Origin of the sequence: Wolbachia endosymbiont (group A) of Epagoge grotiana (assembly GCF_947251775.1) — a bacterium.
In the GTDB taxonomy this organism is placed as follows: domain Bacteria; phylum Pseudomonadota; class Alphaproteobacteria; order Rickettsiales; family Anaplasmataceae; genus Wolbachia; species Wolbachia pipientis.
Genome location: NZ_OX366387.1, coordinates 1614798 through 1672468 on the forward strand (window position 1 = coordinate 1614798; position 57671 = coordinate 1672468).

41 protein-coding genes and 10 pseudogenes (2 of these 51 cut by a window edge) are annotated in these 57671 nt (G+C 35.4%); 25 read left to right on the top strand and 26 right to left on the bottom strand.

Translation table 11 applies throughout. From position 1 onward, the window contains the following. Window positions 1-2042: the 3' portion of a hypothetical protein gene (locus OPR50_RS07655; protein ID WP_265024035.1), read on the top strand. It extends 637 nt beyond the left edge of the window; only the last 2042 of its 2679 coding nucleotides appear in the window; the start codon falls outside the window, past its left edge; its stop codon occupies window positions 2040-2042. On the opposite strand, the gene OPR50_RS07660 is transcribed toward OPR50_RS07655, so the two are convergent. The 5 genes and pseudogenes from OPR50_RS07660 to OPR50_RS07680 form a co-directional block, all read right to left on the bottom strand. After that, window positions 2034-2630, bottom strand: coding sequence for a Maf family nucleotide pyrophosphatase (locus tag OPR50_RS07660; RefSeq protein WP_010082554.1), 597 nt, complete (start codon window positions 2628-2630; stop codon window positions 2034-2036). The two genes, OPR50_RS07655 and OPR50_RS07660, sit on opposite strands and share 9 nt — an antisense overlap. After that, window positions 2608-2871 (bottom strand): translation initiation factor IF-1, encoded by a 264-nt coding sequence (gene infA, locus OPR50_RS07665; protein ID WP_007550159.1) that lies wholly within the window; start codon window positions 2869-2871, stop codon window positions 2608-2610. Before infA ends, OPR50_RS07660 begins: the two co-directional genes overlap by 23 nt. A 112-nt stretch (window positions 2872-2983) precedes the next feature. Next, window positions 2984-5461, bottom strand: coding sequence for a coiled-coil domain-containing protein (locus OPR50_RS07670; RefSeq protein WP_265024036.1), 2478 nt, complete (start codon window positions 5459-5461; stop codon window positions 2984-2986). Between the two features lie 251 nt (window positions 5462-5712). Next, window positions 5713-6441: pseudogene (locus OPR50_RS07675) on the bottom strand (IS5 family transposase). A 103-nt stretch (window positions 6442-6544) separates the two neighbouring features. Continuing rightward, on the bottom strand, window positions 6545-7822 hold the full coding sequence (locus OPR50_RS07680; RefSeq protein ID WP_264339160.1) for an adenylosuccinate synthase: 1278 nt from the start codon (window positions 7820-7822) through the stop codon (window positions 6545-6547). A 180-nt stretch (window positions 7823-8002) separates the two neighbouring features. On the opposite strand from OPR50_RS07680, the gene OPR50_RS07685 reads away from it, so the two are divergent. Continuing rightward, the gene (locus OPR50_RS07685) at window positions 8003-9607 is read left to right on the top strand and encodes a hypothetical protein (protein ID WP_174515883.1); all 1605 of its coding nucleotides are present in this window, start codon (window positions 8003-8005) and stop codon (window positions 9605-9607) included. 51 nt (window positions 9608-9658) lie between these two features. Here the strand turns inward: OPR50_RS07685 and OPR50_RS07690 are convergent, their stop codons facing one another. Together OPR50_RS07690 and ccmC are read right to left on the bottom strand one after the other, a co-directional pair. Next, window positions 9659-10075: a GNAT family N-acetyltransferase gene (locus OPR50_RS07690; protein WP_083250453.1), complete on the bottom strand. Its 417-nt coding sequence runs from the start codon at window positions 10073-10075 to the stop codon at window positions 9659-9661. Window positions 10076-10083: 8 nt separating this feature from the next. Continuing rightward, window positions 10084-10794 (bottom strand): heme ABC transporter permease CcmC, encoded by a 711-nt coding sequence (ccmC, locus tag OPR50_RS07695; RefSeq protein WP_264339161.1) that lies wholly within the window; start codon window positions 10792-10794, stop codon window positions 10084-10086. A gap of 135 nt (window positions 10795-10929) precedes the next feature. On the opposite strand from ccmC, the gene OPR50_RS07700 reads away from it, so the two are divergent. The 4 genes and pseudogenes from OPR50_RS07700 to OPR50_RS08985 form a co-directional block, all read left to right on the top strand. Further along, window positions 10930-11760, top strand: coding sequence for a pyruvate, water dikinase regulatory protein (locus OPR50_RS07700; protein WP_264339162.1), 831 nt, complete (start codon window positions 10930-10932; stop codon window positions 11758-11760). A gap of 49 nt (window positions 11761-11809) precedes the next feature. Next, window positions 11810-11938, top strand: coding sequence for a type B 50S ribosomal protein L36 (gene ykgO, locus OPR50_RS07705; protein WP_006279631.1), 129 nt, complete (start codon window positions 11810-11812; stop codon window positions 11936-11938). A 49-nt stretch (window positions 11939-11987) separates the two neighbouring features. Then, window positions 11988-12302 carry an FtsB family cell division protein gene (locus OPR50_RS07710; RefSeq protein WP_010962526.1) on the top strand — a complete coding sequence of 105 codons (315 nt, stop codon included), beginning with the start codon at window positions 11988-11990 and terminating at the stop codon, window positions 12300-12302. Window positions 12303-12381: 79 nt separating this feature from the next. Continuing rightward, window positions 12382-13089, top strand: a pseudogene (locus OPR50_RS08985) (IS3 family transposase); the annotation flags it as partial. A 17-nt stretch (window positions 13090-13106) separates the two neighbouring features. Here the strand turns inward: OPR50_RS08985 and OPR50_RS07725 are convergent. Beyond that, window positions 13107-13514 (bottom strand): annotated as a pseudogene (locus OPR50_RS07725) (IS4 family transposase); the annotation flags it as partial. Between the two features lie 216 nt (window positions 13515-13730). On the opposite strand from OPR50_RS07725, the gene OPR50_RS07730 reads away from it, so the two are divergent. After that, on the top strand, window positions 13731-14678 hold the full coding sequence (locus OPR50_RS07730; protein ID WP_265024037.1) for an IS110 family RNA-guided transposase: 948 nt from the start codon (window positions 13731-13733) through the stop codon (window positions 14676-14678). 193 nt (window positions 14679-14871) lie between these two features. On the opposite strand, the pseudogene OPR50_RS07735 reads toward OPR50_RS07730, so the two are convergent. Further along, window positions 14872-15854 (bottom strand): annotated as a pseudogene (locus OPR50_RS07735) (IS4 family transposase); the annotation flags it as partial. Between the two features lie 244 nt (window positions 15855-16098). Here OPR50_RS07735 and OPR50_RS08990 point away from each other — a divergent pair. Beyond that, window positions 16099-17032 (top strand): annotated as a pseudogene (locus tag OPR50_RS08990) (IS5 family transposase). A gap of 117 nt (window positions 17033-17149) precedes the next feature. Here OPR50_RS08990 and OPR50_RS07750 read toward each other — a convergent pair. Beyond that, entirely contained in the window at window positions 17150-19939 is a 2790-nt protein-coding gene (locus tag OPR50_RS07750) for a WPE palindromic element domain-containing protein (protein ID WP_264339661.1), read from the bottom strand. 100 nt (window positions 19940-20039) lie between these two features. Between OPR50_RS07750 and OPR50_RS07755 the strand changes: the two genes are divergently transcribed. The 4 genes from OPR50_RS07755 (at window position 20040) to OPR50_RS07770 (ending at window position 28507) form a co-directional block, all read left to right on the top strand. Further along, window positions 20040-22934 carry a phosphoribosylformylglycinamidine synthase subunit PurL gene (locus tag OPR50_RS07755; RefSeq protein WP_265024038.1) on the top strand — a complete coding sequence of 965 codons (2895 nt, stop codon included), beginning with the start codon at window positions 20040-20042 and terminating at the stop codon, window positions 22932-22934. Between the two features lie 1231 nt (window positions 22935-24165). Continuing rightward, complete coding sequence (gene uvrA, locus OPR50_RS07760) at window positions 24166-26961, top strand: excinuclease ABC subunit UvrA (RefSeq protein ID WP_265024039.1); 2796 nt, start codon at window positions 24166-24168, stop codon at window positions 26959-26961. 54 nt (window positions 26962-27015) lie between these two features. Continuing rightward, the gene (locus OPR50_RS07765) at window positions 27016-27660 is read left to right on the top strand and encodes a hypothetical protein (RefSeq protein WP_174515954.1); all 645 of its coding nucleotides are present in this window, start codon (window positions 27016-27018) and stop codon (window positions 27658-27660) included. 115 nt (window positions 27661-27775) lie between these two features. Continuing rightward, entirely contained in the window at window positions 27776-28507 is a 732-nt protein-coding gene (locus OPR50_RS07770; RefSeq protein ID WP_265024040.1) for a ComF family protein, read from the top strand. A 178-nt stretch (window positions 28508-28685) separates the two neighbouring features. Here the strand turns inward: OPR50_RS07770 and OPR50_RS08995 are convergent. Next, window positions 28686-29626 (bottom strand): annotated as a pseudogene (locus OPR50_RS08995) (IS5 family transposase). A 307-nt stretch (window positions 29627-29933) separates the two neighbouring features. Between OPR50_RS08995 and OPR50_RS07790 the strand changes: the two are divergent. Then, window positions 29934-30884: a hypothetical protein gene (locus tag OPR50_RS07790; RefSeq protein WP_265024041.1), complete on the top strand. Its 951-nt coding sequence runs from the start codon at window positions 29934-29936 to the stop codon at window positions 30882-30884. Between the two features lie 875 nt (window positions 30885-31759). Here the strand turns inward: OPR50_RS07790 and terL (OPR50_RS07795) are convergent. After that, window positions 31760-32221 (bottom strand): annotated as a pseudogene (gene terL / locus OPR50_RS07795) (phage terminase large subunit); the annotation flags it as partial. 90 nt (window positions 32222-32311) lie between these two features. Here terL (OPR50_RS07795) and OPR50_RS07800 point away from each other — a divergent pair. Beyond that, window positions 32312-33637 carry an IS4 family transposase gene (locus OPR50_RS07800; RefSeq protein WP_265023871.1) on the top strand — a complete coding sequence of 442 codons (1326 nt, stop codon included), beginning with the start codon at window positions 32312-32314 and terminating at the stop codon, window positions 33635-33637. A 95-nt stretch (window positions 33638-33732) separates the two neighbouring features. Here the strand turns inward: OPR50_RS07800 and OPR50_RS07805 are convergent, their stop codons facing one another. Beyond that, window positions 33733-34869, bottom strand: a complete 1137-nt coding sequence (locus OPR50_RS07805) for a cysteine desulfurase family protein (RefSeq protein ID WP_264339472.1) — start codon at window positions 34867-34869, stop codon at window positions 33733-33735. A 155-nt stretch (window positions 34870-35024) separates the two neighbouring features. Between OPR50_RS07805 and OPR50_RS07810 the strand changes: the two genes are divergently transcribed. Then, entirely contained in the window at window positions 35025-35723 is a 699-nt protein-coding gene (locus OPR50_RS07810) for an alpha/beta hydrolase (protein WP_264339473.1), read from the top strand. A 238-nt stretch (window positions 35724-35961) separates the two neighbouring features. Here OPR50_RS07810 and OPR50_RS07820 read toward each other — a convergent pair whose 3' ends face one another. Both OPR50_RS07820 and OPR50_RS07825 read right to left on the bottom strand, forming a co-directional pair. Continuing rightward, entirely contained in the window at window positions 35962-36636 is a 675-nt protein-coding gene (locus OPR50_RS07820) for an ABC transporter ATP-binding protein (protein ID WP_265024042.1), read from the bottom strand. A gap of 39 nt (window positions 36637-36675) precedes the next feature. Further along, complete coding sequence (locus OPR50_RS07825; RefSeq protein WP_164224387.1) at window positions 36676-37137, bottom strand: HesB/IscA family protein; 462 nt, start codon at window positions 37135-37137, stop codon at window positions 36676-36678. Window positions 37138-37184: 47 nt separating this feature from the next. Here OPR50_RS07825 and OPR50_RS07830 point away from each other — a divergent pair, with 47 nt between their 5' ends. From OPR50_RS07830 to tnpC, 3 genes and pseudogenes are all read left to right on the top strand, one after another. Beyond that, window positions 37185-38384 carry a deoxyguanosinetriphosphate triphosphohydrolase gene (locus OPR50_RS07830; RefSeq protein ID WP_174515840.1) on the top strand — a complete coding sequence of 400 codons (1200 nt, stop codon included), beginning with the start codon at window positions 37185-37187 and terminating at the stop codon, window positions 38382-38384. Then, on the top strand, window positions 38384-39466 hold the full coding sequence (ribD, locus tag OPR50_RS07835; RefSeq protein WP_265024043.1) for a bifunctional diaminohydroxyphosphoribosylaminopyrimidine deaminase/5-amino-6-(5-phosphoribosylamino)uracil reductase RibD: 1083 nt from the start codon (window positions 38384-38386) through the stop codon (window positions 39464-39466). Before OPR50_RS07830 ends, ribD begins: the two co-directional genes overlap by 1 nt. A 112-nt stretch (window positions 39467-39578) precedes the next feature. Further along, a pseudogene (tnpC, locus tag OPR50_RS07840) lies at window positions 39579-40917 on the top strand (IS66 family transposase). A 143-nt stretch (window positions 40918-41060) separates the two neighbouring features. Here tnpC and rpe read toward each other — a convergent pair. Both rpe and OPR50_RS07850 read right to left on the bottom strand, forming a co-directional pair. Next, window positions 41061-41741 (bottom strand): ribulose-phosphate 3-epimerase, encoded by a 681-nt coding sequence (gene rpe / locus OPR50_RS07845; protein ID WP_182309494.1) that lies wholly within the window; start codon window positions 41739-41741, stop codon window positions 41061-41063. Window positions 41742-41835: 94 nt separating this feature from the next. Next, entirely contained in the window at window positions 41836-42264 is a 429-nt protein-coding gene (locus tag OPR50_RS07850; protein ID WP_010962781.1) for a zinc-ribbon domain-containing protein, read from the bottom strand. Window positions 42265-42337: 73 nt separating this feature from the next. On the opposite strand from OPR50_RS07850, the gene dapD reads away from it, so the two are divergent. After that, a complete protein-coding gene (gene dapD / locus OPR50_RS07855; protein WP_265024044.1) occupies window positions 42338-43168 on the top strand; it encodes a 2,3,4,5-tetrahydropyridine-2,6-dicarboxylate N-succinyltransferase in 831 nt (276 codons plus the stop codon). A 6-nt stretch (window positions 43169-43174) separates the two neighbouring features. On the opposite strand, the gene OPR50_RS07860 is transcribed toward dapD, so the two are convergent. Both OPR50_RS07860 and OPR50_RS07865 read right to left on the bottom strand, forming a co-directional pair. Continuing rightward, window positions 43175-43459, bottom strand: coding sequence for a DUF2610 domain-containing protein (locus OPR50_RS07860; protein WP_010962783.1), 285 nt, complete (start codon window positions 43457-43459; stop codon window positions 43175-43177). Then, window positions 43460-43831, bottom strand: a complete 372-nt coding sequence (locus tag OPR50_RS07865; protein ID WP_406830276.1) for a hypothetical protein — start codon at window positions 43829-43831, stop codon at window positions 43460-43462. 101 nt (window positions 43832-43932) lie between these two features. Here OPR50_RS07865 and OPR50_RS07870 point away from each other — a divergent pair, with 101 nt between their 5' ends. After that, window positions 43933-44982, top strand: coding sequence for a class I SAM-dependent methyltransferase (locus OPR50_RS07870; protein WP_264339477.1), 1050 nt, complete (start codon window positions 43933-43935; stop codon window positions 44980-44982). A 377-nt stretch (window positions 44983-45359) separates the two neighbouring features. On the opposite strand, the gene terL (OPR50_RS07875) is transcribed toward OPR50_RS07870, so the two are convergent. The 3 genes from terL (OPR50_RS07875) to OPR50_RS07885 form a co-directional block, all read right to left on the bottom strand. Further along, entirely contained in the window at window positions 45360-46811 is a 1452-nt protein-coding gene (gene terL, locus OPR50_RS07875) for a phage terminase large subunit (RefSeq protein ID WP_264339478.1), read from the bottom strand. 1129 nt (window positions 46812-47940) lie between these two features. Next, window positions 47941-49515 carry a penicillin-binding transpeptidase domain-containing protein gene (locus tag OPR50_RS07880; protein ID WP_006280388.1) on the bottom strand — a complete coding sequence of 525 codons (1575 nt, stop codon included), beginning with the start codon at window positions 49513-49515 and terminating at the stop codon, window positions 47941-47943. After that, entirely contained in the window at window positions 49470-50309 is an 840-nt protein-coding gene (locus OPR50_RS07885; RefSeq protein ID WP_264339479.1) for a polysaccharide deacetylase family protein, read from the bottom strand. Before OPR50_RS07885 ends, OPR50_RS07880 begins: the two co-directional genes overlap by 46 nt. 122 nt (window positions 50310-50431) lie before the next feature. On the opposite strand from OPR50_RS07885, the gene OPR50_RS07890 reads away from it, so the two are divergent. Together OPR50_RS07890 and OPR50_RS07895 are read left to right on the top strand one after the other, a co-directional pair. Beyond that, entirely contained in the window at window positions 50432-50554 is a 123-nt protein-coding gene (locus OPR50_RS07890; protein ID WP_255317433.1) for a hypothetical protein, read from the top strand. Window positions 50555-50638: 84 nt separating this feature from the next. Continuing rightward, the gene (locus OPR50_RS07895; protein WP_264339480.1) at window positions 50639-50767 is read left to right on the top strand and encodes a hypothetical protein; all 129 of its coding nucleotides are present in this window, start codon (window positions 50639-50641) and stop codon (window positions 50765-50767) included. Here the strand turns inward: OPR50_RS07895 and OPR50_RS07900 are convergent. From OPR50_RS07900 to OPR50_RS07910, 3 genes are all read right to left on the bottom strand, one after another. After that, complete coding sequence (locus tag OPR50_RS07900; protein WP_265023871.1) at window positions 50744-52069, bottom strand: IS4 family transposase; 1326 nt, start codon at window positions 52067-52069, stop codon at window positions 50744-50746. The two genes, OPR50_RS07895 and OPR50_RS07900, sit on opposite strands and share 24 nt — an antisense overlap. A 65-nt stretch (window positions 52070-52134) precedes the next feature. After that, complete coding sequence (locus OPR50_RS07905) at window positions 52135-52773, bottom strand: hypothetical protein (protein WP_265024046.1); 639 nt, start codon at window positions 52771-52773, stop codon at window positions 52135-52137. Further along, on the bottom strand, window positions 52739-53935 hold the full coding sequence (locus OPR50_RS07910; RefSeq protein ID WP_264339470.1) for a hypothetical protein: 1197 nt from the start codon (window positions 53933-53935) through the stop codon (window positions 52739-52741). Before OPR50_RS07910 ends, OPR50_RS07905 begins: the two co-directional genes overlap by 35 nt. A gap of 313 nt (window positions 53936-54248) precedes the next feature. Between OPR50_RS07910 and OPR50_RS07915 the strand changes: the two genes are divergently transcribed. Continuing rightward, window positions 54249-55880, top strand: a complete 1632-nt coding sequence (locus OPR50_RS07915; RefSeq protein WP_265024047.1) for a recombinase family protein — start codon at window positions 54249-54251, stop codon at window positions 55878-55880. Then, window positions 55849-56007, top strand: a pseudogene (locus OPR50_RS07920) (magnesium chelatase domain-containing protein); the annotation flags it as partial. The gene OPR50_RS07915 and the pseudogene OPR50_RS07920, both read left to right, overlap by 32 nt. A 13-nt stretch (window positions 56008-56020) precedes the next feature. Here the strand turns inward: OPR50_RS07920 and OPR50_RS07925 are convergent. After that, complete coding sequence (locus OPR50_RS07925) at window positions 56021-57346, bottom strand: IS4 family transposase (RefSeq protein WP_265024048.1); 1326 nt, start codon at window positions 57344-57346, stop codon at window positions 56021-56023. A gap of 92 nt (window positions 57347-57438) precedes the next feature. On the opposite strand from OPR50_RS07925, the pseudogene OPR50_RS07930 reads away from it, so the two are divergent. Beyond that, window positions 57439-57671, top strand: a pseudogene (locus OPR50_RS07930) (YifB family Mg chelatase-like AAA ATPase) (its annotated part continues 1042 nt past the right edge of the window); the annotation flags it as partial.

Consider the following 57671-nt stretch of genomic DNA (forward strand, 5'->3'; position numbering starts at 1 on the left):
AAATAGGTGGTTTATTCTTGCATGAAATACAATTCAGGGAGAAAGGACAAGGAAAAGTGAATGAGATGCAACATAGTAAAGACAGTAACGAGCTATCATCTGAAACTACGACAAGAATTGATGTTAATAGAGATGTTAGTGTTCAAGCTACTGATATAACTCGAAAAAAAGAAGATCACCATTCACATTTTGGACCACAATCTAACAGCAGAAGGCACTCTTACGATAGCGGAATTGGAAAAGATTTTGACGATAAAATTAATTCTCAGGAGGCTAAAGAAAAGCGTGAGCTTAGACAAGCAGCACGAGAAGCAAATTCGGGAGGTCAAGTTTATAACCTACAATCGCTTTTTGAGGAGAATCCTCAGAACAAAAAAACTCCTCCGCCACTTCCACCTAGAACTAGTTCACTACCACCTAAAAAAGGTGTTTTCGATGAGCAAGGGGGAGCCAAATCTGGAAGCCAAAAACCAGATGACTTGCGCGAAAATGAGCAAACACCTAATAATCAGCAAAAAGGTGCAACTTCTGATTCTTCAGATAGTTCTACTTTCACCAAGTCTGTAAGCCACAATCAAGATAATAGGCAAGAAGATGAACGGTATGACAATCCTACATTTGGACATGCTCTACCTGGAAGCCAAAAACCAGATAGAAGTGAGCAAACACCTAATGATCAGCAACAACCTAAAACCCAGCAACAAGAAGGAAATAGCAAAGGCGATCTGTTACAAGACATCAGAAATTTCAAGAAAAACAACTTACGGCACATTGATGTTGATGATAGAAAAGCATCAATTGCAGGAAGTAGAAAAAATAACCCATCACCGTTAGAGACATTAAAGGACATAATTCCTTATTCATCTTCTCCAGATAACAGTGATAACCAAGATGCTAGTGATGCTAAGTGGAAAGAAAGTGAACAGCCGCTCTCTGCTACAGCACTCAATAATAAAAGTGACTCGGGCTATTCATCTCCAACTCATGACAATAATGAACAATCTCAAGTAAATCCTGAACAGTTAAAGAAGAGCTTAGAGAACATTGAACAAAGTGATCAAACTCCACCTGAAAATCTTCTTAAAGAAATCAGAGATAGATCACAGCAGGATAATAGAGGATTAAGGCAAGTTGATCCTACTGATAAACTGTCACAAGATAAAGAAGATGGATTGCAAAAAGACGATTTAGCAGATGTAAAAATAGTGGAAGGTCCAACTATTAGTGTCTCTGCTTCAACACCAAATAGTATAAGTGATTCAGGCTATATATCTCCAACTAATAGTGATAGTAAATCTCAAACAGATTTAAAACAGGTAGGAAGGAAATTAGAAGAACATATTAGACAAAGTAATCTAACTCTATTTGAAGAACTTAAAAATACATTAGGTCAAGAAAATCTCGGGTTAAAACCAGCTGATCAGAGTCAGATTAGCGAAGAAACTAAAAAACGCTTGAGAGAAGTTGGGTTGCTAAAAGACAGCTCAACAGACATAAAAGCAAACGATTCGGGCTATTCATCTCCAACTCATGACAATAATGAACAATCTCAAGTAAATCCTGAACAGTTAAAGAAGAGCTTAGAAAACATTGAACCAAAAGAAATCGGAGATACGAGTGAGTTAAAAGGAGCATTGGGAAACCCGGATAAAGGGTTAAGAGAACCGGCACAACAGGCTACTAAAGAAAATATTCCTAAAGATTCATTCTCAGAAAACATTTTAGAAAAGATAGGAGAAGGTAAACAATATGACCCTATACGTAAGTGGTTAGAAAAAACAGTGGCAGAACGAGAAAATAATGACACTAATCCAACTGTAGATAAAAATAGCGAACTATATAAATTACTAGAGAAAGATGAAGCACAACTGAAAGCTGGAGTAATAGAAGAAGAAAGAGGAGATACTTTAACAGAACACACTGATGGTTATGATCGCAATAGAATTGCATTAGCTAACAGAAATAAAAGACCACTAGATTGGGCTAAACAGGTTGCTGAGTCACAACAAAAAAAAGATACTAATAAAGGTATTTCAATATAAATTGAAGTTAAAATAATTGCTTAGCAAACAATAGGTTTCATGTAATGGTAACCCTATAACGGAAGAGTAGGAGCCGCGTAAGAACAATACGAACACTCCAGCTAGGCCTTGTATATTGCATCCCCCCGCCCTATTTTTCCACTCTTCTGATGCTAAATAATACTTAATTTCTTGTTCACTGAGACGTTTAAATTTCACTATTGTAACCACAGTCCTGATATGTTGTTTAGATTGATCGGGAGTTAATAGACATACACTGGTGTATACTCTATGCCTTCTTCCTGATAACAAGCGGATACATTTTTCTGCTTGCTCAACGTTTTCAGCTTTGAGCAATATCCTTCTACCACAAGCAACAACTGTATCAACACCAAGCACAAAATAATTTGGATTTAAACTTTGTATTTTCTCAGCTTTACTTTTTGCCATACGGATTGAGTAATCCTTCGGAAGTTCCTTTTTTAAAGGGGCTTCATCTATATCTGCTGGCAAAATTAAACCTGGCTCAATGTTTATTTGTTTTAGTAAAGCTATACGCCTTTTCGATGATGAAGCAAGAATAAGATTATTTAGAGATCGTTCTGTCACTTGTACCTTTAAGCCTTCTAATGATCCTACCCTTTCTCGCATTCCTATCGTAAATGCTCATCTCAACTAACACCCTATCCCCTATAATGATGCGTATTTTACTTCTTCTCACTTTCCCTGATACATGACAGATAATCTCATGTTCATTGTCCAGTTTCACTCTAAATTCTGCTGCAGGTAGTAAAGCAGTTACTGCCCCTTCCACTTCAAAAATTGTTTTCGATTTCTCGTCTTTTATCATATGTTATATTATAATTTAATAATCTTTTTTAGTCTACTATAGATTTTAAATTATTATCAACACAAAAGACCTTTTGCGCCCCACTTAAGTTGCAACTTAACCCCAACCATCTTCACAATGATACCCTACCTACGTTTCTACTCTCTGCCACCTTCTCAATAGAACTTATAGGACTTATGTTGAAAGATAAATCATTATCACAATTTTCTTCATCGCTATCAAGTCCACTATCAACGCTTAAAGATCTGAGTAATGTTGTCTTCTCTCTCAGTGGAACATAAGACTCATTATCAACGCTTGAAGATTTGGATAACCTTTTCTTCTGTCGTGGAGCATTACCAGACTCATTAGAAATTTCTCCCGTTAATTGATTGTTGAAGCTCCTTTGTTCATCAGCACGAATTTTTTCTTCCAGTCCATCAAGCATTCCTACCAATTCATCACCCCATTCATTTTCTTCTTCTAATAATTGTTTACACTTTTCTTTCTCACGCTCTAGCTCGTTTCTTAACTCTTCGACTTTATCTTCATCTTTAGTGAGTTCAAGTGTAAGCACCTTATCTCCTGGAAATTCCTCGTACTCGTTTTCTAGTTCTTCAATGTTGAGTTTTAGTCTCTCTTCTCCAAGTGTATCTTGTAAATCGCTATCCTGCCTATCTGATTCTTTAATCTTTTGCTCAATTTCTACTTGTACCTTATATTCCTGATCTAATTCTCTTAGCTGATCTTTCAAGCGCTCTTTCTGCTGGCGTCGTTCAACCATTATCTGTTCCGCATCTTCTCGTGCTTGATTTAGCTCTTTTTCCAAATTCTTCTTTCCTGCATTAACAATTTTCAGCTCTTCCTTTAGCTTTCTTTTTTCTTCATATACACCTTTAAGTTCTTGTGCTTTCCCTTGTAGCTCTTTTAACACACCTGCTAATTCTTCATTTTTTTGTGCCAGTTCAGTTTGCAATTCCGTGTTTTTTTGCTCCTCTTTTTCAAACCTGTCTTGTAAATTGCTATTCTGCTTCTCTAACTTTACAATTGTTTGATTAGCTTCTGCTTGGGTTGTTTCTAGTTTCTCCTGTAGTCGCTGATTTTCTTGTATTAATTCATGGTGCTTTTTATTTATCACTTGCAACCCTGCTTCTATTTCTTGCTTCAATTCAACAGCTTCTTTTTTCAAATTTGACATTTCTTGCTTCAATTCAACGTTTTTTTCGGACAGCATCTGATTATTTAAAATCAATTCATCCATTTGTTGTGAAGCAAATTCTGTCTGAGTTCCAGTGTGCTGTAATTTGACTTCCGTTTTAGTTTCGATTTGTTGTGAAGCAACTTCTGTTTGAGTTTCAGTGTGTTGTAAATTGACTTCCGTTTGAGTTGATGCATTGCTATTAATAGAAGGAGGAAGGCTATTGTCAGCATCAACTTTAGGGTCTAATTCTCCCTCTGGTTCCTCGCGATAGGCCGCTATAGACTCATTTTGAAAATTATTATTAGCAGTAGGTACAACATCAGCAGCCTTACCTTTTTCTAGTACAGCATCATATAAGGAGAGACCTTGAATATATAATTCATCGTTTTGCTTTATTAATTCTAAGATCTCATCCGATAGCACAAAATCTTCATCATTAAATTTTAGTACTTCAGTTATGCCATCGCTACTCACATTCATAATCATGGTACACATTTCGGATCCATCCTTTACAGGCCAAGTGCTTTTCATTTCATAATATGCGCCCTCTTTAAATTCATAATATCTTTCCTTACCTTTCCGATGAGCGTGTATTTCATGTTTTTTATTGCAATAGATATTCAGCTCTTTAATATCTTTCTCTTGCTGTAAAATGTCACTAATCCTGGTTTGCTCACTTCTATTGTAATTAATAAGATTGATATTCAAAACTCTATGAGTGTTATCAGTTTCTGTGTAATAAGCTCGAAACTCTACGCCTTTCTCTCCAAGATATTTACTTGCAGCTTCTTTTCCCTGCTCTGCCAACTTTATGCATTTATCTATATCTTCCTTAAAGCTCTTATTAGCAGACTCTGTTACTGCTTTATCTATGTACGTTTTTTTAAAATCTCCATCATTTATTAGGTCATAAAAACTCCACTTATCCCCAAAAGCCCTCTGCACGTAAGTGAAATTCTTTTTTTCCTTTAGTTTTCCTAAGAACCACACCTTTTCTTTCAGATTTTTCAGTTGAAAGCTTACCCTTGCCTTTACACTAGAGTTTTTGGCAGGAATACTAACTTCTTCTAATTCTTTAAGTAATTTGTTATTTTTTATAATTGAGGAGCAAAACTTTACAATAGCAGAATTTGCAAACGAAGGATCTTTTTTTATATCTTCATCAATAATTTCTTTAAAACGTGCAAATTGAGGTAGAACATAAAAATTGATTATTTCTTTTTCTGATCTTGTTTTATTAGCATAAGAGATATCACCTAATTGTGAATATAACTCTTTTAATGTATAGTAGATAAGCGTAGAGTAATAAACCTCCCTATTCAGTGAAGTTGGTCCAATACACTTTTCAAGTTGATCACCTGTTTTTCCTGCCTCTGCTGTTTTTTCTTCTTTAGCCAAACTTCCAATCATAATACACCTCCTTAACTATATTTATATTATACCAATTAACATATATTAAAAGAAATCAAACTGTATAACCTCGCCCTACACTAACTTTTATGATTACTTAATTGTGTGAAAATAACTGCAAGTGTTAAACTTGAGCTTTTATTTTTCATTATACATTTCTTACTACATGTTTATACTGCTGTCTTGCATAATAGACTATTCGAAGTTACACAAGTATTTTTTTTATTAGATAAGAGTTAGTAAGAGCCTGTTCATAATTTTTTCAGAAGTAAGGCAGTGAAAGCCAGAACTACCATTTGTAGGCTAGTATTGAGTTTTCGCTCACAATTTTTCCACAATCTTCTACATTTTTCTAACCAAGCAAAAGATCGCTCCACAACCCATCTTTTGGGCAATACAACAAAGGAACGTAATTCATTTCTTTTGATCACTTCAACGGTTGCACCAATAATTGTTTTTATTTGAGTTACAAAATTCTCTCCAGTATAGCCTGCATCAACCAGTACATTTTTAACTTCCGAGAGGTTTTCTTTTGCATTTTTGACCATTCTCACAGCACTGCTACGGTCAGTTATCTCTGCTGTTGTTGTATAAATTGCATGCTTGCGTATCTACTGCAATACGGCCCTGAAATCTTCTTGCCTGCATCATAGCTTCAGCAGTATCTGGATTTTTTATACTCTGTGCATCAATTATGCAGAAGCTTTTCCGACCATTGTTTTGTCGCAATTATTTTTTTTTAATACCAGCTCCAGAACACTTTCTTTATTTACATCTGGTTTTTCACTCCGCTTCTTAAAATAGTCGTAACAATTGCGCCATTTTGGGAACTCTTTTGATACCATTCTCCACTAGCAACCACTTTTTAACACGTATAACACTCCACAAAATATATCATGTAAATCAAGTGTTCTTGGTTTTGTCTTCTTTCTGCAAGATTCCAGATCTGCTACAATAATCTCAAACTTTTCTCGACTTATGTCACTTGGTTATAAACTTCGCATATCCTACTTTATATACTTTATCCTCTCACTTTATCTCTTTTTTGAGATTACGTACAGGCTCTAAGATACAAAGACGTTTTCAGAAATCTTTAAGCTTAATAACATCCTCTCTCTTTGGACTAGTTGAGATTAGATGAATTGGTACACCTATTAATTTTTCTAACCCTTCTATATATTTTATTAAATTGATAGGCAATGTTTCAATCGACCTTTTACCTTGAGTGTTTTCTTTCCAGCCAGGAAACTCTTCATATATTGGCTCTAATTCCCCTTGTATTGAATGCGATGCGGGTAAATAATCATATATTTTTCCGCTATACTTGTAACCAGTGCATATTTTAATTGTATCAAAAGAATTAAGCACATCTAATTTGGTTAATACAATGCTTGAAACTCCAGAGAGTTGTACGGCCTGGCGCACTAAAACTGCATCGAACCATCCGCAACGCCTTCTTCTATTGCTCACTGTTCCAAGTTCCTTACCTATAGTAAACAAGCTATCTCCTACTTCATTTTTCTGCTCAGTAGGAAATGGGCCATTGCCCACTCTTGTTGTATAAGCTTTTACCACACCAATAATGTAAGCATTGGAGGATAACCCTGAGCCTGTTATTGCTTGCGATGCTACAGTATTACTTGAAGTAACAAAAGGGTAAGTTCCGTGGTCGATATCTAAAAATGCGCCTTGGGCACCTTCAAATATTATTTTCTTACCTTCTTTCATCAAGTCATTTAATATCTTCCACACAGGTTTTTTATATGAAAGAATTTTTTCTGAAATCTCTTGAATTTCCTTTAATATTTCTTCTTTTTTAACCACCTGGTAGTTAAGGCCTTTCCTGATAGCATTGTGGTAATTCAAAAGAGTATCCACTCTTTTATTGAGCTCATCTGCGTTTTCTAAGTCACAAAGGCGTATAGCTCTCCTTCCAACTTTATCTTCATAACATGGCCCTATCCCTTTGTTTGTTGTACCAATTTTGTGATTTCCATTTAAATCTTCAAATAGCTTTTCCTTGTCCTTATGTATGCTAAGTATTAATGGACAGCTCTCGGATACCATCAAGTTGTTATAGTTTACGTCTACTCCTTTAACTTTCAATGACTCTATTTCTGAGATTAGAGCGTGTGGATCAAGAGCAACGCCATTTCCTATGATAGATATTTTGCCTGGCCTCAAAACAGCAGAGGGCAGTAAATTTAATTTATAAACCTCATCATCTACTACTATAGTGTGCCCTGCATTATTTCCTCCCTGAAATCTCACAACTACATCTGCATTCTCAGAAAGATAATCTACTATTTTACCCTTGCCTTCGTCACCCCATTGCAGACCAACAATTACAATGTTATTCATCATTATTTTCTAGATTAATACATAAATATTAATGCAGTACGCTACAAATGGAAAGAGAAATCTACGCCTTTCCTACACCCCTTAAATAAAGAAATATACTGTCGATTTTCTTAATATATTACCAAATTATTCATCATTATATGATATAACTTACAGCATATTTACAGTAAGGTGTTATTTATGAAAGAGACAAAAGGAAAAAATAATAAGAGTCCAGTAGTTAGATTAAAGGCCACAGCTAAAGAGTTCAATTTTAGTAAATTAAGAGCAGATCAAGATAATAAATTAGCGAATTCCGGTGAAACAATGTTCTTAGATTTTCAAAGGATGAATTTTATTATTAACGGAAAAGAAATAGATAAAAATCTTATTATTGCATTTAAGGAAGGAGCTAAGCACCGCAAAAGCGAACTTTTTAATAGTGATGATATATATAATGACGAAATATTTAACAAAAAAGGAACAAGAGAAATAGATACGGATCATGGCAAAGCTTTTGTTGCTTCAGTACTCGAAGATATTGAGAAAGAGCTTGTAAGTAATGCATTGGGTGAGCTATGGAAAAATCACTGTGAAAATTCCAAAACTGCCAATCATCAAAAAACCGATTCATATAAGAAAGAATTTGAAGAATTTTACAATGCTGGCCAAAGGTATATCCATCTATTACCAACAGAGAAAGATGAAAACAAGGATTACCGTTCCTTTGCAAAAGAAGTTTTCAAAAAAATGTTCAGATACGCTGGGGCAGAAGTTCCAAGTGATGCTATTTTAGAAGAGCTAGTTACCAATTGTAATCAAGCAGGGTATGAGGCTGCTCCATTTATACAAACCCAACTTGCACTTGGACAGTCGTTCATAGTAGAAAATCCTAAAAAAGTAATAAACATTGATTGTGCTAACCAAAATAATGTGAGAATTAGATCTGATATGAGGCTACCAATACTCTCTGTTAAAAATCAAGTTATGCATGGCGATAAGATATGTAATCTGTCTAGTTCATTGGAATTTACAATTGAATCTCACAATGGTGAAGACTTTGTAACATACAGAGATGGTAAATTGTCACTTACTATTCCTAAAGAGTTAAAAAATTATAAAGATAATGGCAAGAGCTTGTTTGACATTATTAAAGAATATTTTCAGAAATTCTGTGCAAAATTAGGATTTAAACCTGAGACAAAAATACAAATAGAGCATGGCTTCGGTGCTCAAAGTAACTATTTAGATGGTACAATATCAACCACAGGATCAGATGCAAATGAAGAATTTATCAATCTTTTAAGCGAAAATCTCAGAGAGAGGTTATTGGGGTCAGGAGTTGCTCTAGAAGATGAAGATGTTGATGATGTTGTTGAAGTCAGAGTATCTACCGTTATAGATCTATTGAGTGATTATGCTAAATTGGAAGATAATAAAGAACACAGAGAGTTATTAATAAGTAAAGTAGCAGATAATTTAGGACTTTCCACTCAAGATAAAACAGCACCAGAAGTATTGATGGAATTAGGCTCTTTACCTTCTTTGACAAAAGGTCAGGTTAATCATAATCAAGTGCAGTCTGTTGTAAATACTTTTATTAAGTTAATTATTGAAGGGAAAAGCGAAGTATACAAAAAAGGAGGTGCGATTAATGCAATTGATGCAATTCATAAGGAGATAGATAAGGCAATTGTTGAGCAAGAAAAAAAAGCAACCAACAAACAAGATATAGAAAATGATAAATGGACAGATAGAATCAAAAAACAGAATTATTCTGCGGAATCACATGAACATTTACCTTAAAGATATTAGTAGGCTCTTTAAATATTTTAGAGTTCATGGTTACAACGGTTGCTATTTTACAGTGCATCTCACAACACTTTCTTCAAAAATATACATGTTAACATACCCTGGACGTACAAGATCACACTTATACCCAAGCTTTTCATAAAATACTTTCGCTTTTTGAAAATTCATGGTTGCAACGGTTGCTATTTTACAGTGCATCTCACGACCATAATCATGAACTTCTTCCATTAGCTGCTTTCCCATACCTTTTCTTCTATAATCAGAGTGCACCCAAAGCAAGTCAGTGTAAATTGAACCATAGATAACAAAACCGCTACAACCTACAATAATTTGTTCAGTATCATCGCGAATAAAAAAAGCAAATGGGTTACACGTACCTTTATCAACGGTTTCTTCATTAATCTTTTTGAGTAGGAATTCAATGTCTTTGCTACTTGGTGATGTGGTGTGTTCTATTTTCATCTCTCGGCCTAATACCGCATACTGATTTCTCTCTTTATCTTATATAAATTAATTAAGTAAAGTGAATACAGTATCCACACTACTAAAAAAAATGTGGCACAAAACATAAACATTGCAACCAGTGGCAACAGCAGGGAACTTTCTATTGCTATTCCACCTTTTCTCAAAATGCTTGCTGGCTGATGGAGAGTGGACGATAAATTCACGGAAAATTTTACTATAGGAATATTTATAGCACTAAAGATGGCAAATACTGCTGCTGATTTTTCTGCCCTCGCTTCATTATCAAAAGCGCTCCACAATGAAAGGTAGCCAACATATAGGAAAAATAAAATCAGCATTGAAGTAAGCCTTGCATCCCATACCCACCAAGTGCCCCAGGTTCCTTTTCCCCAGATGCTGCCTGTGATTAAGCATATTGCCGAAAAGACTGTCCCTGCAGGAGCAGCAGCATGTGCCAAGACACTAGCAATGCTATTGTTCCATACCAATGAAATGAAACCAAGTGATGCAATTAATCCATATATTCCAAGAGCAAGCCATGCAGAAGGCACATGAATGTACATGATTCGTACAATTTCTCCTTGTTTATAATCTTCTGGAGAGAAGAATAACGCCAAAGACATTCCAATTAAAAAACATGCGAAACAAATAACCCCAAGCCAAGGTAGAGCTTTCTTAGAAAAATAAGAGAAATTTGTAGGCTTTAATAAAAACATTCGTTTTGAGAATAATTGTGTTAAGAATTTACCAATTAGTTTGAGTTTTATCAACAGGATAGTTTTTCTATATTTACGTAGGTCAACAAATTAGCATAATTTCAGTAGCAGATTGCTAGCTATTATTTTTAGTATATGACCCTTAAAAAGCTTAATCTACACTTAGTATCAGATTCAAGTGGTGAAACTGTTATATCAGTTGCAAAATCAGCTCTGAAACACTTTCGTTCTGTAGAAACGATCGAATATGTTTGGTCTTTTGTAAAAGGAGAAGAGCAGATTGACAAAATTCTGGAGGAAATTAATAGGAAAAGTGATGAGCATAATTTTGTTATATGCACTATTACTGATGATGAGCTAAGAAAATATCTAAAAGATAACTGTATAAAGTTGAAAATTCCCTATAGAGCAATATTATCACATATTATTAGAGAAATTTCGTCTTATCTTGAAATTGAAAAAGACGAAAAGCTTGACTTGCATACTGAGATAAATAACGAATATTTTCATCGCATTGAGGCAATAAACTACACTATTAATCATGATGATGGACAAAATATTCAAGATATTGATAAAGCAGATATAATTTTGGTTGGAGTTTCACGTACATCAAAATCTCCCACCAGTACGTATTTAGCTTACCGAGGCTATAAGGTTGCAAATATTCCTTTTGTTAGTGGGGTACCCTTTTATGTCGACTTGGCAAAATTAAAAAATAAACTAACGATAGGGGTAACAATAGACGTAAGTAGGCTAATAGAAATACGCAAAAATAGACTTACTTCAATTAACAACGAAGATAATAATATATATGCTAACCCTGAGAAAGTAGAAAAGGAAATTAAAGAAGCAGAGGAGCTCTTTAAACAGAATAACTGGCCAATTATCGATGTCACGCAAAAGTCGATCGAAGAAGTATCAGCAACAATTATACAATATTTTAATAAAATGTTATCAATTGACTAACTCTTGATAAGTGATTATAATGTAAAGTAATTTAATTCTTACTATAGATATGAAAGTCAAAGGGTCGCTAAAATCTCATCGTAACAGAGATAAAAATTGTAAAGTTGTGAAAAGGGGTGGTAAGATTTACATTATAAATAAGGTAAAGCCAAGGTGTAAAGCGCGTCAAGGTTCTTAGCTTTTTGTTCACCTTTTCATGTTATATATTTTTTATATGTGAAAGTACGGTGCTTATATCTAAAAAGAAGCAAAAGTTACTGTGTTTAAGCGCAGCCTTACTCATTTCTTCCCTTACATTATATTTCAGCATTAGCACAATTACAGGTAAACGTGGCTTATTGACGTTAATCGATTTAAAAAAAGAAATCGAGTACAATAAACTTTTGCTAAAGGATGTCTCTTCTGAAAAGGAAAAGTTGGACAACAAAGTATTTGGCTTATATGAAAAAAGCTTAGATTTAGATCTGCTTGATGAGCAAGCAAAAAATGCTTTAGGTTATGTGAACCCTAATGAACTTATGGTTGTTCTTGACGTGGAATAGCAGTAGTGACCTTACCCAGAAAAAGTGGAGAGAAAGAAAAGAGTTTTTTTGGGTAAAATAAAATTTTGGAGGATTAGAAATGGTAAGAGAATATACGGCAGAATTCAAATTGGAAGCTGTTAAGCTGGCAAATGAACAAAGAAAGGTAGGTCAACCAGTTGCAAAAGTAGCAAGAGATCTAGGAATAAGGGATAGTGTATTAGGAAAATGGATGAAGAAATATAACGAAAAAAAGTCAGCGGCAAATGCATTTCCAGATGTAGCACCTTATGACAAAGAGAGGTTTGATTTACAAAGCAAGAGTAACAAGGGAAAGAGACATTTAAAAAAAAGCCCTGGCCAGTCAAAAAGAGTAAAATATTTTTTTATATAGTAACTGCTATAAAGTACAGGGATTATGTAGGATTTTCTGCTAGTGGCTACTATAAGTGGACCACAAGAAAAATAAGCAGTAGAGAATCAGCAAATAAAGAGCTACTCGAAGCTATTCAAAAAATATATCAAGTTTCTAAATGTAGATATGGAGCTCCTAAAATTCATGCTGAATTGAAGGCTTTGGGTAAAAGTTGCAATTTGAAAACGGTGCAAAGTATTATGCAGAAAAATGACATCAGGGCTATACTGAGAAGAAAGTTTAAAATTAAAAAACAACAAACAGATAATAGAGCTGTAGCTCCCAATATATTAGATCAAAACTTTATTGTTGATCAACCAAATAAAGTATGGGATTACTTACATCAAAACCAAGGAGGGATGGCTATATTTGGCAGCAATAATTCTCACGTATGGTAGTTAATCTTACTATTACCCACAAATATGAGGTTCGTGAGCAAGTCGCCATCCTTCTGCTAAATCAAAGAGACGTTTATATCCTTTCCAAAGAACATAAGGTCCTGGTTCTGGGTCATTTTTTCTTGCTAAATGGCCTCCAAGTTCATGAAACAGCTTCTTTTATGTTGGGAACTACACTTGGACATGGTTTTCTGTGTATTTTAACGTATAAAACTTTCCATTCCTCTTCAGCTAATAAGGTAGTACATGGTAATGTTGGGTTAGCTCTTGCAATTGATGTAATAAAGAAGATCCTCCAAGCAATAATACTCATAACTGTTAGATATCTCATTAGTCTTTCTGCTATTCCAAGCCTACATTCTTCAACTTTGAGACCGAATTTAAAATTTTATGTAATATCTCTATTTTCCATCTAAGGCAATTGTAAGTTAAAAACGTGATATAAAAGAGATAAGAGAGAAAGATAACCCTGTTCACTAGGAATAGCGGGCGTGCGCGACCGAAAGGAAATTGGTATTACAACCGTTGGTATCAAGGTACGCTAGCCCTATCTCTCGATACGTTTGAATAGTTGCTTGGGACATATATATGCACCCGTTTACAATCTTAAATTAACTAAAACTATCGAGGTTTATTATGGTTACATCTTATCAAAATTTTATTGGCATTGACATCGGAAAATTTAAAAATGTCGTTGCAATTCACAAACAGAAGAATGCTGTCGAATTTGATAATAATGCTTCTGGTTGGCAACAATTATTTCAAGAGTTTTCAGATATTCTACCTAATGCTTTAGTGACTTTAGAAAATACAGGGAAATATGAGCTTGGCTTATCACATTTTCTTACCGACAAAAATATTGCCGTGCATCGAGCTAATACTCGTAAAGTAAAAAGCTTTATTTTATCTCACGGAACTTTAGCAAAGTCTGATAGATCAGATGCAAGAGCTCTTGCTCAATATGGATTTGAACGCCATAGAACTATCTCTCTATTTGTACCTACCTCTACAGAACAATCAACTTTGGCTGCACTTTGTCAACGTCGTGATGATATTACGCAAATGAGAACTCAAGAAAAATGCAGACTTGAAGCACCGGAAAATGATCATATAAAAGAAAGCTGTCAAAAGACCATTGAGTTTTTCGATAGTCAAATAAACGAACTCAATGATACTATACAAAAGATTATTGATGAAAGCCGCGAATTACAACAACGCCAAAAAATTCTTAAAACAGTTCCTGGAATAGGTAAAAAGTTATCACAAGATTTTTTGTGTTTAATGCCAGAGCTTGGTTACTTAAACAGAAAAGAAGTAGCAAGTCTTGCCGGAGTTGCACCGCATCCAAAAGAAAGTGGTAAAGCTGTTGGTTACCGAAGGATTACAGGTGGTAGAAGTAACGTTCGTTCAAAGCTCTTTACAGCCGCTATGGCTGCTACAAGGTCAAAATCTATACTTGGCGCCTTTTATTCTAAGCTTGTTGAAAGTGGTAAGAAGAAGATGGTGGCTATAACAGCCCTAATGCATAAAATTATAGTAATTGCTAATACAAGACTTAAAGAAGCAATTAATTTGCATACTTAAAAATCTTCACAACGGTAACTGAAATTGGCTAATGAATATGTGCGTCCACACAGACTTAAAGCACATATTCATTAGCTTAAGCAGAAATTGCTGTGGTAGCTGTTTGATATAAAATTCTATTTCTATGACAAACGGGTTTTTATTGCCCATATAATTTGCAAAATTACACAAATAAAAAAATTTTTAAAAAACATAGTTGATACCAACTAATTTTTTCAACAGCTTCATCGAAAGTATTAACTGAAAGATTCGTTAATAGCATCCATTCTAGCGGTTTTTTTTTAAGGGAAGGGGAGTTTTCTCAACAACATAAACTGCATAAAGTGGTAATTTAGGTAGTTCTTCCGTCTTATGCCTAATATTATTCTTAGATGGATTCATCATAAACTTTCCAAATCTAACTTCCAAACGTGCTGTTCTTTTTGGCTTATTATCTTTTACAGGAACTTCAACTTCTACCGTACCTGTACAATGAGAGGATTTAATAAATGCCCATAACTTCTGCTCACCTTTTTCAGGATATCGAGATTTTCTATTTACTGCTCTATCTCTGCATGCTCTAACTAGCACTGCCGAATTAAGATTATGTGCAAGCTCAAAAAAGTCATATATATCTGCTTCTCTATCGCATACAGTTATAGTCTCAGTTTGAGTTGGATCAATAATATTATTTGTTTTTCTTAAAGTTTCCAACCACTTTACGCTTTCTTTATCTTCAATGCGATCGCTCTTTTTTTTAAGGTTCTCAGTTTCTTCAGGTCTTGAATAAACTTTTTGATCTAGTATCCCTAGTACCAAACCTTCTATACTAACGGCAAGAGCTGTATGCATTATAATACCTTTTGCAGTATCATAACTGGACAAATTTGCTAATCCGCTTGTTTTTTTATGGTTATTATATACAATGTAACTGGTATCTTGAATGACAAGAACCCTCTTGTGAGCTTTTGTTCTCTCAACCGTCTTATTAATATGTGTAGCTAAAATATCACTTTCTTTTACATTCTCATTTTGAAAAAAACGGTATGCTGCTTTTGCTTCTGACCAACTTCCGCATGCCTCATTAATTGAGCTTTCAGGTAAACTTATCAAACTATCAGCAATCTTTACTAATCGGTCAGTTAATCTTTTATCTCCAAATTCATTTTTAGCCCATTCACTACTTTTACTTGCCATTTTACACCCTCAATATTTGCAAACTTTAATATTGTAATATTTTACTTTTTAGTCCATTTATATTTGTGGGTAATAGTAAGGAATGACACCGTCTTGGATGGAAACCAGTGTCAGCTACTTTCATGATACCATCACAAGGTGAAACTGGATCCCAGTGGGCTTTGTTGCATCGCTCAAGTGAAAAGAACTGGCAGTTACTGACAAAATTCATTATAAATAGCCATTTAACTGTTGAAGAAAAAATATGCCACAAAAAATGAGAGTCAGTAACTGCCATGAATATAACAAATTTCTCCAAGAAAGAGGAAGCATTTTTTGTTATATCAATGACGCCATAGAAAATTGGTACGAGAATTGTCCAAAAATGCAGGGCGGCAACTATATTTATAGTGATAAAGTTGTGATTTTGGTGCATATAATCGTCAGTTTCTTTAGAATTGGTTTAAGACAAACAGTCGGGTTTATAAAAGGGTATTTGTAACAAATAGGAAGAGATTTGGCAGTTATCAGCTATTCACAATCATCAAGAAGGTTTAAGAAACTCAATATTAAGATCAATGATTGCAGAAAATAATATGGAAGATATCGAAATTGCTATAGACAGTACAGGAATTAGTATATACAACAACACACAGCAAGGAAAATAGCACTGACAGAAAATATCGTGGCTATGAGCAAACGAGAAAATTGCACGTAATGTTGAATATAAACAACAAAAAAGCCATAGCTGTAAAATACAGTAACGGTGTCTACTCTGATCACTATGGAGCTTGTGATTTGCTAAAAGAAGTTGATTTTCAGCATGCTATAAAAGCACTATATGCAGATAGAGCGTGTGATAGGCGCAAGTTTTATAAGTTGTGTAACGAATATGATATAAAGACAAAAATTCCACCAATAAACAATGCGGCAGAACATCCAGAAATAGATTATATGTCTAACAGGAATGCTGCTATTAGGTTAATAAAATTATACGGTGAAGATGGCATGAAAGAATGGAAAAAAGAAGTAAATTATGGGAAAAGATCTTATATTGAAGGGTTTTTCTCAAGATTAAAGCAAATATTCGGATTTAGTTTTAGGAATAAATCTGAGATAAATCGAGAAAAAGAACTAAATGCTATTTGCTTAATAAATTCACTGATATTGGTATGGCTAAATTTGAGATAGTTACATGAATTTACCATAAATCACCATCTCATAAAGTGTGATGCAACAAAGCCATCCCAGTGTCTGGGCACTGGGATGACACCCTTTTGGATGGAAACCAGTGTCAGGTACTCGGATGACACCATTTACAACCACTCTCCTACCCTTTCTAGCTGTTTATAGCTGTTAAATCTCAGGAATTTATCAAAATATGGAGAGGCAATAAAGGGTGTGGAATTACTTAAATAGTTAGATAAAAAACCAGGCAGATCATTTTTTAATTCTTGCATTTTGTATCTATAATTTTGTATAGAAATAACTTTTATTTTATCATAATCAAGTTTCCAATAAGCAAGTTCTGAGACTTCTCTTTTTGTTATATGTTCTACCGCTAAGGCTTGTAAAATTAATTGCGGAAAAAATCCCGACATTACTTCTTCATTGGAAGGTGGTGTACCAAGCTTATAGTCTATAATTGCCACTTGCCCACTTGGTAGATACTCAACTCTATCACATCTTGCTATCAGTGAAATTTCTTGTGGCTTATTTGTCATCCAAGCAGTTTCATACTGATCACAAGAACCAGTGTCACGCGCTGGAATATGAAATATCGGACAGGAAAAGTTCTTTTCCAACTCAACATAATTGCTTCGAGTTTCATCAAATTCGACAAAAGATTGAATTATCTTTTGTAGTCTTACCCACCACATATTTGAAAAATTAAACTGACTAGTCGAGAATGCTTCTCGTGCAATGCTCATTGGAGATTTTTTGTTGCGTAAATATCTTGCAAGAATGTTGTGTACCATAGTGCCAAATTCCAATATCGATGGCTTAAAATTCAAGTCTCTTAATTGTTTAAGGCCCAGTATATATTCAACGTAAAATGAATAAGGATTACGAATTAGCTTTTCTATTGCACTGCAAGACATCACCTGCATTTTTTCTTTTCTAACTTCGGTTTGAGGTTTTGGCATAGGCTGAGTACATGGAACAGTACATTCAGGCGTATTTAATATCCTTAGCCAATCACGATACGGCTGCTTCCCCTCCTTGAGTAGAATTTCCAAACGCTGCAATAGAATTGGTTTTCTATGGCTTAGCGATCTTGTAATATAAACCTTACTTGCACAAAACAAATTGTGTAAAGTATAAAAAAAATACCCCTGCTCTTCTTGCACGGAAGGAAGATTAAATTTTTCTCTCGTAAATGCATTCAAAAGCGGATTTTGAAAGCTTGGCGCTTCATTAAATCCAGCAAGTATTACAACTTTGTTGTGATATAAGCTGAATTTATTCAAGTCACTTGCTACAGAGAAAAACTCTTTCTCTAAAAATAAGGTCAGAATTTGGCTATATAACTCTAAGGAGCATTTAATTCCTACACCCTCACATGCATTTGAGAAATTACAGGTAAAATTACCTATTTCACTATTTAGCTCTGAAAAATTTATACCAGATAATATATTAATACACTGCAAATGAGTTGCTACCACATCAAAAATAGAGCAATTTATAGAACGAAGTAAAGGATTAAATATAACCTCTAACTTACTGATAATAAGTAATATATCTTCTTTGTATTTTAGCTTTTTATGGGCATTGATAGCATTTATAATATCGCTCAGGCCATTTGTACTAAAGTTGCGTAATATCTCTATTTCAAATTCAGATAAAATCCGAGTGTACTCTTCTTGAGTGTAACCAAAAGTCACTAGCCTATGTTTAAGGAGCGAAAGTAATGACACACTGCTCCAATTTGAGGTCAAAACTTCGATACTATAAAGCAGAAGCGTTATATAAGGGTAATTTTCCGGTATGGCACTGTGTTGCCTTGATAAACATGCTATACGAGCTGCAAGTAATTTATCAAAGACGACCAAAGAAATGTTTTCATAACCTTCATTTTCTATAATTAATGATGTCACTTGTGCTTCTTCCTCTCTGGAATCACAAGTGATGACTTCAATATTGCCAACATGTCCACTACTAACTTTGCTTAGATCGGCAGTTGTATCAAAGACGTAATCTAGATATTCCTCAGGACTTCCTGTTATCCCAGCCCTTTCTTCTGTCATCCCAGTGCTTGACACTGGGATCCAGTTTTCATTATACAGCCACCTGGTGCGCTCATTTAAAGTTAAGTTTTCTGGATCCCAGTGTCTGGGCACTGGAGAACACGCTTCTGGCAGAAAACTTACATCCTCTCTGCCTATACTTAAATAACCTAGCAGATCTTTCAGACAATATTGATAGTGTTTTTTATCAAGCAATTTCCAGTCTTTCTCTTTAATTTTCAAATTCAGGTTAGGCAAAATTATTTTTCCAAATGGCAGATCATATATAGCCTTAATTAACGACTTATCCTTTCCAATTCCAACAAAGATTATATATTGGTCTTTTTGTAAAGAGGTTATCATACTGTTTATGTAATCACTCTTATGTTCTAATATATCTACTACTCCTAAATCTTTTAAAATTTTATTCCATGTTTCAATAAGTAAATTTATGAAACTTTCTATTTTTTTTGAGTGTTCATCGAACTCTGCCATTTGGGTATACTGAATTTTATCAAGCAATGATGGCAGGCTATAAGCTAAATCAATTGGAAAATTATCATTATTTTTTCTATTCCACTCCAATATGAATTGAATGAGTAGCAGCGTCCTTTTTGTTGGCTTGATAACTTTGACTCTATCAAGATTTAATATTAAATCCTCCTCATCGATGTTCTCTAGCGAAACTATCTCTGGCAAAATTATGCATTTTTTAGCGTTATAATTCTTGAATGCACTCAGCAGCGCTATCACATCCCTCTTGCAAGGAAGTATGATCTTTACTTCAGGGATTTTTTCTCTTTCATATTCAGAAAATATATGCTGAACCAGCACATCAAAAAGAGATTCATCCACATTAACGGTAAAAACTCTTCCCACTAACAGTAACAATTAATACAATACTTTTATTGTATAGAAATTATTCAAAATATAAACGTGCTTGTATGCTATTATATATTAAAATCTTTTATAACATTACATGACAAACATCAGAATAGAAATTTTAAATAAATGTGAGCAAGTTGGCCGCAGATGGTTAGTCAACGTTTACTCGATTTATATACACAAAGAATTACCACCAAAATTATATGAAGAAATTTGTGGGCTATTTTATAATAAAGTCATACAAGACTGCCGTTATTATTCCTACAACGAAAACCTTGAAGAAGTTCAATATGACTTCATAGAACCACAAGCTGAGTGGGGCTTGGAGATAAGCTTCTTACCTGGCATGACCGATAATGTAGGCAACACAGCAAAACAAATTGTTAGAGAGTATTTAATTAGCAAGGGCCACATTGATGAAGGCGTTCATATCAAAGCAAGAAGTTCAAAACTTATTTTGGGTAAAGGAAGCATGCCAACCGAAGATTATATAAAGCAAGAATTCAACCCTATCACTGAGTATTGCACGCTTGTTTATAAAAAAAACGGCAATTGCTATTGGAAGCATTACGGTAAATATAAAAAGTTTACTCAGTATCAGTCCGTGAAAAAGGATGCTAAGCCTGTTAACCTAAATGTAAGTGACCAAGAGCTTGAAAAGATCAGCAGAGATGGAATCAATGGTAACGGCACTTTAGGGCTCTCTCTGGCAGCAATGAAAGCTATAAAGGATTACTTTAAAAAACTTAATAGAAATCCATATGATATTGAACTTGAGTCCCTAGCACAAACTTGGTCTGAACATTGTAAGCACAATATCTTTTGCTCTCCTATTGATGAAATAAAAGATGGCCTATACGCACATTATATTAAGCGTGCAACGCGTGAGATAAATTCTGACATATGTGTGTCAGTTTTCTCCGACAATGCCGGAGGAATAATTTTTAATGACGATTACTTAATCGTAGATAAAGTTGAAACTCACAATAGCCCTTCGGCGCTTGATCCGTTTGGTGGAGCAATGACCGGAGTGCTTGGAGTTAATCGCGATATAGTGGGTTTCGGGAAAGGCGCGGAGCCTATAATGAATACCTATTACTTTTGCTTTGCCAAAGAAGCAAAAGGCAAGTTTTATAGGGACAAAGAGCGCACTGATGAGATCTTACCGCCAAAATATATAATGAAAGAAGTGATCCACGGTGTTAATGTTGCTGGTAATTGCTCTGGTATTCCAACGCAACTTGGATCGGTATATTTTGACGATAGATTTTGTGGCAAGCCGTTAGTTTTTGTTGGCAGTGTCGGAATTATTCCGCGCAACATAAATAACGCACCTTCACACATCAAAGGGCCTAAAAACAGCGATAAAATCGTAATTATTGGCGGAAGAGTTGGAAGAGACGGAATTCATGGTGCAACGTTTTCTTCAGAGGCTTTGTCGGGAAACAGCCCTTCAACGATTGTGCAAATTGGTGACCCTATAACACAAAAAAAACTATCCAATGCCGTCATAAAAGCAAGAGATCTTGGTCTTTATAATGCAATAACGGACAATGGAGCAGGTGGGCTGTCGTCGTCTATTGGTGAAATGGGAAAAGACGGATTTGAAGTTGATTTGAGCAAGGTTCTCCTTAAAAACGATGGTATGGCTCCGTGGGAAATATGGATATCAGAATCACAAGAGAGAATGACCTTAGCAGTGCCAGAAGAAAATCTCCCTATGTTTAAGCAAATCATGAAAAAACATGATGTGGAGGTTTGTGTGATTGGAGAGTTTAATGAGAGTGGTAAAGCCGTTGTTAAATGTCCTAAAGGGACAGTAATAATGGATATCGGAACTGAATTTCTGCATGATGGTAATCCTAAAATGCATTTACAGACAAAGCCGTGGTCTAAGGGGCTTCCAGCGCCACGCGCTGGAATGACAACAAGTTCGCCTTCTTTAGAAATTGAATTAAAAGAAATGTTAAGCAGACCAAACATTTGCAGTAAAGAGTTCATAGTGGTGCAATATGATCATGAGGTTCAAGGGTCGTCAGTGCTGAAACCACTGCAGGGCAAGGGAAGAGTGTGCAGTGAAGCTATTGTTTCAAGACCAATCCTTTCTTCAAATAAAGGTGTTGTAAAATCGCAAGGATTTGGCTCAAGTTATGGAGAAATTGACACCTACCACATGGCAGCATGTGCAATTGACACCGCGATACGCAACTATGTAGCCGCAGGAGGAAATATAAATCATCTAGCGTTGCTCGACAATTTTTGTTGGTGTGATGCTTATAATCCAGAAAGGTTGTGGCAACTAAAGAGAGCTGCAGAGGCTTGTTACGACTTTGCAACTGCATTTAAAACACCATTCATATCCGGAAAAGATAGTATGTTTAACGACTTTAAGGGATATGATGAAAATGGCGAGAAAGTGATGATATCTGCACCACCTTCATTACTCATCTCAGCAATTGGAATTATAGAAGATATTGAAAATGCGGTATCGCTTGATGTAAAAATGCCAGGAGACTTAATATACGTGCTTGGAGAAACACTTGATGAACTTGGTAGATCTGAATATCAGTTATATAGTGGAATAGGTAATAACAACGTACCAAAAGTTGATGCAAAGAGCGCTAGGAAGTTGTATGAGCGTTACAACCAGGCAATAAAAGATGGCATAATTGCCTCTGCAATTGCACCAAACTTAGGCGGATTAGTTATTGCTCTGGCAAAATCGCTAATTGCAGGAGATCTCGGTGCTGAAATCGATCTTTCACTAGTGCCAATAGGAAAAATACAAAATACAGACATAATAAACAAGATAATAATGTTTTCTGAATCGCAAAGTAGAATTTTGGTTACTATTGCACCACACAATCAGAAGAGGTTTGAAGAATTGTTTGAAGGTGCAGTTTATTCATGTATTGGCAAAGTAACAGAGAAAAAGGTGCTAAACATAAAGGATGTTTTAAAAGTAGATCTGAAAGATGTGGCATGCTAATATAAAATATTTTTCTTATTATGCTAAATAACTCTTTTACTATATGTAATGTTTATTTAGAATGAATGTATGTTATTAATTTTGGGTAGGTAATTATGTCTATTTTATCGATACTCCTGTTTATCAGTCTTTCTTTACTCAACACTTCAAATAAATTGATGATATGTGCTGCCTTATTTGTGGGAGCTGCTTTAGTTGTAAATTCAATGGTTGAATTTTATGGCAGAAGCAAAGCTACGTACAACTTAATAGTGTGTACAGCGCTATGTTGTGTTTTTAAATGGCAAAGTTTTAATTTGATGATATTGATTTCATATACTGCAATTTTAGTATCTCTTCTCTCAAGCATAATTATTTTTGAAAAATTGAAGTCCAAGTTGAATTTTCATATGGCAAATTTCATTACTTTAATTATAGCATCAGTGGTTGATAGTGCCGTTGTATGTGTTGGATTACTATACAAATTTTCTGCAGGTAAATGCTTATCAATATACATTAGAGATTTAATTTTTAAGTTTTCTTATGTGTCAGTATTGAGCATCTGCTTGTTTGTAGGAATGTATTTATTTTGCTTGGCGAACAAGAAGTATTTTAAGATTTCCACATAACCTGTTTTCTGATATAGCTAAACTGACTTTGGGTCCTGGGGGTGTATTTGGTGGTCCTAATACGTAACAACAGTTTAGAATTTATAGGTAGCCTAAACCCACAACTGTACAAACACTATGATTTGAGCCTATCAGGGGGGTGTCATTCCAGTGCCCAGACACTGGAATCCAGAAAAAAGAATGGTGTCATCCCAGTGCTTGACACATAGCTGTACGAACATTCATTTTTGAAGGTAAATTGCACAGCAAATGGTGTCATTCCAGTCTGGAATCCAGAAATTTTGCTTATAACTGAGCTGATGAGCTAAAGGTAGTTGTCTTACGCTAAAACAAACGTTTTTAATTAAGTTGCATAGAACCAGTGTCTGGGCACTGGCCCACTGGTGGGAATTGCTCCTAAACTACAACGTTCGTACAGCTATGTGCTTGACACTGGGATGACATCATAGGGGCACTGGCCTACTTAACCGTCATACCGTCGCGGTATCTCAGCCGCTAACAAGTAGCGGAATGACGATTTATCAAACGCTGCTTAATTTTCCGTAACAGTTGAAAAAATCAATATATCACTATAAATTCACGTATTTTGAGGCTATAATGGTTAATACGCTATATGGTATAATATGGACGATTTTATCAGAGTTAAGGGCGCAAGGGAACATAATCTGCAAGGTGTAGACGTCAATATACCGAAAAATAAGCTAGTTGTTATAACTGGGCTAAGTGGTTCTGGCAAGTCTAGCCTTGCATTTGATACGATTTATGCAGAAGGCCAACGCCGGTACGTTGAAAGCCTGTCAGCTTACGCGCGTCAATTTCTCAACATTCAGGATAAACCAGATGTTGAGTCGATTACAGGTCTCTCTCCTGCAATATCTATCAACCAGAAATCGATCTCAAAAAATCCAAGGTCAACAGTTGGAACTGTTACCGAAATTTACGATTACTTGCGCTTAGTATATGCACGAATAGGAGTTCCTTATTCACCTGCAACTGGATTACCAATAACAAAACAAACGGTGTCTCAAATTGTAGATACTATAATTGCGTTACCTTTAGAAACTAAGATATATATACTTGCCCCTGTTGTGCGTGGTAGAAAGGGAGAACATCTTAAAGAGATATTGGAAATTAAAAGACAAGGTTACGTAAGGTTCAAAATAGATGGTGAAGTGTACAATGTAGATGACTTGCCTAAATTCGATAAGAACAAGAAACACGACATTTTTGTGGTTGCAGATAGAATATCAATATTGGGCGATATAGGAAATCGACTGCCAAGTAGTATAGAATCCGCACTAAAACTTGGTAATGGTCTAATGTATGTAGAAATAGTAAACCTACCTGACAACCATAATTCCGAGTATAAAAATGGTCAAATTCTGACTTTTTCAGAGAATTTTGCATGCCCCGAGTCTGGTTTCACTCTTGAGGAAATAGAACCAAGATTATTTTCTTTTAACAGCCCTTACGGTGCATGTGGTTCGTGTAATGGGCTTGGTAAAAAGCTGGCTATTGATGTGAAGCTGATAGTGCCAGATGAAACTCTTTCAATATCTGAAGGCGCTTTAAAGCCAGTGGGATCAATGTTCCGTCAAGTGCACACAGGTTATGGATTTTTAAAAAGTGCAATTCTATCACTGGCTGAAAATTGTAAATTTAGCCTTGATGTTCCGTGGAAGAACATAGATCAAGAAGTAAAAGATATGATACTCTTTGGCTTCGGTAAATTTCAAGGTTTGGTCAGTATCTTAGAAAACCAGATGGATTATGATGAAACGCTTGTTGAGCGATATTGCTCTGTTACTCACTGCAGAGAATGCACTGGCTATAGATTGAGAAAAGAAGCGCTTACAGTAAAAATTGATAGCAAACATATAGGTGAAATATCAGGGCTCAGCATCGATGAATCCCTTAAATGGTTTGAAAATTTGCCAGACAAGCTCACAGAACAACAGAAGCAAATCTCAAGTAAAATATTAAATGAAATAATCAAGAGGCTAGCATTTTTAAAGAATGTAGGGTTGAATTACCTAACGCTTGATCGAGAATCTAGCACTCTCTCTGGCGGTGAGAGTCAGAGGATCAGACTTGCTTCACAAATTGGCTCTGGTTTAACAGGAGTGCTGTACGTGCTTGATGAACCCTCGATAGGCCTTCATCAATGTGATAATGATCGGTTAATTGCCACACTAAAAAACTTAAGAGACATGGGTAACACTGTAATCGTTGTTGAGCATGATGAAGATACAATAATGGCTGCTGATTATGCGATTGATATTGGTCCTGGAGCTGGCGTAAATGGTGGAAAAGTTGTTGCAGAAGGAACACCAGACCAGGTGCAAAGAAATTCGGGGAGCATAACAGGGCAATATTTGAGTGGAGAGAAAAAAATTTTAATTCCAAGGAGAAGAAAGCAAGCAACTCAGTTCATAAAAGTAATAAATGCATGTGAAAATAACTTAAAAAATGTGAACGTTAAATTTCCTATAGGGAATCTTATTTGTGTTACTGGAATATCAGGAGGGGGAAAATCAAGTTTAGTCATAGAAACGTTATATAAATATTCAGCACATAAGATACATCATTCGTCTGCAAGGTATGGTCAGTGTGATAGAATAGAAGGCCTTGAATATATAGATAAAGTTATAGAAGTTGATCAGTCGCCAATTGGTAGAACTCCTGCGTCAAATCCAGCAACATATGTTGGTATGTTCACTCATATAAGAAATTGGTTTGCAGGTCTTTCGGAGTCAAAAGCAAGGGGATATAATATAGGCCGGTTTTCATTTAATACCAGAGGGGGAAGGTGTGAGGCTTGTAAAGGTGATGGGCACTTAAAGATAGAGATGCATTTTCTACCGGACGTTTATGTGAAGTGTGAGCAATGTAAAGGGCGAAGGTATAATCGGGAAACATTGGAAGTTACTTATAAAGAAAAATCAATCTCTGATGTCCTTGATATGACGATAGATCAAGCTTGTGATTTTTTTGAAAACCTTCCAATGGTAAAAGAAAAGTTGATTTCTTTGCAGGAAGTGGGGCTTGGCTATATAAAACTCGGACAGTCGTCAACAACGTTGTCTGGGGGTGAAGCACAACGAATAAAGCTGTCCAAGGAGCTATCAAAACGATTTACCGGAAGAACATTGTATATTCTTGATGAGCCAACAACTGGATTACACTTTGAAGATATAAATAACTTACTAAAAATACTCCATAGATTAGTCGATCTGGGAAACACTGTTATAGTTATCGAGCACAATTTGCACGTTATAAAAACTGCAGATTATATAATAGACATCGGACCAGAGGGCGGAATAAAAGGCGGAGAAGTGATTGCTACTGGAACTCCAGAAGAAGTGGTAAAAATTCCAGAAAGTGTTACAGGCAGGTATCTTAAAACGTATTTATTATAAACTATTTCTTAATTATATTAGGCTAGGTTGCATATTTATGATTTGGAGATAAGAATGTCAGTATATCGATACTTTAGAAGGTACGTTGAATATGGAGTTGTACCTGCTAAGAAAGCAGAAGATAACACACTAGTTCCAGAAAATAGTTTCTATAAATCTGTACGTTACGTTGATAATGTGCTAGGACCTGTGAAAGATGTAATTTGTGGAGTTGAGAGTAAAGACAATTATAACAAGTATTATCAAGATAATGATAAATGTGAATACGTGGGCCACAGAGCAGAGGGAGTGTATTCATTGTGTACACTGGGTGCTGTTTTAGCAGCCAACATAATATTGCAACCTTTATTTTTGATAGTGGCATGTTTGTCATACTTTCCAGTCAAGTTATTGTCAAAAATAACAGGGGACTATTGTTTTAAAACAGATACAAAATCATTCGTTAATTATTCAAACATATTTTTAGAAATGGGGCAAGATTGTGCTAATGCAGTAGCTAGAGTATTTAACAAGATTGTAAGTTATGCTTGCGCTGCTATCATTTGGGCTGCCGCGTCAATCATAACGCCACTTGTGTGGGCTTGTGACAAAGTGCAAAGTAAGTTGAGTGAAGTACAGAAGCCAGAAAAACATCAATTTTTATCTAAGGATAATTCAAAGACTACTTCAGTCAATGGTATACCACAAACTGAGTTATAAGTTCTGCTTTTCAGCAGCATGAACTATATTGAAATGGAATAAAAAGTGAAAGAGTGTAAGCTTAAGTTACTTTAGCTATACTATATAAATTATTTTATAATATATTTAATGAGTTGTGAACCTTCTCTTACTAAAAAAAGCTACAAATCTCATATTTCCAAGCGTATGCGTAAGTTGCGAATGTATCATTGATGAAAATCTTAATCTGTGTAGTGAATGCAACAAAAAAATCAATTTTCTAACTAAGCATTACTGCAATGTTTGTGGCGTAGTAATCTCAGACAATATTTATACGTGTGGTAAGTGCATCATCAATCCTCCACCGTTTAAAGTATTAAGATCAGTTTTTGCTTATGATCAACATAGTAGAAACATGATTATAAATTTCAAATTTTTTGATAATTTGAATTACGTAAAAATCTATGCAAAGTGGATACACCAAGCTAATCAGGATACATTTCAGAACGCAGAGATCATAATTCCTATACCGTTACATAAAATGCGCTTGTTTAAACGTAAATATAATCAAGCAGCACTGCTTGCAAAAGAATTGAGTAAGTTGTCCAATTTATCCTATACGCCATTTGCAACAAAACGCCTTCGCCATACTGCGCCTCAAGCTGGTCTTTCACTTAAACAGCGTGAAAAAAATTTAAAGAAGGCTTTTAAAACAAGCAACAAGAAAATTATCGAAAATAAAATCGTGATATTAGTTGATGATGTGGTAACAACCGGAGCAACTGTAAGATCTTGCTCTCAGGAAATTTTAAACTCCGGTGCAAAAGAAGTGAGAGTGCTATCACTTGCAAGAACGGTGAATGATTGGATCTCTTGCATAAAAAATTAGCAGTCAGTATCATCCAAGTAGCTTGACTACTTGGATCTATTTTTTTCTAGATTCCAGCGCCAGCGTCACGCACATAGCTGTACGAACATTGTTTGCCAAGGAGGGTGTCATCCCAGTGCTTGACACTGGGATGGCTTTGTTGCATCGCTCTTCGGATAGTAGGTAACGCACAATAAATTTATGAAGCTATCTCAAATTTAGCCATACCAATATCAGTGAACTTATTGAGCAAATAGCATTTAACAAGTAGTTCCTTCTCTCTATTTGTCTCAGATTTATTCCTAAAACTAAACCCGAATGTTTGTTTCAGTCGCGAGAAAAAACTTTCTATATAAGATCTTTTTCCATAACTCATCTCTTTTTTCCACTTCTTTATACCATCTTCATCATATGACTTTATGAGCTTGACTGCAGCATTTCTCTCAGCCATATAGTCTAACTTTGGATGCTCTGCTGCGTTGTTTTTCGGAGGAATTTTCGTTTTTATACCATATTGATTACACAGCTTATAGAGCTTTTCTCTGTCATATGCCCTATCTGCATATAGTACTTTTATGACATACTGAAAATCGACTTCTTTTAGCAAATCACAAGCTCCATAGTGATCAGCCGTTACTGTATTTTACAGCTATGGCTTTTTTGCTGTTTGTATTCAACATTACATGCAATTTTCTTGTCTGTTCATAGCTGCGATACTTTCTATCTTCGCTATTTTCTTTGCTATGACCAGGAGTGTTGTTGTATATACTAATTCCTGTACTGTCTATAGCAATTTCGATATCTTCCATATTATTTTCTGCAATCATTGATCTTAATATTGAGTTTCTTAAACCTTCTTGATGATTGTGAATAGCTGATAACTTGCAAATTTTTCCCAATTTGCTCAAGGTATCCTGCTATAAACCCAACTGTTTGCCTCAGGCCTATTCTAAATAAACAAGTTATTATGTGCACCAAAATTACAACTTTATCGCTATAAATATTGTTGCCAACTGGTATTTTTGGACCATTCTCGTACCACTTTTCTATGGCTTCGTTGATATAATGAAAAATATTTCCTCTTTTTTCTAGAAATTTGTTATATTCGCTATGGTTACTGACCCTCATTTTTTGTGGCATATTTTTTCTTCAACAGTTAAATCGCTATTTATAATGAATTTTGTCAGTAATCACTAATTTTTCTGCTGCTATGCAACAAAGCCCACTGGGATCCAGGAAAGTTTGCTTGTGAGCAAGCAAACTAGTATAGAAAGTGGTTACAACATTTTCGATGAGATTATATGGAAAACTGGATCCCAGTGTCAGCTACTCGGATGACAGGAGAGGGGACTGGGATAGCAAGAGAAGAATTCTGAAACGACAAACCTCAAAAAAAACTTATGTAAAATCTAGCATTAACGAAAATTATACTTTTTTCATGCATGCTATGGTTTTTATAATTAACGGAGAGTGTGATATGGCGTTAGGTGATCAATTGAATGCTAAGACAGAACAAGAGCTCATAGACGACGGTGCTTTTATAAATGCTTTAGTAGAAAAGCTCGCAGCAGGTGTTGGTAATAGTGGTGTTTATACTAAAACTGCTGCAAATACTGCATTTGTTAAAACTGATGGTTCCAATGCAACTGAAGCTGGTGTAACTGCTATGCTAGGCACACTTAGAGGAAATAACCAAGTTGTTAAAGCTAACGGTGACAATGCAACTGAAGCTGGTGTGAAAGCTATGTTAGATAAGCTCTCAGCAAACGAGAAAGTTGCTAAAGTTTCTGATCTCACTACCAAAGTTAATGTTGCTGGTGACAACGTAACTGATGCTGGTGTAAATGCTATGTTAGACAAACTCACTGATAAAGTTGTTAAAGCTACAGAGCTTAAAACAAAAGCTGCAGAAAAAGAGGTCGTGGATGCTATAACTGCTTCTTCTGATTTTACAAATAAGGTATATATTAAAGCTGCTCCAGCTGATGAAGTTTATACTAAAACTGTTACAGATACTACGTTTGCTAAAATCGATGCTTCTAACCTTACAGATGCAGCAAACAAGAAAGCTTTCGCGGAAGCTATACTTCCTGCACAAGACGGCGACAAATCAATTTTAGTGGATAAATTGGGGGACGCCATAGCTAGCACAGATAAAGCAGAGTATAATGTTGGAACTGAACAAACAGCAAAACAGTTCTTAAACAGTAGAGGGCTAATTCCATCAGAGGATGCAATATTTACTAGACTCACAAGCAATGACAATTTCAAAACAAGCGTTGCAATGAATGTCAATGCTAGTGATACAGGATTTCAAAATGCTGTAAGGGAAGTAATGTCACAACCGCGATTTGAGATTCCAGGCGAAGCAGATGTTCCAATTTCTGCGGATTGGTAATTCAGCGCTAGATCCAAGTAGTCACGCTACTTGGATGACGTCATACGGTCCTCGGATGACGAAAAAAAGGACTCGGATAACACCCTACAATGTCATTCCAGCGCGTGACGCTGGAATTCAGGTCTTTTTAGCTATCATAGGATGACAGAAGCAGACCCTCCACTTTGTCATTCCAGTACCCTCTTCTTGTCATGAAAGTAGCTGACACTGGTCTCCATCCAAGAGGGTGTCATCCGAGTAGCTGACACTGGTTTACTTTATGATGATGTCATGCAAGTAGCTTTCCATCCAAAAGGGTGTCATCCCAGTGCCTTGACTACTTGGATCCAGAAAAAAGAATGGTGTCATGAAAGTAGCCTCCTTCTCCTGTCATCCCAGTGCCTATTTCTTTGTCATCCCAGTGCCTTGACTACTTGGATCCAGGAAAGTTTGCTTGTGAGCAAGCAAACTAGCATAGAAAGTGGTTACAACATTTTCGATGAGATTATATGGAAAACTGGATCCCAGTGTCAAGCACTGGGATGATATCATCCTTCTACGTCATACCGCGATTCATTCGCGGTATCTCTAGATCCCGCTAACACCTTACTATTACCCACAAATAAAAACATAGTATTGTATTTACTCAAATAATTTAATTTTATTAACCTGAAAGCTTATTAGATTAAAATTATTAAACTAAGAGTTATAATTTTAGCAACTAAAAGCTGTAAATTGCACCATATAAACAGTTATTTCAAGCAAAAGTTATGCCATTAAGAGCTATGCAACAAACATTTATATTTGTGGGTAATAGTAAGCGCTAACACGTAGCGGGATGACGGTTGTCAGGGTGTCATGCAAGTAGCTGACTACTTGGATCTGGTAGGCTTAAATCACAATGCCCGTAAAGCTGCGACCCTAGAGCTACTATCTCTCACCCACTGCAAATATTGCACGGTACTATCCACTTGATCATCGTGTCGAGTTTCAGGAAACATTAAAATCTCATACTCAAAATCGTTCAGCCATACTGCTTGGTGCGGCAGAAAAACCTTGCCAGACTCTATAATCGGAACAATTTGATAAAATCGAGTGAGTTTGTCATCATGTGGTACTATTTCGATAATTGGTAAATCACTGTTTGTCTTTAGCTCTTGCACCAATTGCTGACCACTTGTTTTTGCTTCGATTAAAATTGCGTGCGGTGTCCATCTTGCAGCTAGTGACAGAACTTGCTCTTTAAGCTTTGGATACTCAAGCTTTGCGCGATATACATCGAGTAAATAGAATTTATTGCCCACTTTTGTCCAGGTGGTGCAGACGCTAAAGTTGCTCATGCTGCTTGTTGAAACTGCCATACGCGTCAAGTTAAGGAAATAAAGGTATGAAAGAGATAGAATAATAAGGTATAAGTTCTCCCAGATATACTTTTAGTGAGAGAACCAATGAATAAAATAACTTGCTTATCAAAAAAGCTCAAAGAAATTTTTAATGAAAAAGCAGAGAAAATCTCAATTACAACAAGGTTTATAAAAAGAAAGAGAAAGCTAAAAGGTTCATCATTCGTAAAAGCCATGGTCTTGGGTAATATAGGAGTTGATAATTGTAGCGTAGAAACAATGTGTCAATTACTAAACGAGGACTCGATAGATATAACAAAACAAGGTTTGGATTTTAGATTTACTGAAGAAGCAGTGGAATTTATGAAAAGGATGTATAATGAATCTGTGATTCTCTTTAAAAATATCTTGCAAGTTGATTGCAAAATCTTACAGCAATTTAATAGTGTTAAATTATTGGACAGTAGCTATATTACTCTACCTAACAGTATGGAAGAGATGTATAAAGGTTATGGTACTAGCTACAGTGGCTATGAAAGCAATACTAAGTCTGGAATAAAGTTACAATTAGTTTTCGACTACATGAATCAGATAATAGACCAACTTAATTTAACGGAGGGGGTAAGATCAGACCAGGGATATAGGAAACATTTAAGTAATATATTAAGCAATGATTTGCTAATATCTGATCTCGGTTATTTTGTGCCAAGTTCTTTTAAACAAATCAATGAAATAGGAGCTTATTTCATAAGTCGTTATAAATCCGATACCAACATATATGATGTAGAAACAAATCAAAAAATGGAGTTATTAGAATGTTTAGAGGATAAGTTATTTTTAGAAAACGAGGTATTGTTAGGAAAAGAAGCAAAAATTAGAGTAAGAATTATATGTCAGAAACTAACTGAAGAACAGTCTATGGCCAGAAGAAGGAAAGCTAATAGATTAGCAAGATCGCAGGGATATACATCCTCTAAAAGAAATCAAAAATTGTTGAACTGGTCAATATTTATAACTAATGTTCCAGAAAATAAAATTAGTGCTGAGCAAGTATTAACGATTTACAGAGTAAGGTGGCAAATTGAGTTATTATTTAAATTGTATAAAAGCCATATCAGGCTTGATAAGCTAAAAGGAAAGCCATGCAGAGTATTATGTGAACTATATGCTAAATTGTGCGCAATTCTTATATTTCACGGCATAGTTGGTTGCACAGAAGTGAAAAAGAATACAGAACTTAGCTTAACAAAGGCATTTATTGAGCTAAAAAGGCGGGTTAGAGAGTTATTTTTAGTATTAACCAAAATTAATAGTTTAAAAGCATTTCTTAAAAAACTCACTATAACTTGGTCGCGATTTTCATTAAAAGACAAACGTAGAAGGGCTAGAGTATCCACTTTAACCTCTCTAAATTTGCTCACAATCTCTTAACTTGACGCGTATGGTTATGATAAGGGAGCTGGCGAAACTTGTAAAGGAATTTTTTACATCTAATTTATAGCTCCCTGCATGATATCACGTATTATCTATACCAAGGAGTTCTGCTTGTAGATATTATACCAACAATCCACTATTTTTTTTATGTCTTGTGGTTTAGTTTCTGGACCTATACTGATTCTAATTGAACACTCTGCTTGCTCTTTTGTTGCCCCCATTGCAAGCAAAACATGGGAAGGCTCAACTTTTCCAGAAGAACATGCGGAGCCATTACTAACTGCAATATGATTCAAGTCAAAATGCATAAGCTGCACATCACTCTTTACTCCTGGCATATAAATAAAACTTGTGTTTGGCAGCCTCTTAGAGTTTTTACCGAAGATTCTTATGTCACTGGCAAGATTTAATAATTCACACTCTAATTGATCACGTAGCTCCTTTACTTCATCCATTTTTGATAGAAGGTCTGGAATATTTTGCAGTGCAGCAGAAAGGCCTGCAATCGCAACAATATTTTCCGTACCACCACGAAATCCCTTCTCTTGTCCACCACCTATTATAATAGGTTCTATCGCAAGTTCTTTATTGAATATTAAAACTCCACTGCCTGCTACACCGCCAAATTTATGGGCGGATAAAGTGAGTAAATCCACTCCTAAATCTTCCATATTAACTTTAATTTTCCCAACACTTTGAGCAGTGTCAGTGTGGCAAATTGCTCCAAACTTGTGTACTATTTTAGCTATTTCCTCAATAGGTTGAATAACTCCGGTTTCGTTATTTGCCATCATAACTGAAACTATTGCTTTGTTTCCTTTAAGTTCGCTTAGAATTTTTTCTAGCTCTAAAAAGTCAACAATGCCCTCCTGATTAACAGGTATTATATATGGATTACATGCAGAATTAAGAATTGAAGGATGCTCTATAGCTGAAATTATATGCAGGTAGCCTGCTATTCCTCTCATAACAAGGTTATTCGCTTCAGTTGCACCAGACGTAAAAACTATTTCTTTATCACTTGAGACGCCAATAGCACCACGTACGTTATCTCTTGCATCCTGAAGAATCTTCCTCGCTTCTTGTCCTCTTTTATGTAGTGATGATGGATTGAGCGTTTGTTTTAACAAGACCTCAAATATACTTTTTTTTACATTTTCACTAATTGGAGCAGTTGCATTGTAATCAGCATATACGCAACCACTATTTTCTAAAGAGAATGGACTCATCTGTCACTTAAATAAGTTTACCATCAACTATAGCCATAACTATGTACGTTAGCTTTAACACGATAAAAAATTTATTGCAAAAACAGCGAAATTAATACATAATTAATAACTCACGTCATTAATACCTGTCAAGCGGGTTCTTATTAGGGGTTACCATGGTTGAAGTTTTTTTGAATAATGCAACAAGAAAGATAGAAGGTGAATACCACCAAAGCAAAGATGCCAACGCGCCGGTTGTGCTGGTTTTACATCATCATCCTCAATATGGTGGTAATATGGATAGTAAAATTGTACATAGTACATATACGTCTTTTATCGATAACAATTTTTCTGCATTGAAGATTAACTTTCGTGGTGTGGGAAAATCTACCGGAACTTTTGATAAGGGTATAGGAGAATTAACTGACGCTGCGGTAGCCATTGATTGGCTTCAGGAACATAATCTTAGCAATGTTTCAATTTGGATCGCTGGTTTTTCTTTTGGAGCATGGGTGGCTATGCAGCTAACAATGCGCCGCCCTGAGATAGTGGGTTTTATTGCTCTTTCTCTTCCGGTAACTAAGTACGATTTTTCTTTTCTTTCTCCCTGTCCAGTTTCTGGGCTTATAATACAAAGCAGTAATGATACAATCTCAGAAGAAAGCGATGTAACAGAATTAGCAAAAAGGTTGATAAATTCAGTAAGAAGTGATCACATGAAATACCATATAATAGATGATACTAATCACTTTCTAAAGGATAAAGAAGAGGAAGTGACTCAAATCGTGGACAATTATATAAAACTGCGCTTGAATAGTGCAACTATTTCTTTTCAAAAGGTCAAAAAAGAGGTAAGGGTAAAAGAATATGCCTAATCTTTACAAACAAGAGAAATGAGTGTAGTAATATAAATGAAAAGGTTTTGTTATGTTTAAAAAGCTATTATTTTTTGTTTTAGCTGTGTTTATGTTATCGGGGTGTTCCCTAAGTAAACAGCGTAAGTTAAAAAGTCCGTGTATAAAAAGCAATGAAAGCATTTCATGCGAGTTGTACTCTGTTAATGATCATTGGTTAGATAAGTATAAGGCATAAAAATTGTGCTATTTTTCCTATTCACAACTTCACTAATGATCGATCTCTCAATTGGAAAACGCAGTCTGCCTTTTCTGCAAGGAGATGATTGTGTGTTACTATAAGCATAGAGCTGTTATTTTCCTTTACGTATGAATGTAGCAGTAAAAACACGTTAAAAGAATTTGTTGGATCTAAATTTCCTGTTGGCTCATCTGCAAGTAAAAGCTTTGGAGAATTTACAATGCTTCTTGCAATTGCAACTCTCTGCCTTTCCCCACCCGAAACTTCAGATACCATGCTACTTGCTTTGTTTTCCAGACCAAATTTTTCCAACATTGCTTGCGAATTTTTTTTTGCTTCAGCTTTGCTTTTTCCTGCAATGAGTTGAGGAAGCATAATATTTTCCAACACCGATAACTCTTGTAACAAATAGTGAAATTGATAAACAAAACTAAGAAAATTTCTTCTTACATGAGTTTTATGCTTATTACTGGCTTGTGTGCAATTTATTCCACCTATCGTAACTATACCTGAAGTTGGCTTGTCCAACAAGCCTGCGATTTGCAATATAGTTGTTTTCCCTGCACCTGAATCGCCAATCAGCGCTACTACTTGCCCTCTTGTGACACTTAAGTTGATATCCTTTACAACAGCAGAATTGTTCTTGAAGCTTTTATCTACGGAAGTTAGTTCTAGTGCTACATTACCACCCATGTTTAAAAGATCCAGAAGGCATCTAAGTTTTAGTAATAATTAAACCGAAAAACTGTTACCACAACCACATTGAGACTTAGCAAAGGCATTCTTTATTTGAAAACCAGAACCACTGAGATCCTCAGTATAATCTATAACTGAGTTATTTAAAAATTTTGCTGAACAATTATCAACCATTAATACAGGATTACCATTTTCATCATTAATTACTATATCTTTACCTTTTTCGCTAAAACTGGAATGGCTTCTATAGTCCTCGCTTTCTTCATAATCATCATCTTCGTCTTCGTCATCAAACTCATCATCGTAATCATCATCTTCATCATCCAAAGATAGATTTTTATTCATTTGATCCATAAGAAAATTGTATTTGAAGCCAGAACATCCACCGCCTGAAACTGCAACCCGTAAAACGGAACTCTTATCTCCTTCCTGCTCTGCAAGAGAGTGGATTTTTTTTAGTGCATTATCAGTTAAGTTGATGTTGTAATTTGTTGACATAGTAACCACCGTTTATTATTGATAACTTATTATAGTAGAAATTTTACATGTCAAACAATAATTTTCTATTAAATTATGCATGTTTTCCAAGCAAAACAAAAGGGAGATACTTCAAAGAGCCAGAAGATGAGAATCGCAGCTGCTTTCAGCGTGATAGGGACCGTATCATTCACTCTAATGCGTTTAGAAAATTGGAGTACAAAACACAAGTTTTTATCAATTATGAGCACGACTACTATCGCACTCGGCTTACTCATAGCCTTGAAGTTGCACAAATTGCAAGGTCCATTGCGCGTAGACTTGGCTTAAATGAGGATATCACTGAATGCATAGCGCTTGCACATGACCTTGGTCATCCTCCATTTGGTCATGCAGGTGAAGATGCTCTAAAGAAATCAATTCAAGATTTGAATCTTGATAACGAGAAGTATGAGTTTGATCATAATGTTCAAGCTATAAGGATTTTAACTTATCTTGAACAAAAACATGCTGATTTTGATGGTATGAATCTAAGTTGGGAGGTGATTGAAGGAGTTGCAAAACATAACGGTCCCTTGCTTGGTCAAAACGCGGAGTCTTCTACAAGTAATCAGCTGTTATTAGAATACAACAAAAAATATGATCTAAAACTTGAAGAATTTTCAAGCATTGAAGCGCAAGTTGCTTCAATTGCCGATGATATTGCTTACAGTGTTCACGATCTTGATGATGCACTCAGGGCGAATTTAGTAACCATCGAAGATTTGCTGAATGTTCCTTTAATTGAAAAAATGTTTAAAGACATAAGGAGCAGATATTCAGAATTGCCTCAGAGCAAACTCATACATGAATCACTGAGTGGAACTATAGGAACTATGATAAGTGATGTTGTTTCTCAGACTGAAAGAAATATTGAAGATCACAAAATAAAAAGCGTAGAAGACGTAAGAAGTCTAAATAAAATGCTAGTCACATTTTCACCAGAAGTTGCGAATGCTACAAAAGAAATGAAAAGATTCAACATGGAGAAAATATACAGAAGCTATAAACTGAGTAGAACGATGAACAAAGCAAAACGCATAATACAGGAACTCTTTCAATGTTTTTATGAAAACCCAGGATTACTTCCCACAGAGTGGAGCAAACTCGCTTGTGAATCTCAGCGTTCAGTAATAATATGTGACTATATCTCAGGTATGACAGATAGATTTGCTATACACGAGCACAGAAGAATTTTTGATACCTCATACGAAATGACTTCTTTCTAATGACTGATGATCATTTCATGTCAATTGCATTAAGGCTTGCAGAAAAAAATCTTGGAAATGTTGCATCAAATCCTGCTGTCGGGTGTGTTATTGTAAAGGATGGTACAATTGTTAGTGAGGGATACACAGGGATTGGTGGGCGTCCGCATGCGGAGGTAGTCGCTTTGCAAAACGCTAAAGATTCAACTCATGGCGCAACTATATATATCACTCTTGAGCCATGTTGTCATCACGGAGTCACGGGGCCTTGCACTGCAAAAATCATAAAAGCTAGCATAAAAAGAGTAGTAATTGCAACTATTGACCCAGATAGTAGAGTTTCAGGCAGAGGCATGAAAGCTCTGAAAGAAGCAGGAATTGAAGTTGAGCAAGGTATTATGCAAAAAGAGGCAAAAGAACTGAATGTCGGTTTTTTCACCACTAAAGAATTACATAGACCATTTATAGCTTGCAAAGTCGCAACAACTCTTGACGGAAAAATCGCAACATTTACAGGCGATAGCAAATGGATAACAAGTGAAAATACGAGAAACTGGGTGCATGAGCTCAGAACGAAATATGATGCAATTATGATTGGCAGCAATACTCTTATTAATGATGATCCACTCTTAACTTGCAGATTACCAGGACTCGGAAGTAGATCGCCAATAAGGCTAATTATAGATAGTCAAGGGAGATTAAAGGAAGAGCATAACATTGCAAAGACTGCAGACAAAGTAATAACTTGGGTCATCACAAATAAAGAAGTAGAGAAAAAAATAAAAAACATTAACTACTTAGTAGTTAATTCAAGCAACGCAGGTAAGGTTTGCCTAAAGGACATGGCATTAAAACTTGTTTCAGAAATTGGTATAACAAGATTATTAGTTGAAGGTGGAGGAGTATTAATCACAGAACTATTAAAGTGTAATTTAATCGACAGGTTGATAATATGCCGCAGTGGTAAAATTTTAGGCAATGATGCCACTCCTTTTGTAGGAGATTTAGGGATTCAATTCATTAACAACTGTTATCAGTTAAAAAAAACAAAGATAATAGAGTTTAGTGAGGATATAGTTGAGGTTTGGGATAGGTCGTCATAATCCTTACATACTCAAACAGTAAAAAAAAGGTATCCGTTCAGCGGAGCGGTAAAATAAAAAGTAGACAAGGAGTGCTAAAAACATAATATCACAAGTAGTATGTGTGGTAAATATGTCTGATCTACTAGCTAGTCTTCTCAAGCTCTGTGAAAGCTTTAAAATAGAGATAGAGCAACTAAAAGCAGAGATAAAGAGGTTAGAGATAGAAAACGAAAATTTTAGATCTGAGAATAAGGCGCTAAGAATCGAAAATGCTGAATTGAAAGAAAGACTAGGTCTGAATTCACAAAATTCATCGATAACGAGCTCAAAAGAGTTATACAAGCTAAAGAAGAAAAAGAAAAAAAGTGACAGGAAAATAGGGGCACAGATTGGGCATGAAGGAAAGTATCGCCCTAAAATGGAAGCAGATGAAGTGGTGAAAATAGAGTTCTTGCGAGTGCGGAGGAGAAATTGCGATATCGAAAGAGCCATACATTCATCAAAAAGTTGATTTGCCAGCTTATGTTGTGGAATACCAATGGCCGCTGTTGCAAGTGTGGAAAAAGAAAAAGTAGCAGGCTACCAGAAGGTGTTACTGCGGATACATTTGGTCCAAAAGTTAAGTCAACAATTGCGGCGCTGAGCGGATTTTACAAGAACTCGAAAAGAGAAGTAGCAAATATTATAAAAAATATTTTCAACCTGGACATCAGTGTTGGTAGCGTGTCAAATAGCGAGGCTAGAGTTGCAGAAAAATGCCAAGAAGCATATGAGCAAATCGAGCAAGAAGTAAGTAAAAGTGAAGTTCTGCATATCGATGAAACGAGCCATTATAACAAAGGTAAACTTGGTTGGTGCTGGATGTTTGCCAGTAATACAGCAAGTTTTATAAAATTGACAGAGTCAAGAGGAATGAAGGTTTTACAAAATAGTAAGTTCTGCAATCGCAATAGCTTACGACAGGTACGCAGCATACAACTACTTTGCCGATAAGAACAGGCAAATCTGTTGGGCACATTTATCAAGAGATTTTGAAAGATTAGCACATAGTTGAAGTTAAAGTTCTGGGCTGTTACTTAAGAAACGTAGCCACTGAATTATTTGCACTAAAAAAGGCCTTGCTAAAAAATGAGATAGATGTTTTTAGATTTACCAGACGTGCCAGAAAATTGCGAAAACGTACAAGGTATTACTTGAAGCCGTTTACCTGAAGCAATTGGAGCTTCTCGAGTTGCAAAAAATATTTTGAAATCTGAAAGAATGATGTGGAAATTTTTAGATGACCCAGAAAATATTCCGCTGACAAATAACCATGCTGAACGGCAAATACGGCATTATGTCGTTTATCGCAAAAATTCATATTTTACCCAATCGAAGCGGGGAACTTGAACGGATAATTTCATTATACTTGACATGGAAACAAATGGGCTTTCCAAAACCTCTTATCTATCATCTCTCACACCGCTTAGCTGAACGGATACAACCCAAGAAAGGTTTTTCTACGTCATACCGCCGCGGTATCTCAGCATAGATTCCGCTAACGAGTAGCGGAATGACGCATTTGTTGTTTTTCAAATTGTAGGTAAACCTAAGCCACTTTAGCTATATAGGGTCACAACAATAGATTTTTAAGATCGTTTACGGCCTTCTTAATATCTTCAGCCTTGAATATCGCCGATCCCGCAACTAAAATATCAGCACCTGCTTTTATTATATCAGCTGCGTTAGAAAAGTTAATTCCACCATCTACTGAAATTTGTGTTTTAAGATTACGCTCCTGTATCATTTTTTTTATAGTAGATATCTTGTTCAACTGTGAATGAATAAATTCCTGCCCTCCAAAGCCAGGGTTGACTGTCATAATCAGCACAATATCTAGCTCATGTATTATATATTCAAGCACACTTGGGGAAGTTGAAGGAACAATTGAAACTCCAACTTGAATCGGTTTTTTTTCGTCGTTTACATTTTTGTATGACTTTATCTTTCTTATCAACCTCTCAAGGTGTATCTCTGCTTCTGCATGTACAGTGATAATATCAGCACCAGCATTTATAAAGCTTTCAATGTGGTTACCAGGAGATTTGACCATTAAATGCACATCAAAAGGAAGATTGCTATATTTACGTATTGCAGAAACAACGCTAGGACCAATTGTAATATTTGGAACGAAATTCCCATCCATAACGTCTATGTGTATGTAATCTACACCTAAATCGCTAATTTTTCTTACTTCTTCCCCTAATTTTGCAAAATCTGCTGAAAGTATAGAAGGTGCAATTTTAATACTCATGAGCTGCCTTTTTTGCTAAAAAATAACTTATTTTTAAAACTCTGTCACCCTAAGCACCATCTGAGTAGCTAGAGACCGATATCGGTATGCCTATTTAACTAGATCTTAAATTAGATAAAAAAAGGTAGTCTTGATAAAACTTATTTACAGCAAGTTTTTTTACATTTGGACTTTCTGTTTGTTCTTTTTTGTACCCTAATTTATAGCTTATTGAATCCTTGTATAAACTGATCGTTTTGTATGCTTTGTTCATCTCTCTAGGAAAGATGCCGTTAGCAATTACGACGCATAACCCTGTAGCTGTTGCAAAAGCTAGAGTGGTAAATGCTAGATTTTGTAAAAAATTCCTTCCACTAACTTTTTTTTCCTGTATATTAGCAGAGTGCGATTTGTTTGACACTTCTTCTAGATATTCATGCCATATGTGATTGCAGTTCGTACATTTTACCTTTCTTCCAGATGCACCTATTTGCTTAGGAGATACTAAGTAAGTTTTAGTACAACTATTACATTGTATTTTCATAGCACTTACATATAAGTAGTAACAAGCCCAAATGATACGAGCTACAAATTTAATATCAATATATATATAACAAATGGAAGGTTTGCAACTAAAAAAAACACAGAGTGAGATAAAAGATATTTGGAAAAATAGAGAAAAATTTAATGACTGTAATCTAAAGAAAACAGCAAGAATAGCAATTAAAGAGGTAATTGAGCTCCTTGATAGTGGCAAAATTAGAGTAGCAGAAAAGCTATCAAGTGGAGAATGGGTAGTACATAAGTGGATAAAGCAAGCAATATTATTACATTTTCTCACTGAAGAAAGCAAAATAATAGACAATACCAATTGCTGGTTTGATAAGATCGGTAACAAGTTTAGTGAATGGAATAAGGAGAAATTTCGCCGGTTAAAAATTAGAGCAGTTCCTGGGTGTTTTGTTCGCCGATCTGCTTATATAGGTACAAATGTTGTTCTAATGCCAAGTTTTATCAACGTTGGTGCATATGTTGATTCAGGAACAATGATAGATACCTGGTCAACGATTGGTAGCTGTGCGCAAATAGGAAAAAACTGTCATATTTCCGGTGGAGTGGGAATAGGTGGAGTTCTTGAGCCTATTCAAGCTTCACCTGTCATTATAGAAGATAATTGCTTTATTGGAGCACGTAGCGAAGTGGCCGAGGGTGTGGTAGTGAGAGAGGGATCAGTCCTTGGCATAGGCGTGTTTATTGGGGCATCAACAAAGATTATTGATAGAGAAACTAGCAAGGTATTTTACGGCGAAGTGCCACCTTATTCTGTAGTGGTACCAGGGTCTATTCCATCTAAAAATAATATTTCAACCTATTGTGCAGTCATAGTAAAAAAAGTGGATGAAAAGACGAGATCGAAAATCTCTATAAATGAAATATTGAGGGATTAAACTATCTTACTCCTTGTCGTCACTTTTTTTATCATTATTACTAACCACAGTAATGGCATACGCGCATAACTCTGAGAAAGAGACTCCATTTTCTTGAGATAGTTTATATAATTTTTGTAGACTTTCTTTTACTTTATTAGGAATATTCCCTCCACGTTCTTTTACAAGCCAGGAATCTTGATGATGAATTGGATGAGCATCACTTTTTGGATTTCCTATATATATTGCAAAAGGTGAACTTTGCCCTTTGAAGTCACATTGTACAGTAAATTTTTTTATAGATTCAGCCATCTAAAGACCTCTACTTTTCTTTTTGGTCGATTTTATAGCAGGTGGAAGAGGTGGTTTCTTTATAAAATCTTGTCTATTGACAACACTTTCTCTACCTTCCAAAGCTCGGCGAACATCAGCTCTGCTTAATTGCGACTCTTTTGCTACCTTCATTCCATGCTTTGCCATAATATTAGCACATGCTAGTACTTTTTTTACCAATTCTAGATCACCATTTAGCATTTGAACTAGCACTTGAAACACTTCCGCTAAAGTTAGCCCATCAGCATTTATAACCTTGTTTTCTATAAAATTGACAGCTTCTTCAAATTTGTATTCAATACTATCATCTTGAACTATAAGGGCAACATAATCGGTGTTTTTGTCGTCCATAACTGAAGCACTATTACTCACAAACTTAAGTGTATACTATATATATAAATACTCTACTATTTTATATTATGGCACGCTATAGTTAAACATTTATTAATAACATGCTCACTTATATACACGAATTAATTGACAAAAGTCAAGGATCAATATCCATCAGTGATTTCATGAATGCCGTTTTGTACCATGAAAAATACGGCTATTATACAAGTAAATTACCGCTTGGTAAGGATGGTGATTTTACTACCGCACCTGAGATCAGCCAATTATTTGGTGAAGTAATTGCAGTTTGGATAATGCATACATGGGAAAAATTAGGAAAGCCATCAAAATTTTCTCTAGTTGAACTTGGGCCAGGCAAAGGAACACTCATTCACGATATAATAAGAGTCACTAAAAAATACAGCAGCTTTTTTAATTCAATGTTGATCCACTTAGTTGAAATAAGCCCTACTTTACGGAAGATACAAAAGGAAAAATTAAAAAGCTTAGATGTTAATTGGCACAAAAATATTGACAACCTACCAGAACAACCAACCATTTTTTTAGCAAATGAGTTCTTTGACGCTCTTCCGATAGATCAGTTTGTATATCATGATGAGGGGTGGTATGAAAATATGGTGACAAAACAAGATGATGGCAGTCTCTTGGTGTCATGCCAGTGCGTGACACTGGAATCCAGAAAAAAAGAATCATGGATTCCAGTGTCAGCTACTCAGATGACAAATGGAAAATTTTTTAATGGTGCAGTGGTGGAAATATGTTCAGTTGGGGTTGAAATATTAAAAAAACTTGAGAAGAAGATATATAATAATAAAGGAGCTGCTTTGATTGTAGATTACGGTTATGTATACCCCGCATATAAGAGCACTTTGCAATCGATAAAACAACATAAGTATGCTAATTTTCTTGAGAATGTTGGTAATAGTGATATTACCGCACTTGTAAACTTTCAAGCATTAAAAGATTCATTAAAACACGTAGATTGCGAGATTTTAACTCAAAGGGAATTTTTATATCTTTTTGGCATAAAAGAAAGAACCCAGGCTTTAATGAAAAGCGCAAGTGATGAACAAAAGAATAGGATCTTTAGTGAATTCTTAAGGTTGACTGAAAATATGGGCACTCTTTTTAAAGCAATGCTATTGATATAGCTAACCCAAGAAAGGTTTCCCTACGTCATACCGCCGCGATATCTCAGCATAGATTCCGCTAACGAGTAGCGGAATGACGAGCTTATTGTCATGCCGCCGCGAACCGTCATACCGCGATTCATTCGCGGTATCTCATCAGCTAACAAGCAGCAGTTCTACGTCATACCGCCGTGGTATCTTTTAGCATAGATCCCGCTAACACGTAGCGGGATGACGAGCTTATCGTCATGCTGCCGCGAACCGTCATACCGCCACGAACTGTCATACCACCACGAACCGTCATACCGCGATTCATTCGCGGTATCTCTAGATCCCGCTAATAAGTAGCGGGATAACGGTTGTCTCCTAGCTGTCATCCCAGTACTGGTAGACTCAAATCACAATGCTCGTATAGCTGCAACCCTGGAGGTACTGTTTCTCACCCACTGGAGATATTGCACGGTACTATCTACTTGATCATCGTGTCGAGTTTCAGGAAACATTAAAATCTCATACTCAAAATCGTTCAGCCATACTGCTTGATGTGGCAGAAAAACCTTGCCAGACTCTATAATCGGAACAATTTGATGAAATCGAGTGAGCTTGTCATCATGTGGCACTATTTCAATAATCGGTAAATCACTGTTTGTCTTTAGCTCTTGCACCAATTGTTGACCACTTGTTTTTGCTTCGATTAAAATTGCGTGTGGCGTCCATCTTGCAGCTAGTGACAAAACCTGTTCTTTAAGCTTTGGATACTCAAGCTTTGCGCGATATACGTCGAGTAAATAGAATTTATTATCTATTTTTGCCCAGGTGATGCAGACACTAAAGTTGCTCATGTTACTTGTTGAAACCGCAGTATCCCAACTTTGTGTTATATGCGAGAGATTATCAGGAAATTTTTTATAGCGTTTCAACCACTCTGGTTTAATTATACCACTTGAAAGCGGCAGAGGGTTTTGTTGATATTGAGCAGCAAAAGCGTAACTCCCAAGTTCAGCTTTTATTATCTCAACTTCTTCTTTTCCTCCATCGAGGGGATATAACAACTGACCTTCTTCTCTTGAATATAATATCCTTACAGGTGACGCTGGTTTATTATATAATCGCCTGGTCGCACAGTGCTGAGCTACTCGGATGATAGGAACGGGAGGTATTGGCTTTTTGATTGAATAAATAACCTGCTTATTTTCAGAAATCATTGGCAAACAAATATGATGCCATATGTTTTTTGGCTTGGAGAGAAGGTGTCCAGTTAAGTCCTCCTGGTGTAGCCTGTGCATTACAAGAACGATGACTCCTTTTTTTCTATCGTTCAGCCTGGTTACTAAAGTCTGATCAAACCAGTTTGTGGCACGCTTTCTAAGCGTTTCACTCAAAGCTTGAGCAGAACTGAGCGGATCGTCCACAATGATAAAATCACCACCTTCACCAGTTAGTGTTCCACCAACTGATGTTGCGATTCTGTATCCTCTCTGCACTGTTTGAAATTTATATTTTGTATTCTGGTCTTTGGATAGTTCTATCTCTGGAAATAGCGCTCTATACCAACTAGACTGCATCACGCACCTGGTGTCGAGCGAGTGCTTTTCGCTGAGCCGCTGAGAATAACTTGCAACTATTATTCTCGCAGTTGGTTGGTTTCCCAGTATCCATGCGGGCCACGCAACGCTTATGCACATGGACTTCATCGAGCGCGGAGGCATATTGAATATTATTCGTTTCACTTCACCAGCGCTCGCCGCTTCCAGCCTATCTGCTATGACTTTTATATACTGATAATCGTTATACTCACACCCCGGCACTACCGTTTGAAAGCACAGTTCAATGAATTTTAGAAAGTTAATGATATAATGTTGAAACCAACGCGTGACGCTGGGATGACAAAAAAAGGAGCACTGAAGGCTATAGGTGAGACGTCGCGGTATCTCTAGATCCCGCTAACAACTTACTATTACCCACAAATATAAATGTTTGTTGCATAGCTCTTAATGGCATAACTTTTGCTTGAAATAACTGTTTATATGGTGCAATTTACAGCTTTTAGTTGCTAAAATTATAACTCTTAGTTTAATAATTTTAATCTAATAAGCTTTCAGGTTAATAAAATTAAATTATTTGAGTAAATACAATACTATGTTTTTATTTGTGGGTAATAGTAAGCGCTAACAAGCAGCGGGATGACGAATTACTTAACCATCATTACACCGTCATACCGCGATTCATTCGCGGTATCTCTTAACATAGATCCCCTACTATACCTTAACATAGATCCCGCTAACAAGCAGCGGGATGACGAGCTTATCTTCATGCCGCCACGAACCGTCATGCCGCCGCGAACCGTCATACCGCTGCGGTATCTCAGCCGCTAACAAGTAGCGGAATGACAACAATCCTACGTCATACCACCGCGGCGCTAACAAGAGATCCCGCTAACAAGCAGCGGGATACTTAGGGATGACGGTTGTTGTTTAGCTATAAATATTAAGAAATTTACCAAATGAAAAAAAAGGCAAAAGAAACCCTGGGGTTATTATCCGCTTTAAAATATTGGCGTTTTTTATGTTTTAAACGCTTGACAAGCAAGATTAAGCTGCTTTTAATTGCAACTAACTTACGCTGCAAATGTTTAAGAAATTTACTAAGCAGAAAAAAAGACAAAGAATCCCCGAGTTAGCTAGTCTTTTACTATCTCTGTCGAGTATTGGCATTTTTTGATGTCTTGTAACGCTTTATAAGCGCGTTCAGCTTATTTAGATAAAAATCTAGATGTAGATGAAGTTTTGTAAAGACATACAGTATCTATATGCTGCAAAAAATTGAACATAAGACGCCGATACATTAAGTAATCCTTACCTTTTAATCTGCAGATTGGCGAAAGCAAATACAATAGCTTCAGTTTCATGATAAGGGGGCTGGCGAAGGGTGTCAAGTAAGTTTTTTCGTTTCTATTCCCAATAAAAGTTTGTTATATGGTTATGCAAGAAGTTTAATACTCATAGTTTCAAGCATATACTGAAATATCTCATTAGCAATTGCAACATCTTGGCGTGGGGCTTTGCCGTGTTCTATAAACACAGAGATTGCATAGCGCGGGTTATGGTAAGGGCCATAGGCGATAAATAACTTATGACTTTCGCCCTTAGAGTTTATTTCTGGTGTACCGGTTTTGCCAGCAATTTGTATACCGCTTAGCCCTTTCTTATAGGTTCCAGTTTTAGAATTCACCACATCAAACATAGCTTTTCGAACTATGCTAAGATGCTCACAATCCACATCAATATCGGGAAAATCTTGTATCGTTTCATTCATCTTAATGCGGGGAATTACCTCTTTTCCTGTTGCAATCCTCGCTGCAAGAACTGCAAGCTGTAGTGGTGTTGTAAGCATATACCCTTGTCCTATAACTAAGTTGATAGTGTCACCTAAATACCACTGCGAATATAGCTTTCGTGTACGCCAATCTCTATCTGGCAACAACCCTGGAGCTTCTTCTTTAAACGTTCCAATCAGTGGCCCACTTCCAATACCAAATTTTCTGGCCATTTCTACTAGAGAGTCTACACTTATTTTTTTCCCTATATTATAAAAGTAAGTGTTGCATGATAATGCCATTGCTTCATTTAAAGATACATATCCATGGACTTTGCTTTTCAGGCAACGAAATTTCCGCTCACCTATTTTCATATAGCCCTTACACGAGAATTTTTCTTCTGGTGTGATTATTCCGTCTTTTAAACCCGCAAGCGCAACTATTACTTTAAATATTGAACCAGGTGGAATTTGATATGATAACGCACGATTCACGAGCGGCAATGAAGGAGCATTCAAGCTCTCCCAAGTCTCATTTGATAGCCTGCTAGCAAAAAGATTATTATCGTAAGAAGGTGAATTATATAATGCTAAAATTTCTCCATTATTTACATCAATTACCACTGCGGAGCCTTGGTGATCTTTAAATACCTCTGCGGTTTTCTCTTGCAGATTAATATCAATTGTCAGTTGTACATCTTGTCCGTCTTGTTGTGGTATGCTTGATAATTCTTTTATGACGCGTTTTTTAGAATTTATTTCCTGCTCAGATTTTCCTGACTTGCCTTTCAATATATGATCATATGTATATTCAATACCGCTGATTCCTACTTCGCTTATGCCTTGCTGTCTTTTTGTATATCCGATTACATGAGAACACATTGAACCAAACGGGTAATAACGTTTATAAAGAGCAGTTATTTTTTCTGACGATTTTGCTATTTTAGACTCGACTTCTGATAATGTCTGCAAATCAACTTCCTTACCAGAACCATCAAACAAAACAACATACGAAATTTTGTTTACCGCAAGTTCAATGCTATTCCTATCTAAAATTTTGCCCCGCTTAGGCATAATAGTAGCAACTCTTATTCTATTACTATTAGATAGTGCTTCGTACTTTTGTCTGTTTCGTATTTGTAAATTATATAACCTGCAACTAAAAACCGCAGAAATGGTAAGCTGAATACCACCTAATATGAATGCTCTGCGGTTAAAGACTTTGTTTTTTGTCCACATAACATTCCTTCAAAACACACTTTTTTCCCCTCTTTTATTGTTACACTTCTGGCTTTTACCGTATTACAAACCCTTTTTTCCCACTTACTTAAGGTCACAAACTTATAACCTGATTTTTTTAGTATTTTAATAATATGAGGTAAAGCTTCAATTGTGTTTGACCTGTTATTGTGATCATGAAACAGTATAACTGCTCCATTATGTACATTACTTAAAACTCTTTCAACTAAAGTTTCTGGCTTATCACCTTGCCAATCTAGGGAATCAACTGTCCATAATATTGAATACATATTTAATTGATCAGTATTTTCAATCAGATTATCGTCATAACATCCATATGGCGGACGAAACCATTTTACATCTTGTTTTATTGCATTTTTAATTGCTGTATTTGTCTTTTCCAATTCTTGCAATTGTTCCTCACTTGAAAGTGATGTCAACTTCCTATGCGACCAAGAGTGATTGCCTAACTCATGACCTGATTCATGAATTTTCTTTACTATTTCAGACGTTTTTTCATTTATACGTTCACCAAGCACAAAAAATGTTGCTTTTGCTTCATAGCTTTCCAGAACATTAATAATATCGTTTACTCTGTTGTTAGACGGTCCATCATCAAACGTAAGCGCAACAAACTTATCGTCGTTATTCAATAATTTTTTTATATTACTTAAATTTCTATATGACAGATCTAGATTACAACTGAGCCCACAGTATGGTAAATTAAAATTACAATCACTACAAAAAGCCGTACTTGAATATAGTAAGAAAAAAGTGATTATCCTTATAAACATTTGTAATCAGCAAAGTGATAGAATACTACACTTTTTTGCTAAGTTAAGCCATCTTTAATTGCTGTAGCCTTTACTTCATCGCTTCTTTAATATATTATATTAACAATTTTATATAATATATTATGATTGCAAATATAAATACCGTTGCGCTTCAGGGAATTAGCACAGTAAATGTCAATGCACAAATTCATATGGCAAATGGTATTCCAGCTTTTAAAGCAACAAGGACAACATTGCAAATTTAGAGTTCAAAAGGGTTATTCCTCGAGAACTATTGCGTCAGAAAGCTGGCGCTGAATTTGTATATAATGTTGACCTTGGAGGTTTTTATGAATAATAGTGAGAGAAAAGAAAAATTGGAAACTCGTATTCTATCAAGCAGAGGCAGGTCTTTATTGGATCACGAGCTACTAGAACGTACCATACGCGTCAAGTTAAGAGATTGTGAGCAAATTTAGAGAGGTTAAAGTGGATACTCTAGCCCTTCTACGTTTGTCTTTTAATGAAAATCGCGACCAAGTTATAGTGAGTTTTTTAAGAAATGCTTTTAAACTATTAATTTTGGTTAATACTAAAAATAACTCTCTAACCCGCCTTTTTAGCTCAATAAATGCCTTTGTTAAGCTAAGTTCTGTATTCTTTTTCACTTCTGTGCAACCAACTATGCCGTGAAATATAAGAATTGCGCACAATTTAGCATATAGTTCACATAATACTCTGCATGGCTTTCCTTTTAGCTTATCAAGCCTGATATGGCTTTTATACAATTTAAATAATAACTCAATTTGCCACCTTACTCTGTAAATCGTTAATACTTGCTCAGCACTAATTTTATTTTCTGGAACATTAGTTATAAATATTGACCAGTTCAACAATTTTTGATTTCTTTTAGAGGATGTATATCCCTGCGATCTTGCTAATCTATTAGCTTTCCTTCTTCTGGCCATAGACTGTTCTTCAGTTAGTTTCTGACATATAATTCTTACTCTAATTTTTGCTTCTTTTCCTAACAATACCTCGTTTTCTAAAAATAACTTATCCTCTAAACATTCTAATAACTCCATTTTTTGATTTGTTTCTACATCATATATGTTGGTATCGGATTTATAACGACTTATGAAATAAGCTCCTATTTCATTGATTTGTTTAAAAGAACTTGGCACAAAATAACCGAGATCAGATATTAGCAAATCATTGCTTAATATATTACTTAAATGTTTCCTATATCCCTGGTCTGATCTTACCCCCTCCGTTAAATTAAGTTGGTCTATTATCTGATTCATGTAGTCGAAAACTAATTGTAACTTTATTCCAGACTTAGTATTGCTTTCATAGCCACTGTAGCTAGTACCATAACCTTTATACATCTCTTCCATACTGTTAGGTAGAGTAATATAGCTACTGTCCAATAATTTAACACTATTAAATTGCTGTAAGATTTTGCAATCAACTTGCAAGATATTTTTAAAGAGAATCACAGATTCATTATACATCCTTTTCATAAATTCCACTGCTTCTTCAGTAAATCTAAAATCCAAACCTTGTTTTGTTATATCTATCGAGTCCTCGTTTAGTAATTGACACATTGTTTCTACGCTACAATTATCAACTCCTATATTACCCAAGACCATGGCTTTTACGAATGATGAACCTTTTAGCTTTCTCTTTCTTTTTATAAACCTTGTTGTAATTGAGATTTTCTCTGCTTTTTCATTAAAAATTTCTTTGAGCTTTTTTGATAAGCAAGTTATTTTATTCATTGGTTCTCTCACTAAAAGTATATCTGGGAGAACTTATACCTTATTATTCTATCTCTTTCATACCTTTATTTCCTTAACTTGACGCGTATGATCTCAGTTACAGTCTTAAGCTGACAAAACAGTTTCACCATTGGCACTACATATAGATTCAGTAATAGATTTGGTATATCTTTTTTTAGAGTGATGAGAACTCTAGGGTGGACTCTAAGTTTATCTATAGTTAAAAATATCGCATCAGTACAAAAATCAAGGATTATTAGATTTACAATACGACCTTGATTACAAATATAATAAACTCCTTTTTCCACTTTTTCCCACATAAGTTTTGAATCATTCAACTTTGTTTCAAACCAGTCTATGACCTTTTCTGTATTTAAGTATATGGATAAGAGATGAAATCTCTGTTTTTGATAAGTATTAGGCAGAATATGACGAGAACAGTTTTCACAAATAGCGTCATCACATGCTTCATCAAAGTCTGAATCGATAAAAATCTCATTGCTACAACTTGAATCAATTACATTTGGCCAATCAAGATGATCTTCTTCACGAGAGCAAACAATATAATACCTTTCTTGCATTTTTATCAATCCAAGATCGAATAAGTATCTTGCTGCTTTAATATGATTTTGGCTTGGATTAATCCAGGAACCATTTGAACTTAAAAGATCAGCAATTTGCTCGTGAAAGAATTTTAAGACCATAAGATTGTTCCATATGTTTCTTCAGGTCCTCTCTTTCTTTTTTATTGAGTGGATGCTCTGAATAATAAACTTCCCCACTTATTTTGAAAGAAAATGTTACCTTTTTGTTTTGGAACATTACTTTAGCTGATTGAATAGATTGTAGTATGTTGCCAATAGCTGGCTTTAAAATATGTAACTCTGGTGCAATAGGATCATACGGTTTTACACTTAAAGTAAGATATGTATTACTATTTTTAAAATAATCTGACTTAAAATTTAACTCAAATATACAAATGTCAGGGTCAGAACCATCTATACATGCTTGAAGAAACTTATGCACTTGTAGTGGAAAGTTCTTATCTTTTATATTTACGAAAGTACATTCGCAGTTAAAATACCCACTTACAATGCTATTTGCTATTTCCACAGCTTTATTAGTATTTTTAGCACAGAGATTAACCTGTGTACCATCAAGCGAAAAATCTAAAATCATCCACTCAGGTTTATGACCATGAACAACTTTATTTGAATTAAGCAGTAAATCCATGTCACTTCCTCGACGTACAAACATATATATTCGATCTTGGTGATGGAAAAAACCCTGCAACTGGTCATCATCCTTAAGTATCTGCTCTACAGCTTCTTGTGACATAAATTCCTTAAATGAAGTATGTATTTGTCTTGGTGATTTCTGTAAAGCAAATGATACGAAACCTTTCTTTTGTACTTTATCAAAGTGATAGACAGATTTTAGAAGTTCACAATTTATGTGAAATAGTAAAAACAATAAGGATCTTTTATCATACTTGGTATTGTTTTTTACCAGGTACGATCTCATTAACTTCTCAGTCAGAGCAAATCTTGCTACTTCACTAACTGTAGCCTCAAGTTTTGTACGATCAAAGTAGCTAATGAGATAATAGTCAAAAAGAGAGTCAGAGTAACTGGTAAGTATCTTACGTTTTTGTTGAGTGGATCTATCGTCATAATCTCCGTCCTGAAAAAGTTGCCCATTTAAATGCTTTTTAAAGCAATGCTGAAAAATGATGCTCAGTTGTTTACCAGAAAGCGAATCTAACCAAAATTGACGTACATTAGAATCCTGAAAACGTTCTAGTAAAAGGTTAACAGGAACTTCTAAATCACTCTCCCAGAATTCATTACTTGGATAAACATTCATGATACTTTAAATAAGCTATATCATACATAATATGATAATTTAAGCAAAGATTTTTTGGACATAATTTTTTCAAATCTTGTATATTTAATTAGGGAGAATGTGTGTAAACTAGATAGCTTTCTTACAATAAGGTGTGCATTGGTTTAGTTTAATAGAAGTCTCCTAACCTATAAAAAAATTCACAGGAAGAAAAACATGCAAAAAGGGGAATTAACTATTAATTGCCGTTATGAACCTCACAGGTTGGCGGGTACATATTTGGCAAATGCTTATGAACAATTATTGAAATGTAAAACAAAGGAGGTAGAAGAAAATGACAACGGTAAGCTTGTATGCAAGAGTTTCATCAAGACAACAGGCACAGGAGAATACAATAGAGAGTCAGATTGTAGAATTGGAGCGTCGCATTAGTAGTGATGGACATGAATTGTTAGATGAGCATAGGTTCATCGATAATGGTTACAGTGGATCAAATTTAGAACGTCCTGGCTTAGAGAGTTTACGTGATAGAGTAGCAGAAGGTAAGATTGATAAGATATACATTCATTCACCTGATCGGCTATCACGTAAATTTTCATATCAAATGATCTTACTCGAAGAGTTTAAAAAGGCTGGATCTGAAATAGTATTTTTGAATCATAAGTTTGATGATAATCCGGATTCCCATTTATTTCTACAGATTCAGGGAGCAATAGCAGAGTATGAACGTGCAAAGATTATGGAACGAAACCGTAGAGGTAAACTTCATGCGGCCAAAGCTGGGTGTATAAGTGTGATGGGTAGGGCGCCTTACGGTTATCGCTACATAGCAAAACATGTAGGTGAAGGAAGTGCTCAATTTGAGGTTGATGAAGAAGAGGCAAATATAGTGCGTAAAATATTTAGTCGGGTTGGCCAAGAAAGAGCAAGTATAGGAGAAGTTGTACATGAACTGAATAAGATACCGGTAATAACACGAACAAGAAAAAGGTATTGGAAAAGGAGCACTATTTGGAACATGTTAAGAAATCCTGCTTATATAGGAAAAGCAGCTTATGGTAAAACTAGGACATGCTCAAAACCACAAGTAAAAAAGTCAAAAAAAGGAACTTGTGGTAAACTTAAAAGTGGTCGCTTTAACAGTGATAAAGAGAACTGGACTTATATTCCAGTACCAAAAATAATCAATGAGCCTTTATTTGATTCAGTACAGGCACAACTAACTGAAAATAGGCAAAGAGCAAGAGTACGACAAAGAAGAGAAACATATTTATTGCAAGGTTTAATGGTATGTCAACGTTGTCAATATACTTATTGCGGTACAAACCACGTTCATAAAAAGTCGACATATTATTACTATCGTTGCTCTGGTACAAACTCTAGCAAATTCAATGGCAATAAAATCTGCGATAATAAATCAATACGCACTGATGTATTAGATGGAGTTATATGGGAAGAAGTCAAGAGTATCCTGAAAGAGCCAGATAGGATTGCAAATGAATATCAACGTAGATTGTCAGAGAACAAAAAGCCTTTACATAATCAAACACGTGAAAAGCAAGAAAGTAAGCTAAGATTAAGTATCAAAAAATTTATTGATAGCTATGCCAAAGGGTTTATAAGCCAAGAAGAATTTGAACCAAGAATCACAACAATGAAACAACATTTGAAAGAAATTGAAGAAGAGAAAGAAAGAACACTCGATCAAAAGAAGTTACAACAAGAATTGAGCCTTGTTACAGATAGCTTGAAAAACTTTTCCTCAAGTGTTGAATCAAAACTTGATCTGGTAGATTGGCAGACTAAACAAAATATTATTAGAATGTTAATTCATCAAATTGAAATCAACCACAACCACTTATACATAGTATTTCGCATAAAAAGTCTTGCAAATTTTGATCAAAATAGGCATAATAGAATTATGCAATGTTGTACTAGCAGTCAATATTGTTGGCTTGCCGGATAAAACTGTTGCAGAATCCAGAGAGCGCATCAGAGCAGCGTTAAATTCAATCAATCTACTACTACCTCCAAAAAGAATTACAGTTAATCTCTCCCCTGCGGATTTGCTGAAAGAAGGCAGTCATTATGACCATACGCGTCAAGTTAAGAGATTGTGAGCAAATTTAGAGAGGTTAAAGTGGATACTCTAGCCCTTCTACGTTTGTCTTTTAATGAAAATCGCGACCAAGTTATAGTGAGTTTTTTAAGAAATGCTTTTAAACTATTAATTTTGGTTAATACTAAAAATAACTCTCTAACCCGCCTTTTTAGCTCAATAAATGCCTTTGTTAATCTAAGTTCTGTATTCTTTTTCACTTCTGTGCAACCAACTATGCCGTGAAATATAAGAATTGCGCACAATTTAGCATATAGTTCACATAATACTCTGCATGGCTTTCCTTTTAGCTTATCAAGCCTGATATGGCTTTTATACAATTTAAATAATAACTCAATTTGCCACCTTACTCTGTAAATCGTTAATACTTGCTCAGCACTAATTTTATTTTCTGGAACATTAGTTATAAATATTGACCAGTTCAACAATTTTTGATTTCTTTTAGAGGATGTATATCCCTGCGATCTTGCTAATCTATTAGCTTTCCTTCTTCTGGCCATAGACTGTTCTTCAGTTAGTTTCTGACATATAATTCTTACTCTAATTTTTGCTTCTTTTCCTAACAATACCTCGTTTTCTAAAAATAACTTATCTTCTAAACATTCTAATAACTCCATTTTTTGATTTGTTTCTACATCATATATGTTGGTATCGGATTTATAACGACTTATGAAATAAGCTCCTATTTCATTGATTTGTTTAAAAGAACTTGGCACAAAATAACCGAGATCAGATATTAGCAAATCATTGCTTAATATATTACTTAAATGTTTCCTATATCCCTGGTCTGATCTTACCCCCTCCGTTAAATTAAGTTGGTCTATTATCTGATTCATGTAGTCGAAAACTAATTGTAACTTTATTCCAGACTTAGTATTGCTTTCATAGCCACTGTAGCTAGTACCATAACCTTTATACATCTCTTCCATACTGTTAGGTAGAGTAATATAGCTACTGTCCAATAATTTAACACTATTAAATTGCTGTAAGATTTTGCAATCAACTTGCAAGATATTTTTAAAGAGAATCACAGATTCATTATACATCCTTTTCATAAATTCCACTGCTTCTTCAGTAAATCTAAAATCCAAACCTTGTTTTGTTATATCTATCGAGTCCTCGTTTAGTAATTGACACATTGTTTCTACGCTACAATTATCAACTCCTATATTACCCAAGACCATGGCTTTTACGAATGATGAACCTTTTAGCTTTCTCTTTCTTTTTATAAACCTTGTTGTAATTGAGATTTTCTCTGCTTTTTCATTAAAAATTTCTTTGAGCTTTTTTGATAAGCAAGTTATTTTATTCATTGGTTCTCTCACTAAAAGTATATCTGGGAGAACTTATACCTTATTATTCTATCTCTTTCATACCTTTATTTCCTTAACTTGACGCGTATGGTCATTATGACTTGGCTATTGCTATTGGACTACTTGTTGTAATGAATGTGATACCAGTTGAAAAAGTTCAGTCTTATATCATTATGGGTGAGCTTGCCCTTGATGGCAGAGTTATTCCAGTTTCAGGTGTGCTGCCAACAGCAATTAATGCAAAAAAGGACAATAAAGGAGTAATTTGCCCGAGAGGAAATGGTGTAGAAGCTGTATGGGTGAAGAATGTTTCAATTCTGGCTAT

Bases quoted from the DNA above. Each gene is read 5' to 3' on its own strand.
- infA (WP_007550159.1), bottom strand. From the start codon at position 2,871: ATGATAAAAGACGAGAAATCGAAAACAATTTTTGAAGTGGAAGGGGCA.
- OPR50_RS07670 (WP_265024036.1), bottom strand. From the start codon at position 5,461: ATGATTGGAAGTTTGGCTAAAGAAGAAAAAACAGCAGAGGCAGGAAAA.
- OPR50_RS07680 (WP_264339160.1), bottom strand. From the start codon at position 7,822: ATGAATAACATTGTAATTGTTGGTCTGCAATGGGGTGACGAAGGCAAG.
- OPR50_RS07685 (WP_174515883.1), top strand. From the start codon at position 8,003: ATGAAAGAGACAAAAGGAAAAAATAATAAGAGTCCAGTAGTTAGATTA.
- OPR50_RS07690 (WP_083250453.1), bottom strand. From the start codon at position 10,075: ATGAAAATAGAACACACCACATCACCAAGTAGCAAAGACATTGAATTC.
- ccmC (WP_264339161.1), bottom strand. From the start codon at position 10,794: ATGTTTTTATTAAAGCCTACAAATTTCTCTTATTTTTCTAAGAAAGCT.
- OPR50_RS07700 (WP_264339162.1), top strand. From the start codon at position 10,930: ATGACCCTTAAAAAGCTTAATCTACACTTAGTATCAGATTCAAGTGGT.
- ykgO (WP_006279631.1), top strand. From the start codon at position 11,810: ATGAAAGTCAAAGGGTCGCTAAAATCTCATCGTAACAGAGATAAAAAT.
- OPR50_RS07730 (WP_265024037.1), top strand. From the start codon at position 13,731: ATGGTTACATCTTATCAAAATTTTATTGGCATTGACATCGGAAAATTT.
- OPR50_RS07755 (WP_265024038.1), top strand. From the start codon at position 20,040: ATGACAAACATCAGAATAGAAATTTTAAATAAATGTGAGCAAGTTGGC.
- uvrA (WP_265024039.1), top strand. From the start codon at position 24,166: ATGGACGATTTTATCAGAGTTAAGGGCGCAAGGGAACATAATCTGCAA.
- OPR50_RS07765 (WP_174515954.1), top strand. From the start codon at position 27,016: ATGTCAGTATATCGATACTTTAGAAGGTACGTTGAATATGGAGTTGTA.
- OPR50_RS07790 (WP_265024041.1), top strand. From the start codon at position 29,934: ATGGTTTTTATAATTAACGGAGAGTGTGATATGGCGTTAGGTGATCAA.
- OPR50_RS07800 (WP_265023871.1), top strand. From the start codon at position 32,312: ATGAATAAAATAACTTGCTTATCAAAAAAGCTCAAAGAAATTTTTAAT.
- OPR50_RS07805 (WP_264339472.1), bottom strand. From the start codon at position 34,869: ATGAGTCCATTCTCTTTAGAAAATAGTGGTTGCGTATATGCTGATTAC.
- OPR50_RS07810 (WP_264339473.1), top strand. From the start codon at position 35,025: ATGGTTGAAGTTTTTTTGAATAATGCAACAAGAAAGATAGAAGGTGAA.
- OPR50_RS07820 (WP_265024042.1), bottom strand. From the start codon at position 36,636: ATGGGTGGTAATGTAGCACTAGAACTAACTTCCGTAGATAAAAGCTTC.
- OPR50_RS07825 (WP_164224387.1), bottom strand. From the start codon at position 37,137: ATGTCAACAAATTACAACATCAACTTAACTGATAATGCACTAAAAAAA.
- OPR50_RS07830 (WP_174515840.1), top strand. From the start codon at position 37,185: ATGTCAAACAATAATTTTCTATTAAATTATGCATGTTTTCCAAGCAAA.
- ribD (WP_265024043.1), top strand. From the start codon at position 38,384: ATGACTGATGATCATTTCATGTCAATTGCATTAAGGCTTGCAGAAAAA.
- rpe (WP_182309494.1), bottom strand. From the start codon at position 41,741: ATGAGTATTAAAATTGCACCTTCTATACTTTCAGCAGATTTTGCAAAA.
- OPR50_RS07850 (WP_010962781.1), bottom strand. From the start codon at position 42,264: ATGAAAATACAATGTAATAGTTGTACTAAAACTTACTTAGTATCTCCT.
- dapD (WP_265024044.1), top strand. From the start codon at position 42,338: ATGGAAGGTTTGCAACTAAAAAAAACACAGAGTGAGATAAAAGATATT.
- OPR50_RS07860 (WP_010962783.1), bottom strand. From the start codon at position 43,459: ATGGCTGAATCTATAAAAAAATTTACTGTACAATGTGACTTCAAAGGG.
- OPR50_RS07865 (WP_406830276.1), bottom strand. From the start codon at position 43,831: ATGGACGACAAAAACACCGATTATGTTGCCCTTATAGTTCAAGATGAT.
- OPR50_RS07870 (WP_264339477.1), top strand. From the start codon at position 43,933: ATGCTCACTTATATACACGAATTAATTGACAAAAGTCAAGGATCAATA.
- OPR50_RS07880 (WP_006280388.1), bottom strand. From the start codon at position 49,515: ATGTGGACAAAAAACAAAGTCTTTAACCGCAGAGCATTCATATTAGGT.
- OPR50_RS07885 (WP_264339479.1), bottom strand. From the start codon at position 50,309: ATGTTTATAAGGATAATCACTTTTTTCTTACTATATTCAAGTACGGCT.
- OPR50_RS07890 (WP_255317433.1), top strand. From the start codon at position 50,432: ATGATTGCAAATATAAATACCGTTGCGCTTCAGGGAATTAGCACAGTA.
- OPR50_RS07895 (WP_264339480.1), top strand. From the start codon at position 50,639: ATGAATAATAGTGAGAGAAAAGAAAAATTGGAAACTCGTATTCTATCA.
- OPR50_RS07900 (WP_265023871.1), bottom strand. From the start codon at position 52,069: ATGAATAAAATAACTTGCTTATCAAAAAAGCTCAAAGAAATTTTTAAT.
- OPR50_RS07905 (WP_265024046.1), bottom strand. From the start codon at position 52,773: ATGGTCTTAAAATTCTTTCACGAGCAAATTGCTGATCTTTTAAGTTCA.
- OPR50_RS07910 (WP_264339470.1), bottom strand. From the start codon at position 53,935: ATGAATGTTTATCCAAGTAATGAATTCTGGGAGAGTGATTTAGAAGTT.
- OPR50_RS07915 (WP_265024047.1), top strand. From the start codon at position 54,249: ATGACAACGGTAAGCTTGTATGCAAGAGTTTCATCAAGACAACAGGCA.
- OPR50_RS07925 (WP_265024048.1), bottom strand. From the start codon at position 57,346: ATGAATAAAATAACTTGCTTATCAAAAAAGCTCAAAGAAATTTTTAAT.